This is a genomic window from Anoxybacillus flavithermus, from assembly GCF_002742685.1.
GTDB lineage: Bacteria > Bacillota > Bacilli > Bacillales > Anoxybacillaceae > Anoxybacillus > Anoxybacillus flavithermus_E.
Window position 1 is genome coordinate 1 of record NZ_PEDM01000017.1, and the last position, 44100, is coordinate 44100.

Below are 44100 nucleotides of genomic sequence, written 5' to 3' on the forward strand. Positions count from 1 at the left end.
GGTATGTCCTAGTCGTTGAACCTTCTCCAGAGTTTCCTCACAGGAGCTTGGCTGCTGATTGCCCATTGTAGCATCTTTCCTTTTTTCACGCCGTCACGCCTGCCGTTTCCAGCTTCGTTGTGGCAAGGAAAGCTTTAGGGCTTCCCAGCAATTCACCCAGTCATCCTCTTAGCCGTTTCCAGCTAAGACGCCCTTCCAATCAAATTACCGAAGTAGTTGCAATACGCCTTGTGGCATTTGATTGGATTGAGCCAACATTGCTTGTGCTGCTTGAGAAAGAATGTTGTTTTTCGTAAACTCCATCATTTCTTTCGCCATCGTGCGAACATTTGCTTTCGCAAATGACTAGACTATCTCTTCACCCGCTAGCTTTTCGCTAGGTAGGGGCCGGGCACTTCGAATGATGTAGGACGATGGAGCATCCTACTCACCCTACGGACTTCATCACCATAGCTCTCGCCTTAGGCGGTATGTCCTAGTCGTTGAACCTTCTCCAGAGTTTCCTCACAGGAGCTTGGCTGCTCGGTTGCCCAATCCTTTGACTTTTTAAGCCATCACGCTTGCCGTTTCCAGCTTCGTTGTGGCGCCAAAGGCTCTCAGGGGTTTCCAGCAATTCACCCGGTGATACTCCCAACCGTTTCCAGTTAGGACGACTGTGCTTGTCACCGCTTATGCGGCTAAAGCATAATCTACGTCACGAATACGAGATTCTGCAGCTGTTAAGTTTTCTGCAGCTGTGCCTAAGTTATTGATTGTGTGTTCTAGGCGGTTTTGGTAAGAACCTAGCTGAGCGCGTTCATCTGAAACTTGTTTAATAGCATTATCAAGCACATCAAGGGCTGCGTTTGCATTCGCTTTTGTATCAATGCTTGTAGCGCTCACTTTTGTAGCACCGCCAAGCGCTGTTGCGCGCATGTCAGAGATTGATATGTTCATTTTTTGACCGCTGTTAGCACCAATTTGCAAATCAATTGACCCAGTTGAAGTTACATCAAAAGTATTATTTGCGCTAATATTAGTGATGCTACTGTTAATTTCTACACTGATACCTAATGAGCCAAAGTTAATTTCTTTTGTGTCAAATCCCGTAGGTGCCCCACCGTAGTTAATTGTTTCGGATTTTCCTGCTCCGTTGTTTACAGTGATCGTGCCTGCTGTTGTATCAACAGTAATACTATAACCATTCAACACTTCTGCCCCGTTTGATTTAATGTTGACGATACCATTTCCTGTTGTCAAGTTACTACCGACGTTAGCGATGCTTGAGCTTAACGATCCATTGAGCAATTTCTGCGTGTTAAATTCCGTTGTGTTACCAATTCGAGTAATTTCAGTAGATAATTGTTGATATTCTTTGTTTAACGCAGCTCGATCATCGTCTGTGTTTGTATCGTTTTGGGCTTGAACTGTAAGCTCACGCATACGCTGTAGAATAGCATGAACTTCGTTTAATCCACCTTCAGCAGTTTGAATTAACGAGATGCCATCTTGCGCGTTGCGAGAAGCTTGCTCTAATCCACGAATTTGTCCGCGCATTTTTTCTGAAATCGCAAGACCTGCTGCGTCATCACCTGCACGGTTAATACGAAGACCAGAAGAAAGTTTTTCCATATTTTTCGCGGCATTTGAGTTGCCAATTGTCAATTGACGATACGTATTTAACGCTGCAATGTTGTGGTTAATTCTCATTGTTTCTTCCTCCTTGAATTTGTTTTCCCCACGTCCGTGTGGTTTTTGGTTGGCAAGATGGAAGTCGGCCGCCCTTCTTTCTTGCTCTCGTGTTTATTATCGGCTTGTTTTTTCAAAGTTTAATAGGTTGCGAAAAAAATTTTATACTTTAATGTCAAGAAATTGTGAAAACGGCGATGGTTGTTGAATTTCTTTGACGATGCGTGCTGGATCGTCTTTATGTTTGTTAACAATTTCGTTTAATGCTTGTTCGGCGATCGCTTTATTGTCTTGAACGATGCGTGCGATGACGCCAGGGATTTGAACACCGCCGATGCTAACGCTCATTGTTTTTTCCCTCCTTTCTTTAATTGATCAGATAACTGTTGAAGCGAAGTCATAGAGGCGAGTGATGCGGCATTGTTTTCTTGTTGGATGGCGAGATATATTTCTTTTCGATGCACATCGATATGTTTCGGTGCGCGAATACCGAGCTTCACTTGATCGCCGTCGATGGCGAGAACGACGACTTCGATGTCATCGCCAATTTGAATCGCTTCTTTTAATTTGCGCGTTAACACCAACATGTCCTCGCCTCCTTATTTCGCCTCAACCGTTTCTGGAAACAAGCGATGTTTCGTTTTATACGGTGTATTTGTTAAAATGACTTGCTTGCCGATTCGTTCGTGAACGTTAATGACGACAGGCGCTTGTAAGTTCGCTGTCGTATTTGTAAACGGTTCTGCGACCGTCAAAATGACGTATAGCGCCACATCGTTTTCTTTTTTTATTTTCAATTGATCGCACGTTGCATCGTCTAGCTCGATTTCGTATGTTGGGAAATACGAAAATGGCTCAATCATGACAAACGCTACGTATTTATTTTGCACTGATTGTAAAATCGTAAATGGCGAATCGTGAATCGGCAACAATGCAAATTGTTTTTCATGTTCAAAGCCCGGTAGCCCGCTTTCAAACGAGACGATTGCCATGTCGGAAAGTTGAACCGTTCCATGATATTTCGTTTCAATGTTCATGTTCATCCCTCATTTATACGGTCACGTCAATGCGCAAGTTGTTGTGACGCGCTAAGTCAATATGCACAACGTTTTGTTTATAATCGATTTGTACAGGGCGCGGTTCGATATGAATGCGAGCACTAAACGTTTGCCAATTCATCTCGATGCGCCCTTGTTCAAAACCGATTTTTACGCTAAATGGGCGTGGAATAAGCCCAACGTTATAGTCAAAAGGTGGACGCTCGCTGTTTGCTTGCGCTTGCATCGCAAGCACATCACCACCTTGTTCGATACGCATGAGTTCATCGCCTTGTATCGCTGTCGTTTCTAAATACGATAGCCAGCTCGCATACCCTTCTTGCGCCGCTTCCTCAATGCGGCGAAAAATATGTTTTAAATCGACATCCGCACGAGCCTCTGTTTGATCGATGGTGAGGCGCGGCGGAGTTGTTTTCATCTCAAGCTGCGGTTTCGGTTGTTCAATCGACAGCTCGGCATGCTGTTGGCGCATATGCATATATCCGTGCTCAACCGTAATGGATAATTGCGGAAACGTCGCTTGCATCGTCAGTTGTGGGATTTTCATTTCAACTCATCCCCTTAACGTAAAAAATCAACGAGCGTCGGTTGAATGATGCGGGCCCCGACAGAGAGTGCTGCACGATGCACACTTTCTTGCGACTTTAATTCTGTAATAATTTTTTCAATGTCCGCATCTTCGTTATCAGAAATCATTCGTTTGGCGATCAGTTGTTGTTCCGATAAACGCTGTTCCACGAGCTCTAAACGATTGACGCGCGCACCAAGCTCTGCACGCTCTGCGAGTACATCGTTTATATGTGTGTCTAATTGGGAAAGCAAGTTGTCTAAATTGCTCATTGGATTAGTTAGTTCGTTTTGAATTTGCTGTAACGTATCGAACAATCCTTGGTTAAATACATTGTTAGGCGTGACGTTAATTTTTAGTTTAACTCCTTTTGCTACTTCGACCGTAAAATCATCGTTGTTGTTAGTAACGGTTGGTGGGGCACCGTCTGCCACAGGCGCTTGTTCAATTTTTGTGCCGTTAAAAATATATTTACCTGCTACTTTCGTGTTAGCGACTTGTACTAAGTCTTTTTTCAGCTGTTCAATTTCGCGGGCGATCGCTTGGCGGTCTTCTTGACCGAGCGTGCCGTTTTTCGCTTGTACGACAAGCTCACGAGCACGTTGCAATACGTTTGTCGTATGATTAAGCGCCGATTCCGAATTTTCCATCCACGTATACGCTTCGGAAAGGTTGCGTTGAAACTGCTCGATTTCCGTTAAACTTGTACGATAATGCATCCCTTTCATTGCGACGACTGGATCTTCAGACGGACGGTGAATTTTTTTTCCTGTTGCTAGTTGTTGTTGATACGTACCGAGTTTATCGTAGCTTTTACTCACGTTGCGAAGCGTATTGTTCGCAAGCATCATTTGTGTGACGCGCATTTACCGTTCACCTACCTTCCGACGATGCCCATATTATTAATAATTTTATCCAACATTTGATCGATCATTGTAATCATGCGCGCCGAAGCGTTATATGCATGTTGAAATTTCATCATGTTCATCATTTCTTCATCGAGCGATACGGAACTGACCGCCATACGCCGCTCGTCAACCGATTGACGAAGCACTTCGCTATTTTCCGATAACCGTTTCGCTTCTTGGGCGTTCACCGCCATTTGTCCAATTAAACTTTCATAAAAGTTTTGAATCGTTGTTGTGTTTCCTGCGATATTCATCGTTCCATTTTTTACTTCGGCTAACGCTTGCGCATTGCTTCCGTCACCGATTTGGCCTGTTCCTGACGCGGCAATATTGTCAAGCGAATCTTTAATGATTTGTGCAACATCAAATGTTCCCGCAGGATCATTAAGATCGTAAGTGAAAAATGATTTCCCATCCTTTGTATTGTTTTTTATCTCCGTTACACTCCATCCATTTGAATGAACGGTATTAAACTCATCTGCAAACGCCTTTGCCATAGCATTTAAACCACTTAGCATATCAGGATATAATCCCTTCGTCGTTGTGCCTCCATCTTCGCTATACCCATACGAATAAAGAAGAGCGCCTATTTTTCCATTTTCCTTCAAACGTTCAAATGTTGAAAACGTTGTATTACCGAGCGAGAAGCCAACAATTGGTCCTGTTTTTGTGATATTGTCTTGATAGCTCAGTTGAAGCTCATTTACTTGTCCTAATCGTCCATCAACAAGCGTGCCAATCACGGTGCTTCCTGTTCGATCCACTAATTCTACCGTAAAGCGTCCTTCGGCAATTTTTAACGCGCTACCGCCACTTGGCACAGGTGTGACTTTCACATTTACATATTGCGACAGTTCATCTAACAGCCGATTTCGTTCATCATATAAATCGTTTGGTAAATACCCGTGCACTTCGACTTCGCTAATTTGTTTGTTTATATCGTTGAGCTGACGGGCTAATGAGTTAACAGCTTTAACCGTTACATCAAGTTCATTTTTTATATCGTCACGAATCGATTTTAGTGAACTTGATAAATAATGAAACGTCTCTGCGACCGCCATGCCGCGCTGACGAACGACGGAACGTGCGCCAGAGTTTGAAGGGTTTACCGCTAAATCTTGAAGCGATTGCCAGAAACGATCAAGCGTTTTTGCCAGCCCTTCATCTGATGGTTCGTTCATAATTTCTTCCATTTTATACAATGCTTCTGCGCGCGTATTCCAATAGCCGTATTTCATATTTTCGCCGCGATATTGGACGTCTAAAAACTCTTCGCGCATCCGTTGCACTGTGCCGCCTTCTACACCCGTTCCCATTTGCCCTGGTATAACGGGACGGTTTTTCGAAGCAAACGGATATGGCGGCGTTTGTTCAAAGTTTACCCGTTGGCGCGAGTAACCCGGTGTGTTGGCGTTTGCGATATTATGCCCCGTAACGTATAGCGCTTGTTGTTGGGCAGTCATCCCGCGCCGTACCGTTTCTAAACCATGAAATGTTGAAAGCACAAAAAAACCTCCTTACGTTTTTGCTTCAAACGACGACCGTGGCGGCAAATCATCCGCTCTCTTCGGATCATACGTCACATCTTGTTCGTTCGGTATCATCAAATCTAATGTAAAATGAATAAATTGGAGCGATTGTTGCAATAGTTGCATATTCAGTTCGTTTTGCTCTTTTAATCGTGTGACGGTGACGCTTAACTCGTCTGCTAGATGAAGAAGTGTCGCTCGCTCGTTTTCTTCCACCTGTTCAGCATATCGGCTCACCGTTCGTTCTTCTTCAGGTAGATGTGAAAGAAAGCCCATTCGTTCGCTTTCTAGCTGCCGAATGGCCATCACATATTTTTGTTCTTTCGTCATCATTTGTTGTAACGTATGAATGTCGCCTTTTTTAATTGCTTCTGTTTTTTGTTCTGCTAGCTGCAATAAACCACGATGAAACGAAAGCAATTTTTGCATCACATCAATCATGTTTGCTCGCTCCATTATCGTTTATAATAACGCAATACGCTTTCTGCAATCGCTCGTGCGTCAATCGCATACGTACCTGCTTCAACTTCTGATTTTAACCGCTCCACTTTTTCTAACCGTTCCGAAGAAAATTTCGCTGCTTCTTGCAGTTCTTTCGCCGCGCTTGAAATTTCAACTTGATCCATCTTTTTTGTCGCTTTTGTCTGTTTTTCGACACGTGACGTCCGTTCATATGGGTTAACGTTCATCTGTTGAATACGATGAATTTTCATATTTCCACCTCACTTTTTCGCGCCTTGTTTTCTTATATTTATTATCGACAAAAAGAAAAAAATGTTTAGTCATCTTTGCGTCGCTCAGTAAAATACGTCGTCTGGCGTTTCGCTTGTTTTTGTCGCTCTTCCTCTTGTTGAATTTTCGTCATCTCTTTTTGAATGCCACCAATACATTTAGCACATAAACGTCCCTCGCGAATCGTTGCCCCACACTTTTCACACGGATAACCGAGGTTTGGAAAATGAACGAGCTGCAACCGTCCTTTTTTAATCCATTTAATAATTAATGCTTCTTCTACCCCAGTCGCATCAACAACTTGAGACATCGTTGCTGTGCGATTCTCCCGTTTCCGAATAAATGCATACACTTTTTCAAACAATTTTTCTTCCTCTTTATAACATGCGTCACATACGTCGCGAAATTGCGTCCGCACAAACAAACTTCCGCATTTTGGGCAGTTATCAAGCATTCCCTCATCCCCCTCACGTATATATGTTAATAATCAATCCTTGAATTTCACCGACAAGCCCAAGCAGATCAAGCCCCTTCTTCTCTTTTTCTAATACGGCGTTTGTCAGTTCAACGAGCTTTTGATCGACTTCTTTCACAAGCTTATAAATTTTCGTCCGCCCCCCGCGGCTAAACCCGCGCTGTTCTTCAAGCTGCAAACTATTTTTTACCGCATCGTCTAAAAATTGTTTCACAAGCTTCTTATATTTTTTTAAATCTTCCACCGTTTGCGAATCAGCTAACTTTTTTCCTTGCGCTTCAATTTCTTGCGCCATCGTTTGAAAACGTTCGAACAACACGTCGCTTTTTTTCTTATGCATCACTTCGGTAAACGACACCGATTCCATCGGCGCATCGTCTTTTTTCTCGACGCGATTTAACGACGCCCGCGACACTTTATGCACTTCCATCATCGTTCACACCTTTTTCTTTTTATTATGCCACACGTACAAAAAAAGGGCGAGGTCGCTTTGACCTACCCTTTTATTCATTAGCTTTTTAACAATTGCAAAATTCCTTGCGGCAACTGGTTCGATTGCGCCAGCATCGCCTGTGCCGCTTGGTTTAAAATGTTATTTTTCGTAAAGTTCGTCATCTCCATCGCCATATCTGTATCGCGAATGCGTGACTCCGCAGACGTTAAATTTTCATGCGCTGTTTTTAAGTTGTTGATTGTGTGCTCGAGACGGTTTTGGTAAGCGCCGAGCTTGCCGCGTTCTTCGGATACTCTGCGGATAGCTTCGTCAATAGCTACAATCGCAGATTGAGCTGATGCATGATCGGTTACTGTTACTGAATCAATTCCTAATCCTGTCGTGGTCATGTCGCTTATGCTTAATCCAACCACTTGACCTTCATTTGCACCAATTTGGAAGTTGCTTTCTGTTCCAGTAATTTCAACATCACCATTTAAACTATTCAGCGTATAAGCGCCATTTGTAGTAACCGTAATCAATGAAACTCCTGTGTATTTGCTGTTCGTGCTATCCCAGCCTTTAAAGGTAATGGAACCTGCACCGTCCACAGCCAAATCGGTCGCTTTTCCGATTACTGTACTGCTACTATCTCTTAACTCATAAACGTTATCTGTACCATTCCAAGTGATTGTATAAGTACCTGCTTTCAAACCACCGCCAGTTGTGATATTAGCCACCCCTGTTACCGATAAAGCAGTCGTTTTCGATGAATCTTGATCCACTTTTGTTCCAAAAGTTCCATCAAGCAATGCCGTTTTGTTAAAATCGGTTGATGTCGCTACACGTGTAATTTCTGTTTTCAACTGTTGAATTTCTTGGTCTAATGCTGCGCGATCTTCAGCTGTATTTGTATCGTTAGATGCTTGCACCGCTAGCTCGCGCATCCGCTGAAGCATGCTATGAACAGAGCTTAGCGCCCCCTCCGCTGTTTGAATTAACGAAATAGCATCTAACGCGTTGCGTTCTGCGACTTCTAATCCGCGAATTTGCGAGCGCATTTTTTCGGAAATGGCTAACCCTGCTGCATCGTCTGCTGCGCGGTTAATGCGTAAACCAGAGGAAAGTTTTTCTAAGTTTTTCGCTGTATTCGATTGGTTGACCGCTAAGTTACGATAAGCGTTTAAGGCTTGAATGTTATGGTTAATTCTCATTTTTGCCTCTCCTTTACTCTGTCATAATAAATTGTTCATATGTCGCTGCTTTTTTTGCCGCAACGTTTGTTGTCGGTTGTTTTTTTAGTGCCTCGTTCCATGCTGTCGCAATGTCTTTGGCGATCGTTAACACTTCTTGCATCATTGTTACGTCTTTTTTCATATTGGCATCGATGAGACGCTCGGCCATATAGTTGTATAACGCATCTAATTGATGAGCGATAATGCCTGCGTCATAATTTAACCCAACACCTAGTCGTTGTAAAATATCGTTTGCTTTTTGCAATCGTTTATTGGCGTGAATGTAGTCGCCTTTTTTTGTGCTTGCGATCGCTTCTTCTACACTTTCAATTAACCCTTCATAAAGTAGCGCTGTTAATTGTTGCGGCGTTTTTTTATACACCGCTTCTTCTGTTAAAAATTCCACGCGCTCACTCTCCTTTTATCGTTCACCTACTTTATTTATCGTCACGATTTTTCAATGTTTAATAGTTTCGTTCCATTTTTTCAATTAAAATTAAAATTTCTGCAATAACGGCATACAATTGCGGTGGAATCGTATCACCAAGGTCAAGATCAAGCAAATGTTGGACGAGCGCAGCATCTTGTTCAATCGGTATTCCGTTTTGTTTAGCAAGTTCAATAATCTTTTCTGCCACATAGCCGCGCCCGTGGGCGACGACGGTCGGCGCTTTATCTCCTTGTTCATAGCGAATGACTGCCGCCGACGGGCCGTTTATTTCTCGCTTTCGCTTTTGGTTAAAGTACATCATATCGTGAAATCATATCCTTTCTCCGTCCATGTTGCCCGTTTCGGCTCGTTCATTTTTTCTTCTTTTTTCTCAAACGTCGTAAATTGTACGTGACCGACGCGGTAGCCGATGTCTTCCAACCTTTTTGTCGCCGTTTCGATGAGCGGACGCATGCGCTCCGCAAAATCTTCGCGGTCGTTGCGAAACGTCACCGAAATCGTTCGTTCATTGGCACTTAACAACACACCGACATCGCCAAGCTTTTTCGTTTCGAGTAAAAAGTATAAACTGCAGTTTTCCCAGTCAACTCGTTTTCCGTCGTTTCGCGCATTGACATATACTTTCACATCTTTTACTTCCTTTTGTAGCAACAACGGGATCGTAAAAAAGAGCGTTTGCATCGCACTTCCTTGATCGTTTTTATTGAGCAGCTGTTGCCCGGTCATATTCGCCAACGCTTGTTCCGTTTGTTTCGCCACTTCTCCACCTGTCTGCGCCAATTTCATGAGAAGGCCTTTCATCGTCTCTTCCGATTGTTTGCTTTCACTGTTAAACACGAGTGCATTCGCCATATCGGTTTCATGCATCAAGCCGAGGCGGTGAATCGTTTGCAGCATATGGCGCGCGGACGGCTCAGGCTGAACGATTTCGTTCCATTGCGTCAGCAGTGCTTGTTCTGGTGTTTGTTGTTTCAGCGACTGCGCTTGAACAAAATGTTTTACTTTCACATCTGACGGTTTAAATTGCATTTGTTCGAGCGTACTTTTTACTTGCTTCACGATTTTTTGTGCTTCTGCCATTTGTCCTTTATCTAGCAGCTTTTTCGCCTCCGCCAATTGTGAACTGGCTTGCAGCAATTTTTTCTCCATCGTCATATCCGCAAACAACATCGCATCGCTTTTTAAAATTGTTTGGTCAAGCTGTTTAATCGTCGTTTCTAGCAATTGCTTTGCTTGCGGTCGCGCCGCTTGCTTGTATTGAGTAATGAGATGATCGATTGCATCTAGATTGCGCATCATATCACGCTTCGTTTGTTGGAACTGTTTCGTCGCTTCTGCCATCCGTTTCGTGACGGTTTGCACGATAATATCTTTTGATTGCAAGCCGAGCGCAGCTAACGATTCGTACGCCGCATCAGCAAGTGAGGAAGCATCATTTGTCGGCAACGTCGTTTCCATTCGTTGAAGCGCTTCGACGACCGTTTGTCTTGCGGCCATTTCTCTCCCGTTTTCTGCAAGCTCATCAGCACGAGCAAACGCTTCATGAAGTGACGGTTCCATATGTTGAGCGAGTTGCGCACGCGCCATTTGCAAAGCTTCTTTGACATTTGGCTCTTTTTGTATCATTTTTATTGCTTGAGTGATCATCGCGCGAACGTCGTTTGTTGCACGTTGTTCATTTTGTATTGTCGCAATCGCCGTTAAAAGCTGTTCGCGTTGTTTGTCGAGCATTTGTGTAACTTGCTGAAGCGTTTGTACCATATTTGCTTGCTTCGAAAGTGTCGCATCACCTTGAAGCTCACGAACCGCTTCTGTCAGCGTCATCGTTTGTTGTTCAAGGTGATCGGCAATCATATTTGCACGATTGATATATTCAGGCGCAAGCTGTTGTTCGATGGTACGTAACGTTTGTACGAGCTTTTGCTGTGCCTCTGCACCATGACCAACCGCTTCAAATAATTTTGCTTGATTTAATGCACGCACCACTTTCTCTGCTTGCTCTGCTGGTAATGTCAGAGCCACCTCTCTCACTTGCGGCTCTACCGCTTTCACATTTGGGGCGTTTTCGACTTGTTTCCGCACCTCTGCCACTTGTTTTAGCTGTGCTTCTTTTGTTTCTACCTTTGTCACTGGAGTATTCGTTCGTACCGCTTCTTTCGCTGTCCGCACCACTTCCGCTGTCGCTTCTTCCTCTACCGTACGCAACGCTTGAATCAACTGTTGACGAGCTTCCATGCTGCGTCCCATTGCCTCTTGCTGTTTCGACTGCTCAAGTGCACGAATTACTTTCTCTGCTTCGTTCGCTCGTAATGTACGAGCGACTTCCCTCACTTGTGGCTCTACTGCTTTCACCATCGGAGCGTTTTCTACTTGTTTTCGTACCTCTGCCACTTGTTTCAGCTGGGCTTCTTGCACGTCCACTTTCGTCGCTGGAGTATTTGCTCGTACAGCTTCTTTCGCTGTTCGTACGACGTCCGCAACCACATCTTCTTCCATCCCACGTAGTGCCTGCATGAGCTGTTGACGAGCTTCCATGCTGCGTCCCATTGCCTCTTGCTGTTTCGACTGCTCAAGTGCACGAATTACTTTTTCTCCCTGTTCCGTTGGTAATGTACGAGCCACTTCTCTCACTTGTGGCTCCACTGCTTTCACATTCGATGCACTTTCCGCTTGTTTCCACACTTCAGTAACTTGCTTTAATTGGGATTCTTTTGCTTCCAACGCCGTGGTTGGCGCATTCGCTCGGACCACTTCTTTTGCTGTCCGCACCACGTCCGCAACCGCTTCTTCCTCCACCGTACGTAATGCCTGCACCAACTGTTGACGGGCTTCCACGCTGCGTCCCATTGTCTCTTGCTGTTTCGACTGCTCAAGTGCACGAATCACTTTTTCTGCTTCGTTCGCTCGTAATGTACGAGCGACTTCCCTCACTTGTGACTCTACTGCTTTCACCATCGGAGCGTTTTCTGCTTGCTTTCGTACCTCTGCCACTTGTTTCAGCCGGGCTTCTTGCACGTCCACTTTCGTCACTGGAGTATTTGCTCGTACCACTTCTTTCGCTGTGCGCACCACGTCCGCAACCACCTCTTCTTCCACCCCACGTAGTGCCTGCATGAGCTGTTGACGAGCTTCCACACTTCGCCCAACCGTCTCCAGCTGTTTCGCCTGTTCAAGCGCACGAACTACTTTCTCTGCTTCGTTCGCTCGTAATGTACGAGCGACTTCCCTCACTTGTGGCTCTACTGCTTTCACAGTCGGCGCGCTTTCCGCTTGCTTACGTACCTCGACCACTTGTTTTAGTTTGGCTTCTTGGAGTTCTACTTTCGCTATTGGCGCGTTCGTACGCAACGTTTCTTTCATTTCTGCCTCTGTTTTTTGTCCTATCGCACGCAACGCTTGAATAAGATCGTTTTTTGCTTTTTCTCCTAATTGTTGTACACGTTCAATCGCTTCATACAATTCATTCGCTTCATACAATTCATTCGCTTCCATGCGCGGCAACACCGTTTCTTTCAACTGACGAACAGCGTCTTCTATATTGCGAGCAGTGCGCACGATGCGTTTCGCTTCATCGACGACTTGCTTTTGTACAGGTGAGGACGGTTGTACCGGAACGTCTTCCTTCTTCTCTACAGAAACAAACGCTTCAAGCAATCGTTGTTTGGCACTAAGTGGTTGGCCTGAGCGATACAACTGTTCTGCCTCTTGCAACGCTGGACCGAGCGTTTGACGAACGACGTCGCTTCCTTTTGCTACAGCGATCGCTTTGGCAACAATCGGCTCGCGTTCAATTTGTTGACGCATGATTTGCAACTGTTTTTCTTGCGTCGTCGCCCGTTCTGTTTGTACGTCATTCGTTTTCTTTTCGTTCACTTCTGCCATAGCGACCGCTTGCATAATGCGGCTGCGGGCAAACGATTCATGACCTCTCTCTTTCAGTACAGCCGCTTCACGAACAGCTTTCGCGATCTCCTCATGCCCGTTTTCTTCGGCAAACTGTTTCGTCCATTCAATGACGCGGTCTATATTTTTTTCTTGTTGTAGCTGTGTACGTAATTGACTAACCGTTTGCGACGATTGTTTTGCGATTGGAGTAAATGAAAAATGTGCGTCAATGGCGCGCACGATATCATGTAACGACTCGCTGAACGGCTTGCCGTGGAGCGCTTCATGAACCGTTTGTAACTGCTTCAATGTCATATCAAGCTTTTTACTTGCGGCAATTTGAATCGTTTCTAATTTTTGTTCAACCGTTCCTTTTCCTTCTGCTAAAAATGTACGCAATGCCTCTACCGTTTCGCGAGTGAACGGCAGTTGCTTTTGAGCGATGATCGTTGCCGCTTGGCGAAGTTCAGGCGTTTCAAACGTTTCAAGTGATGATGGGGAAGTAGGTGTCACAACCTTTCCTTCGACCACATCTCCATTGCCACCTGTCACTTGCACTTTCACTCTTCCAGAAGGCGGCACGTCTCCTTCAAAACGAAACCGAATGTCAACCCCTCGCAATTGCACGATTGCTTCTTTTTCACTTACTTGCTCTTTCACGACCGCTTCATACACATCTCCGGCTTTTAACGTCACAGTCGTTGACGATGAGGATGCCGAGCGATAATGTCCGTATCCGCGAATTTCCATAACGACCCATCTCCGTTCTCCGATTTTCCTACCCTTTATATCGACCAGTAGGACGCCGTTTTCAATGGGAGTTTGTTCCCAACTATGAACGGACGAGCGTAAAAGAAGAAATGTCACGTGCCCCTGCATCATACAGAAGTTTTGCCGCTTCGTGCACCGTTGCGCCTGTCGTGTAAATATCATCCACAATCACAATGCGCTTTTCTGCCACATTTTCCCCGGTGATACAAAACTTCCGTCCAGTGAAACGTTCACGTCTCGTTTTTTTCGATTGTTTTTCATCATCGATACGTCGCAAAGCAAAAATCATCGGCAATGGCAAAAGGGAAGCGATCGCCTCCGCTTGATTAAATCCGCGTTCAGCTAGTCGAGAAGGGCTAAGAGGAATGGGCACGAGGCATACATCGGAAGAAAAATGTTTAGAAAAAACGGTGCGAACATCGTGACGAAACGCTTCAATAAGTGCATAATCGCCGCGAAATTTAAAACGATTCATCACTTCTTTCATCCAATCATTGTACATATACACCGAGACATTTTGTTTCAAAACACTTTTTCGTTTTTCCCACGCGATGCAATCTTCACATACTGCCTGATCAATTAAACGGCTACATCGCTCACAACGATTCCCTTCCAAACGAATAAAACGAGCGCGGCAACGCGGGCAACAAACATCCGCTTGGCGAAGCGTCAAAAGCATCGCAAACGACATCGTCGGCATCCATTCATCATGACAAATCAAACATTTCATTCGTCAATCAACCCTCGCTTCCGTGCTTCATCGTTCATGCTTACAATATGGCGCTTTGCTTTAAGCATTGCTTTCGTTTTTCCAAAATGAAAAAAGCGAATGTCACCTGTCGGATATTGCGCACTTCGCCCGACTCGTCCAGCGATTTGCACGAGCGCACTTTCTGTAAAAATCGGCTGTTCTGCACCGAACACAGCGACATCAATGTTTGGCACAGTCACCCCGCGCTCTAAAATCGTCGTTGTCACGAGAATAGAAATTTGTCCGCGCCGAAAAGCGAGCACTTTTTCTTTTCGTTTCGGGTCTTCGGCATGTACCCCCTCAATGTGCGGATGGAATTGTTGTAAGTACGGAACGACTTGTTGTAAAAAATCGATGTAAGGAACGAAGAAAAAAGCTTGTTTGTTTCTTTCGAGATGTTCATTTACCCATTGAACGACACATGAAGGTAATCGGTTGTGACGCCACTTTTTTTTCCAGTTGCCGCACCATTCAAATGTCGGAACGGGAAGCGGACGGCGATGATACCGAGCAGGAATCGTCACCGCTTTTCGCTTTCCTCTTTTTACTTCACTTTGCCATTGTTCGTTAGGTGTTGCGGTTAAATAAATGAGTGAAGACGTCGGTTTTCGGGCACGTTCTACCGCATAGGAAAGCATCGGATCGACGCTATACGGAAATGCATCGACTTCATCAACAATCATGACATCAAAAGCACGGTAATACCGAAGCAATTGATGCGTCGTTGACACCGTCAATGAAGCAAGCTTGCCACGGTCTTGGCTACCGCCATATAACGCCGCCATATCGACCGATGGAAATACACTCGCCAAGCGCGGAGCTAGCTCTAATACGACATCTGTGCGCGGAGCGGCAATGCAAACACGCTTTCCTTGTGATAGCGCCATATTAATTCCCGCAAATAACACTTCCGTTTTTCCTGCACCGCATACGGCCCAAACGAGCAAGGAGTCGTTTCGATCAATCGCATGACACACTTCGTCGGAAGCAAGTTGTTGAGCTGGGGATAGTTTACCGCTCCATTTTAGCGGTGAAGAAAAAGAGGTGGAGGGAACAGGACCAGTCCATATGACGAGCGGATTGCATTCGCTACATCGTCCCATCATGATACATTTTCGGCAATACGTACATATACGTCCACAACGAGCACAAGGAAAAGAGGCAAAAAGTTGTTGATCTTCGTTGTCACATCGCACACAACGATACCCTTTCTTCGTTTTCACGATGCTTTCTACAACTTGAACATACTTCTCATCATAAGGAAAAGAAAGTTCAGATTTTAGCAGCTGTTTGCCTGCCATATACAAACAAATCACCTCACTAAAAAAGAAGTGGACAAGTCGCCCACTTCTTCTATTCGCGCTAATTAAAAAAATTCCTGTTTATTTGGTTCATCACCACAACATGTACTTGACAAGAGAGGGATTTTCTTGAGTCGCCGTGCACGAAAAACCTTATTTGCTTATTTTTCCTTATAAGTATAGAAAGGGCGTGTTCTGAAATAATCAAGTACAACTTTCGGTGAAGACCCGTTTATTTTTTATACCAACCGAATCCCATTGCTCCTTCACCTAAATGTGTGCCGATGACAGGTCCGAAATAGCTTAAGAAAAATTCCACATGTGGATATTGTTGCGCAAGCTTTTCTTTCCATGCGCGCGCTTCTTCTTCACGATTCGCATGAATGATGACCGCACGCATCGGAACGCCGAGCATCGCATCTTCCGCAAATAGCTCTTCTATTCGGCTTAACGCTTTTTTACGTGTACGAATTTTTTCAAATGGAACGATCACTTTATCAACAAAATGTAAAATCGGTTTCACTTGCAAAAGGCTGCCGATAAACGCCTGTGCCCCACTTAATCGACCGCCGCGCTGCAAATGTGATAAATCATCAACCATAAAATAAGCGCGCACCGACTGTTTCATTTCATCTAACCGCGCAATAATCGCCTCTGGATGCACACCTGCTTGCGCCATTTCTGCCGCTTCCATCGCATAAAATCCTTGCATCATGCAGCTAATTTCCGAATCGTATGCGTACACTTGAATCCCTTCAACCATTTGTCCGGCGGAAACGGCCCCTTGATACGTGCCACTAATACCGCTTGATAAATGAATTGAAATAACCGCATCGTATTGTTTTTTGAGCTGCTCAAACGTTTCAACAAATAGACCAATCGGCGGCTGTGATGTTGTCGGCAGTTGTTCGTTCGTTTTTACTTTGTCAAAAAAATCTTCTGCGCTTATATCGATTTCTTCTCGATACGTCTCGGTTCCAAAGACAACACTTAAAGGAATGATATGTATATTCAACTGTTCGCGAATGTGCTTTGGGATATATGCAGTACTATCTGTTAAAATCGCCGTTTTCATCGCTATTACCTTCCTTGTCCAAAATTTTTCCTATCTGCATTGTACTACAATACAACTATCGTTTGCATTGAAAAAGGTTGTCGAATCCACTCGACAACCTTATTTCACTTCGACCCAACCGTTTTTAATGGCAACGACTACGGCTTGTGTGCGATCGTTAACATTTAATTTTTGCAAAATATTGCTTACATGGTTTTTCACCGTTTTTTCGCTAATAAATAGCGCATCGGCAATGCCTTTATTGCTTTTTCCATCCGCCAACAACTGCAACACTTCGCATTCGCGGCGCGTCAATAAATGGTACGGTCGGCGTACATCTTGTTTTTGCTTCTCTTGTCCCATCGATTCCCCTGCAACGAGGCGACGATATTCTTTCACAAGATTATGCGTCACTTTCGGGTGTAAATACGACCCGCCTTCTGCCACAACACGAACGGCTTCAATTAAAGCGTCTGCATCCATCTCTTTTAATAAATACCCCATTGCTCCCGTTTGCAAAGCGTGCATGACGTAGCTTTCGTCATCATGAATCGACAAAATGATAACCTTTGTATCTGGATATGCTTCAATAAGCTGGCGCGTCGCTTCCACACCGTTGACGTGCGGCATGTTAATATCCATAATGACAACATGAGGTTTATATTGTTCTACAAGCGCTAGCGCTTCGTCACCGTCGCTTCCTTCTGCAACAACTTCAAAATCTTGTTCAAAATCTAAAATACGTTTAATTCCTTCTCGAAATAGTTTATGGTCATCAATTAAAACGATGCGCGTCTTCATTGTTGCTCCCCTTTCTCTTCTGTGTAATGGAGTGGAATGTGCATAGTGACGATCGTTCCGCGTCCAAGTTGTGAATAAAGATGTAGCTTTCCTTCTAACCATTCAATACGCTCACGCATACCTATTAACCCAAATGCTTTATCTTTTTTCTCATTCGGATTAAACCCTTTGCCATCATCTTTCACGACGATCAGCAAACTATCCTTTTTTAGCTCCATTTTCACTTGAATCTCCTTCGCCTCTGCATGCTTTAATGCGTTTTGCACCGCTTCTTGCACGAGACGAAAAATAGCGACTTCAAAACGATCGGACAAGCGACGCACCTCTCCTATGTATGTAAATGTAATCGTTTTTTTATGATATTCTTCGATCGTTTGTAAATATTTTTTTAACGTCGGAATTAATCCAAGATCATCAAGCGCCATTGGCCGCAAATCGTAAATGATCCGACGCACTTCATACAACGCAGAGCGAACCATCTTTTTTAAATCGCGCATTTCACGAATCGCCTCTTCCGCTCCACGTTCGCGGTAAATGCGTTCAATTAAATCAGAACGCATAATGACGTTCGCAAGCATTTGTGCTGGACCATCGTGAATTTCTCGCGACAGGCGCTTCCGTTCTTCTTCTTGCGCCTCAATAATACGAAGTCCAAATTCTTGTTTTTCATTGGCACCAGTAATAAATTCGCTCAACTCACGAAAATCCCCATTCAAATAATTTAGCACAACGGTCACTTGACTGATTAAATGGTCTGCCCGTTCAATCGTTTCTTTGACAGAAGCAAGCCGTCTTTCTAACTCATCGCGGCGTTGACGTAACTGTTTTTCTTTTTCTTGCGCCATGGCTAGTTCCATTTGTAGCGAATGCGCTTTCTCGTACGCTTGTCGAATTTCCGCTTCGGTATAACGCGAGAAGTTTTTACTGACGTCTGACAGCCGTTGTCGTGCTAACTTTGTTTTCATTTCTAAGTCGTCTGTTTGAGCAATGACACGTTGTACTTCTTCTTTCGTTCGCCGCAGCTCTTCAAGCAACCGCTCATGTTCTTTGCGCGATTGTTCACTAATATGAAAAATTTCCGCTTTACTTTGATCGACCGTTTCAATCATTTTTTTTACAATTCGATCGAGCTCTTTTGCATTTATTTTTTTATTGGACATATGCACCACCTGAAGAAAAAATGACCAAAAGTCAATACAGATGACTTTTCTGACTTTTATTCGAGTATCATTCTTACTTTGAACATTTGACATATCATTTTATAATTTTTATTATAGCATGTTTCGGCTATTTCCATCAGCATTTTTCGACAAAATGCGCACAACATTCCAAGAAGCACGAGAGGTGATTACGCTTTGTTAGAGGCATACTATACAGTAAAAGGATATGGAGAAACAGAAATCGTCATTGAAAAATCGCGCTTCATTTGTTACGTCGAACGCGCGACAACTGAAGAAGAAGCGATTCGCTTTATCCAACAAATAAAGAAAAAACATTGGGATGCGACGCATAACTGCTCCGCTTATATAATTGGGGAACACGACCATATTCAAAAAGCAAACGATGACGGGGAACCAAGCGGCACCGCAGGCGTTCCGATGCTTGAAGTGTTAAAAAAGAAAAAACTAAAAGACACTGTTGTTGTCGTCACACGATATTTCGGCGGCATTAAACTCGGCGCCGGCGGTCTTGTGCGCGCTTACGGCAAAGCTGTTACTGAAGGACTAAAAGCAGCGGGCATTGTCGAACGGAAACTCATGCGCATCATGCATACAACAATTGACTACACGTGGCTCGGGAAAGTCGAAAACGAACTGCGCGCCTCAATCTATTCCATTAAAGACATTCATTATGCAGAACACGTCACGATTGACACATACGTCGAAGAAAAACAAAAAGACAATTTCCGCGCATGGATGACCGAACTAACGAACGGCAAAAGCACAATCATCGAAGGCGAGCACGTATATGTGGAGTTTGACGTCGCACAGTAAAAAATTTTCGTTTACGACTTCATAAAAATTTTGTAAAATGATGATTGTTTACATGTCGATATTTGTTGAACTTTTGAAAAAGGGGAACGACGATGGAAAATAGACGAGCATATATGAAAAAAAAGAAGAAAAAAAGAAAAATATGGAGATTTATTATACTCCCACTGCTTCTTCTTATCGTTGGAGGCGGGGCATACGCGACGTTTCTTTTCAATAAGGCACAATCTGTTATCCAGCAATCGTTTGAGCAAATTGATGGACGCGAAAAATCAGAAAAACGAATAAAAGAAGTCGATCCAAATTCAGATAACATTTCTGTTTTATTTATCGGCGTAGACGACAGCAATATTCGGCAAAAGAGGGGAATGGGGGCGGTACGTTCCGATGCGCTTGTCCTTGCGACATTTAACGTGAAAGATAAAACGGTAAAATTGCTTAGCATCCCACGTGACTCTTACGTATACATTCCAATTGAGAAAAAATACGATAAAATTACACACGCCCATGCATACGGCGGGGTAAAAGCAACGGTCGAAACGGTTGAGGAATTGCTCGATATTCCAGTCGATTATTACGTCAAAATGAATTTTGAAGCGTTTGTTGATGTTGTTGACGAACTCGGTGGCATTGAGTTTGATGTCCCTTATGAACTTCGCGAAATGGATTCACATGATCGGAAAAACGCGATTCATTTAAAACCAGGCTTACAAACATTAAATGGCGAAGAAGCGCTGGCGCTTGCAAGAACTCGGAAATATGATAACGACATTGAGCGCGGCAAACGTCAACAAGAACTCATGAAAGCAATCTTTAAAAAAGCAATGAGTGTCCAGTCACTAACGAAATTTGACGATATCATGGAAGCTGTCGGTAAAAATATGACAACAAACTTAACGTTTGAAGAAATGAAAGGCTTTTTTGCTTATGCAACAAAAGGAGCAGGAGCAAACATTGAAACGCTTCATCTGAAAGGAGAAGACGCACGTATTAGTGGCGTATATTATTACCGATTAGATGAAGCAACCGTAGATGAAATTAAACAAACGTTAAAAACACATCTCGATGTATCGTCGTATCAAGCAAGAACAGAACAATTCGCGCAAGAAAAATAAGAGGGTGTCCAGCGAGACACCCTCTTATTTTTTATGAAATTTTTCTCATACCCCGAACCATTTTTAGTAATGGACGATAGTCTTTTCCGACAAGCCCGATTTTTTCAACAATAAGCTCAACAACAAGTAAAACGAACGCAATAACGAGCAATGCCCCAAACATTGTTGCTTTCGATAACACAACAGCCGCAAGACCAAACATCGCTGCCATGGCGTAAATAATTAACACTGTTTGACGGTGGCTATAGCCAAGACGCAATAGGCAGTGATGTAAATGTGATTTATCTGGCGCTGATAACGGTTGCTTATTAACGATGCGTCTGACGATCGCAAATAGCGTATCGGAAATAGGTACCCCTAAAATGAAAATCGGGATGATTAACGAAAACACCGTAACGTTTTTAAAACCAAGAAGCGATAGCACCGAAATCATATAGCCTAAAAATAATGCCCCTGTATCGCCCATAAAAATTTTTGCTGGATGGAAATTATATAAAAGAAAACCGAGCGTACTTCCAAGCAATAATAAGCTCATCGCAAAAACGAACACATACGTATTTCCCATGGTCGCCGCCATTCCAGCAATTGTAACAAGCGCAATCGACGATACGCCAGCAGCTAAACCGTCTAAACCGTCAATTAAGTTAATCGCATTTGTAATTCCAATAATCCAAAGCATCGTAATCGGAATGCTTAATAACCCAAATTCCAAATGACCACCAAATGGCAAGTTGATGAAATCAATACGAATGCCACCATATACGACAACAATCGCGGCAATGATTTGACCGAGCAACTTCCACTTTGGCGGCAGCTCATATATATCATCAAGCACGCCCGTTAGTACGATGATCGTTGCACCAATAACAATCGCTGTTGCGTACGGGCTAGCTGGTTTCAACACAAAATAACCGACGATAAAACTAATGAAAATGGCTAATCCGCCTAAACGCGGCATAATTTTTTGATGCACTTTCCGCTGATTTGGCTTGTCCGTTGCACCAATTCGAAACGCCAACCATTTAACAGCAGGCGTAATGAGCACAGCCAAAACAAAACAAAGAAATAAGGTGAAATAAATCATAAAAAACCTCCCTACTCGTTAGCATTCCCGATTTTTCAATCCATTATCGTTCAAAAAGTAACACTTTCTACCATCTTTTCTCACAAACCTATCAGACATTATACCATAAATTTTAAAATCGACAAATGGAAAATAGAAAACTAGAATTTTGTTACATTTTCGTCCTTTTTGTTGAAATCATTTGTTATAATAATGTGAGATAGATAGAGTTAAGGGAGGAGAAGACTGGTGAAAAAAAGAACGATTGTCGTGATGTTGCTTGCAGCGATGTTAACCGTATCGACATCGAAAGCATTGGCAAATAGCGAGCCTGTTTTAGCAAGCGTAGAATGGGTACTAGCGAAACTAAATCCGCTAAATGAGCGCGTCACGAAACTTGAACAACGTGTTCAACAGCTTGAACAAGAAGTCGAGAAATTGAAACAACAAATAGAGGCGGCGAAATAATGATGAAAAGCATTCGATGGGTGTTAGTTACTTTCATCTTAATTCTTTTTCTACCAACATCGGTTGATGCTGTATCGTATCCGACGCCTGTAAAAGTAAAACTATTGCCAACAGCAACGTTTCTTGCAACAGCGAATGGAAACTATCAGCTTATTGATTTAAAAACGAAACAAGCCATCCCATTTACAAATCCGATTGCCTTTTCGCAAACGAATGGGGCGGTTGTCGCCACGATTAATGGCGTTTCTTACACATCGACAAGCGGTTTTTTATTAGATGAAGTGACAAGAAACGATCAACATGACGTCACAATCGGCAGCATTCAACAAGCAAACGGCACATCAGCACCTGTAGCATATCGCGGCTCTTTTGAAATTACTCCGGGGGCGACCGCACCGAACTTATTTAATACATTAGATATGGAAGATTACTTAAAAGGCGTTGTCCCTGGAGAAATGCCATCATCTTGGCATAAAGAAGCGTTAAAAGCACAAGCGGTTGCAGCACGCAGCTACGCATACGCTCAACTGAAAAAGTCATCGTTTTTACAAATGACCGTTGCTAGCCAAGTATACGGTGGCAAATCAAAAGAACAAGCCACATCCACAGCAGCAGTCAATGAAACAGCAGGAATATATGCGACGTATCAAAATGAGCCCATTCCTGCATACTTTCACTCAAGTTCTGGCGGGAATACAGAAAATAGCGAAAATGTGTGGAGTAGCACCGTTCCGTACATTCGCTCGGTGTCCGATCCGTACGATCGCCATGCGAGCAATCCGCACTACGGATGGGATACAAAAGTAGGAGTCAATACAGTATCATCAAAATTTAAACTAACAAACGAACAAGTCGTATCGCTTCGTGTGACGCAAAAAACAAATGCAGGAAGCGTACAACAAATGGAAGCAATCGTGTATAACCCAACAACAGGACAAAAACGAGTTGTACAAGCTCGCCCTTCTTTCGTCTCATCTGCTGATGCGTTTCGTTCATTTTTTGGCGTTTCATTAAAAAGTATTGCCTTTGATGTGAAAGGAAATACCAATGTAAAAATAAAACTTGCGGACGGTTCAGAACAAACGGTTGACCATATTGCTGGCTATGCGCTTCAAACGAATAGCGGACAAACGATCATTTCAAACGGAAATACTTCGATTCGTACGGAAAATGGAACGATGTACTATCCAACTGCCCCAACTGAATTTATATTCACAGGCAATGGCTGGGGGCATCGCCTCGGCATGAGTCAATGGGGCGCACGCTCTATGGCAGAAAAAGGATTTACGTACGATCAAATTTTAAAGTACTATTATAAAGGCATTGAAGTGAAAAAAATCAAATAGGCTGTGCCTGTGCACAGCCTATTTGATTTGTAACGCACGATGCATAAACGTCGCAAAATGAGCGCGGGTCGTCGGTTGTTCTGGATAAAAATAACCGCTATCCCCTTCTGCAATACCGTGTTGGGAGATGATGCGAATTTCTAACGCTCCTTCTGTTCCACTCGCTACATCTTTATATCCTGCATATGGTGCTGACGTTGCCTGCAGGCGAAAAGCGCGTTGAATAATCATCGCCATATGTTTTCGCTTCATTGATTCTCGAGGGGCGAAGCGATTGTTCGGATACCCTCCGACAAAGCCCGCCTCATATGCTGTCATAATTTCACGCGCAAACGGATGGGAGTTGGGAACATCCGCAAAAATCGATGGCTTATTCGATAGCGGCAATTGAAACGCCCTTACAAGCATCGCTGCTGCTTGCGCGCGCGTAATCGCTTGGTTTGGAGCAAATAAACCGTTGCCAACGCCACCGACAATGTTTTCACGATATAAACGGGTGACTGGCACATACGCCCAATGACCGATCGGAACATCTTTAAACGCTTGCGGCGATTCCGCAGCTGTTTTCATTTTTGCTAGCTGTTGTTCGAGCTGCTTCATTTTTTCGTCGATTTGACTTAAACGGCGATCCGTATCTGTTAACTGTTGTTCCGTCCATGGTGCTGTCGCTATCTCTTGTTCTTCGCTTGCCCCCGCATGTTCCTGTTCGCATGCTGCTAGTAAAAGCGCGCTAACAGAAACAACGAAGAGAATCCACCTTCTCACCACGCCACCCCCTCTATTGCGCTGTATAGTATTTTACAATACCTTGATAAATCGCTTCTGCATATATATTTTGATACTCTGACGATGTCAACTTGGCACGATCTTCGGCGTTAGAAATAAATCCAAGTTCAACGAGTACACTCGTGACGCTATTGTTGCGCAACACATACAGCCCGCTATTTTTTACGCCACGATCGACCATATTCGCCATGCGGACAATCTCCTCTTGAATGTATTGCGCTAATTTTTTGCTTTCTTCAGCATTCGGATTCGTTGATGAATCGTAATACACTTCTGCTCCTTTCGCACTTGTGTTCGTCGCTGAATTTGTGTGAATGCTGACAAACATTTCGGCATAGTTATTTTTTGCAATATCGACACGATCTTGCAGCGTTGGGTACACATCAGTCTCCCGCGTCATAATAACCGTTGCACCTGCTTTTTCAAGTTTATCTTTTAACAATTTGGCTACTTCAAGCACAATCGTTTTTTCATTTGCTCCCCCGCTTATCGCACCGGGATCTTTCCCGCCATGCCCGGCATCGACGACAATAATGCGCCCTTTCACAGGTGAGCCTGCGATATTTCGCAATTTTAAATATGTTTTATGCACGTAAGCAAACTGACCATTATAAGCAATTTTTGCCCAATATCCGCTTATATCGTACACATCCACAACTTGTCCTTTTTGCAATGTTCCAACAAGCGTTCCTGTCGTTGACGGCGTTTGTCGAACATTTAGCGTAGAAATCGTCACCGTTCCTTGAATATTTGTTTTTCCTTGTTCGATTAAGTCCGGCAACGGCAAACGGAACTGATCGTTAATCGTCCGAGCTAACAACGTCGCAAATTCAGCACGAGAGATGGCGTCTTTCGGGAAAAATTGTCCGTCCCGTCCGTTCGCTATACCGTGATAATATAGGCGATTAATGTGCGCAAGCGCCCAATGTCCCACTGTGTCTTTAAATACCGCCGCGGCCTCAACCGCAGCACCTTTGCTTGGAAGAGAAAAAGCGTTCACAAGAACGATGCTCATTTCGGCGCGGGAAAGACTGTCATTTGGACGAAAATTCGTCGTACCGTCTCCCCCCATAACGCCAAGCTGTACCGCACGCGCAATCCAGCCACGCGCCCAATGATTTGCTGGAATATCTTGAAATGGCAACGTTCCCTCGTTCCACTCTGTTTGCCCAAGAGCGCTAATGATCATTTTTGCCGCTTCTGCCCGCGTCACCGATTGCGCTGGGCGGAACTCTGATGTTTGTCCAATTTGATAACCGTTAATAATTTGCGCATTTGCTAAAAAATCAATTTCATTTTTTGCCCAATGATTGTCCCCGACATCAACAAATCGTCCTTCTTGCTTTGATTCTGTGTTTGCCCAACTATGCAAGGGAACAGAAAAAAAAGCAAGAAAAACGATCAACAAACAATATACGCCACGTTTCCCCAGCATGTTCTTCTCCCTTTCGACATTTTTCTACCATTAAGCATAACAAACAATCCTAACCTTTTCCATACCCGACAACGCATATTTTTCTTTTCGGCACATCTCTATCTTTTTCGACAAAAAACGACACTAAACGACAAATTTATACAACAAAGTTATTATTTTTGTAGTGATTTTTTTTATAAAAAGGCTATACTTACTTATGCGATAAGGTTTTGGTTGCTAAGTCAGCCTCCCCGCCCTCTGGAAATGGCGGGGCTTTTTTTATGCTCATTTTGTCGGATTTTGTCGAATAAATGTCGACGTACGTACAAGCATGGCGCACATTTGCGCTCTCGTCACAGGTTCATTCGGATGAAAATATGGGGTTTTTGCCACGATCCCTCGTTCCGCTAGCAACTGCACCGCTTTCCACATATGTTGTTGTGTTATATCTTGAAATGGGTAAACAGAACGAATCGGCTCGTTCTCTAGTTGAAGCGCACGCACGAGGAGTAAAGCAAACTGTCCACGCGTCAGTTGCTCATGTAAAAATGCTCGTTCCCCATTCCCTTTCACAATTCCTTTTTCCGCAGCTGTTGCAATAATAAGCGCATCAGTTGATGTAAGTGGCACATCGGCAAATGGAGATTGCAAGATGGACGGTACCTCCCATCGGAATAAACGAGAAAGCATGACGATACTTTGTCGGCGTGTGACACGATCATTTGGACGAAACAATCCGCTTGGAAGTCCGCGTATGACCTGTAGTTGCTGTGCTTGCATGATCGCATCATATGCCCAATACGTTTTTTTTACATCAGAAAACGTTGCCGTTCGAATAGGAACGGAACGGACGTCATAGGCGACTACTCGTTTTTGATCGTCGGTAATGACAACCGCCACATCTCCTTGTTGTTTAGCTAAATCAAACAAACGAAACGGCATCATTTCTTTAGCTACGTTAAACGAATGAACGAGCTTTCCGTTCACAAAAAGATGACCTTGTTTCCCGACAAAGCGAGAAGACAAACCTAAAATATACGTGCGATTTTTTTCAATGGGCTGTCCCGGCTGTAAATTTAGCCAGTCGATGCCTAGTGGAGTCGATAAAGCGATGGCTTGTTGCCACTGTATCATTCCATATCCGGTATATATATCATATCCGCGCCAATACACGTCTTTTGCTGTTTTCCATAAACGTTTCCGAAGTTGAATCGCATCTTCTTCAGGATACATCGCCTGCAACGTCGCAAGTAATGCCGAAACGTGCGGCGCTGCCATCGATGTTCCTCGCATCGTACGATAGCCAGATAAATATGTGCTAATTAAAAAATCTCCTGGGGCACTCACTTCCACATCCCAACCGTAATTTGAAATAGAAAGAGGATTTTGTTTTCGATCAATGGCCGCTACCGTAATGACCCCAGGATAACTCGCAGGATAAATGTTTGTCGTCAGCATATGACTATTGCCAGCCGCCGCCACAACATGCACACCACGTTTTACAGCTTCTTCGATGATCGATTTTAACACTTCTGTTTCTCCTTGACCGGCTAAACTTAAATTAATAATGGAAGCGCTGTGCTCAAGCGCGTATTTGACCCCTTTGGCAATTTCAAAGTCACCGCCGACTCCGTAACGGTCTAACACTTTAATTGGTAAAATATCGATTGGCGCGTCCCCAATCAGTCCTGCTATTCCTTTTCCGTTATTGACGCTAGCAGCTAAAATCCCCGTCACATGCGTCCCATGTCCAAATGTATCATCGGCATATCGCTTGTTTTCTGCATAATCCACGCTGACACTATATAGCACATGATCGCTTAAATCTTCATGTGATGCGACGCCCGAATCGACGACCGCAATGAGAATATGATTAACCCCTTTCAATTCCATAATGCGCGGAGCTTTTGTCCAATTTGGTGCCGTAACATATAAATGAACCGTTGAGGAAGGACGAGAGAGAAGAACATCCAGACGAGCAAGTTCTCCTTCGTTCTCCCCTAACATCGCCCCTGTTTCATCTTTCACCTGTATACGCCACGGTCCTTCGATATGATCGACTGTGACAGAAAGGCGAGATAATGTTTCTTCTCCGAGCGCAATGACGATATGTTCCCCTTCAAACGATTCACCATCGTACACGTATTCTCGTCCATCAACAATCATCTGTTTACCGATCAGCCGATTCATAGATGTTAGCGAAGGCATGGACCAACGAATCATCGGCAAAGACCATTGCTCAGAAAACAACGGGTCATCAATCGCAGCTTGCTTCATATCGTTTTTCTCCATTTTTAAAACAAACGGCAAGCGAGAGATCTTTTCCCGTTCTTCTTCTGTTACCGCCACTTTCGCAAACGATCCGACCGTATCTACAACGTATGATTGGATATAAGAGAAATTTGACGGATGCCGCACTTGCACGATCCATTCCTCTTTTTCGTTCGCTTGGACGACGCAAGGAAATAAAAAGAAAACAACACATAGCCATAACCACCTGTTCACACTTGCCACCTCCTACGTACTTCCATTGTATCGCCTTCCCTTCGGCATGAATAGACAAAAATCGCAACTACATAAAATAGGCATTTAACTGAAAAATAATAGTTTTTTAATATTTTAATAAAAAATATTTGTAGAATTTTGTTATAATGTAGAAGATTCATAATGAAATAGAAGGAGGAAAAAAGATGTACAAAATGAAAAAATGGCTTGTGCTTGCTTGTATGTTTGCGGTTGCCTTCGTTCTCCAACCACAAGCATCTGAAGCAAGCGAACATGTAACACGCGGGGAGTTTATTCAACAACTGATTACGACGCTTGGAGTCGATGTCAAAAGTGAAGTAAAAGATCTTCCTTTTACAGACGTTGACCCACAACTTGCACCTTACGTCGAAGCAGCTATTCGTCTTGGCATCGCAAGCGGAAAGACGGAAACGACATTTGCGCCAAATGAAAAACTAACACGTGAACAAGCATATGTCTTTCTCATTCGCTCGTTACAACTTCGTCATCACTACGCAACGAACGTATTTAAATTGTACAAAGATGGAGAAGCGACAAAGCCTTGGGCAAAACAATCGCTCGCTGCAGCTCTTCATCTCGGGTTGCTCCAAGGATATAGCGATAAAACGATTCGACCACAACAATGGCTCACAGCTGAGCAAACAAAAACGATTTTAAAACGATACGAAACAAATATTGAAAAAATTACATTCATTCATACAAATGATACACATGGCCGCATTATTGCGAACGAAAAGAACGGGGAAATGGGCTTTGCAAAAATCGCAAAAATTGCTCAAGATGCGCGTCAAAAAAATAAACAAACGTTACTTGTCGATTTAGGCGATACGTTTCATGGGACTACATATGTTAATTTAAATAGCGGACAAGCTGTCGTTGATTTGATGAATGCGATGAAATACGATGCAATGGTTCCAGGCAACCACGATTTCAACTACGGTCAAAACCGTTTGCTTGAGCTAAAACAAGCGGTTCAATTCCCAGTCGTTAGCGGAAACATTTATAAAAACGGACAACCATTTTTACCTGCCTATACGATTAAACAAGTCGGCAATAAAAAAATTGCCCTTGTCGGTTTAACAGCGACAGATACAGCAGTAAAAACAAATCCTGCAGGCATTGTTGGCATTACATTCGCCGATGAAGAAGCGACGTTAAAACAACTCGTAAGTGAATTAAAAGGAAAAGTAGACCACATTGTCGTCTTATCACACTCTGGCTTACAAACAGACGAAAAACTGGCAAACAACGTATCGGGCGTCGATGTCATTCTCGGCGGTCATAGCCACGATACAATTGAAGCACCGAAAAAATTTAAATATGCATACGTTTCGCAAGCGTTTGAATACGGAAAAGCGCTCGGACAAACGAATTTATTATTCTACAAAGGCAAACTAATCGGCGTCAACGGCTTCTTATATCGCGATCATGCAACAAAACAAGAAGATGCAAACATTCGAGCGATCGTTGACACGTACAAATCAAATGTAGATGCTACGCTACAACAAGTGCTCGCAACCATTGACGTTAACTTAGACGGCGAACGCGCAAACGTACGGACGAAAGAAACAAACCTTGGCAACCTCATTGCTGATGCGATGCGCCAAGCGCTACAAACCGATGTTGCCCTAACAAATGGTGGTGGGATTCGCGCTTCCATTCCAAAAGGAGATGTCACACGCAATCACGTGCTAACAACATTACCTTTTGCCAATACACTTGTGAAAGTATCGATGAGTGGAGCAGATTTGAAAAAAGCGCTTGAACACGGCGTGCGGCTCTATCCTGAACAAAATGGAGGTTTCCCGCACGTTTCAGGTATTCGTTTCACATTTGATCCGACAAAACCAGCCGGATCGCGCATTACATCCGTTCAAATTAACGGACAACCGCTTGATGAAACGAAAACGTATACCGTTGCCACAAACGACTTTATCGCAAAAGGCGGCGACGGCTACGACATGTTCGCCGCAAGCAAACTCGAATTTGATAGCGGTGAATTGTTAAGCACCGTCGTCATGAACTATTTACAATCACAAAAACCGATTCCAACGGTAGAAGGGAGAATAACTGTCACGAATCAATAAAAGACGTCCACATGGGCGTCTTTTATTGCGTTAAATTCCAAAATACGTGACAAAAGGAAATGATATGGTATAATGTGTTGGGAAGGAGTGGTAGTTTTGTTTAAAAAAATTATTGGATATGCACTCATTGCACTCATGATCTTTTCATCTATCCCAACATCTACCGAGGCAACAAGTATTCGACCGATGCATATCCCCATCATCTCAAACGGAAAAGCGCTACAAACAGATGCATCGCCGATTATGGTGAACAATCGCATTCTCGTCCCATTTCGAGCGATCGCTCAAACGATGGGGGCAAATGTTTTTTGGAATGCAAACACAAAACAAGTAACGGTTCAAAAAAATAAAAAGGTTATTTTTCTTACAGTTCAATCATCGGCAGCGACAATCAATGATCAAACCGTTACACTTGACGCCCCACCAATCATTTACAAAGGGCGCACGTTTGTCCCTATTCGGTTTGTCGCTGAAGCGCTTGACGCCAACGTGCAATGGACTGGAAAAGAGGTGCGCATCTTTTGGTCAGTTCTCCAGACAAGTGCTGGGGCAGTGTACGTGAACCAAACGAAAGTTACAAACAACACCATGACGGATGGGGTATATACATATGTTCCGTTAAAAAAATTGTTAACAGCGATCGATGTAAATGTTGATTGGATTGAAACAGAGGAAACGATGCTCGTTCGCTTATCTCGCGGACAAATGACAATTACAGAAGGAAAAAAAGAATTAGTAGTTGATGATCATCAGATTGTCGCACCGCTTGCACCAATTCGACTAAACGATGAATGGTACGTATCTGCTTCATGGGTCATGACTGTTTTTGGCGCACAAATGACTCGAAACGGAAATAACGATTTATTTTTCTCGATTCCTCGAACGACGTTTCGCAGTCCGTTACTGCCAATCGCCGAAACTTCAATTGCTGTCCCACAGCACGTGACAACACCAAAAATGGCTGATGACCGTCGTCTATTAATAAGCGACAACCCAGAAGTGTTAACACCTGTTTCTGTGCCAAATCAGCAAGCGACGTTAGCACTTGATCACGTGCAAGGACAACAAGGAACGATGGACCATCGCGTATTTGGCTGGCACGTCAACAACTTAGGCACTCGCGCCACTGTCGCCATTATTGTTGACAATCGTTCTTCTAACGACATCATTGTCACGAATATAAAAGGAACATCCCGAACAAGTCCAAACAGTTGGGGACATTACGATGTCGGTTTACCACTGGCTGAAACGGTGCTACGACAAGCGCTCACAACCGCACCAACGGTGAAAGTGAAAGCAGGAACGAGCGCAGTCATTCAAGCGTTTGATGTGTCAAACAACCAACTGCTCGGATTTTTATATGACTTCACCATTCAGCAAGAAAACGGTACAGGAAACTATCGCATTCGCACAGTCGTCACAAGCTCGTCAGCGAATTTCTCAACGATTTCTCCTACGCTCGCACCACTTGATTCTTATGCGACTCATCCGCGCGGCGTGTGGAAAGGAACAACGTTAGAAGCCACGTTGCCGACATATACGATCGATAACGAACCAGTCGCCTACAGCATATCAAACGGAAAAACAGATCATCTTCTTTCCGTTGCCAATGCATTAAGCGACCCGACCGAAACGGTGCACAATCCCGGTCATTACGGCTTAACGTACCGTCTATCGCTTCCGATTCAAAATGAAACGGGGGAAATACAAACGGTTCGCCTCCGTTTTAGCGCCCGCGGCGGGTCATATTGTGGGGCTGTAAAAGTAAACGGTGTCGTCTATGTCATCCCGCCGCTTCGGCCATTTACACAATCTGCATCTGTCGACTATATCGTCTTTTCAAATCAAGACATGATCTCGCTTGAATTTATGCATGCAGGCGGAGCTGCACTGCCACTTGGGGTTGAAGTTTCGACGGTGAGAAAATAAAAGGATGTCCGCGATGGACATCCTTTTATTCGTTCAGCAATCGAAGCATTTCATACAACATTTTTGCTGCTTGTGCGCGCGTTGCCTTCCCTTTTGGCTCGAAAACCCGTTGACCATTCTGCATTTTCCCATCAATAATTTGTAGTTTCGCAGCCAACTGCACATCTTCACGGGCGTACGGCGCGATTGTGGAAGCATCCGTAAATGACACATTTCTTTCTTTTGCTCTTTCTAACACTTGTTCATTTTTGTATTGAATCGCACGTACAATCATCGTTGCCATTTGCTCACGCGTAATAGGAGCGTGTGGGTCAAAGCGTCCCCCATTTCCTTGAATAATGCCAGCTGCACTGGCTGCCTCAATTTCAGTAACAGCCCATCTCAACTTTTCGTTTACATCCGTAAATGTTCCTTTATATGTCGTCTTTGGCAAATGCAACGCCCTTGCCAATAATACAGCAAATTCCGCACGCGTTACATTTCCGTTCGGAACAAATTCATTTTCTTTCATTCCCTTAAGAACCATACGCGATGTTAATGATTCAATATACGTTTTCGCCCAATGCGTTTTCACATCAGCAAACGTTTTAAATTGCTCGATGACTGCATATGTGGAGAAATGAGATACGGAAGCAATCCATTCTTCTCCTTTCAATGTCCCACCAACATACTCCCACTGCTTTGTCTCTTCATTCCAATAATACGCTGCTGTATAGTCAACATTTTTTACTTGTTTACCAACATTCATGCGAATTTCAATTGGCTGCTGAAATAAACGATCATATTTTTTTCCATCTACTTGAATAGAGAAGTCGTATGCTCGGTACGCTTCGCTTTTTTGCACAGGAATAACTGTAACCGTTACACTTGAGCGGGCGTCAAACGACTGTAACGTAGCCGGTAAAATCGCTACTGTTGCACCACTTGTTTGAACAGCTAACGGTTTATTCGCTTTTACGATTTCACCGACTATTGCTGCAGAAACAATTGCTTGCTTCTCTACTTGAACCGTCACAGTTGACACCGATGACTGCAACTGCTGACGTACCGCCTCATCCACATTCTCTCCTTTTGATGGAGTGGGTTGAGGTGACGGTTTTGGCGTCGGTGTTGGCATTGGATTTGGGCTTGGTGACGGCGCCGGACTAGGCGTCGGTGTTGGGGCTGCGGAAACAGTAAAGCTTTTTTCGACTGTTTTTCCTAGAGCCTCCACTTTAACAATATAAGAACCGGTTTCAATGACACGAAATGTATGAGTGTATTGTCCATTATTATTTGAAAAAACACTTTCTTGTCTTAACGTTGTTCCGTTTTTCATCCATGTCACTTGCACACTTGTACTTAGCGCTTTTCCATCTTCTTTTACTATGCCTGAAACAGTAACTGTGTCTCCTTCCACATAAGAAGGAGCGTTTAATTGTGCAGTCAATTCAATTACTTTTTCTTTTTTTGGTTCTTCCACGACAAATGTTGTTGTCGCTTCTCCGCTACTTGCTTTTAAAGTGACGGTATATGTACCATACGCTGCATTATCTCTTAATGTAAAAAACGTCTGTACAGCACCATCAGTACTAATTTCACTATCATTCCACTGATATGTGTATTCAACCGATTGATTAGGACCTCGCACAGTTAATGTCGGCTTTGTCCCTCTTCCTTGTACATTTCCAAAGATATTCACCTTTTCTCCCCGCACATAAGAAGGTTTATCTGTTGATACAGTAACCCCGGCTGCCCATGCAGGAAAAGAAGAGAAGATCAGCAACAAACATAATAAAGTTGCTATTCCTTTTTTCATCTGTCATCCTCCCAAAGTATAGTATAGAAGAATGGCTTGCTGTCTATTTGACAGAAGCCATTCTTTATTCATTAAAATTCCCCTAGTTGTTGAAGTAAGCGATACAACATAACAGCTGATTCTGCACGCGTAGCATTCGCTTTTGGCTTAAATACTAGTTTACCATTAACAACCGTACCACGAATTAACTGCAATGAAGCAGCTAAGCGCACATGTTCGCGGGCATACGGCGCAATTTCTAATTCATCCGCAAACGTGATCGACTCATTGCCTTTTATATTTTCATTTTTGTACGCCAGAGCACGTACAAGCATCGTTGCCATTTGTTCACGAGTAATCGCAGCATCCGGTTTAAAGAGATCGTTACTTCCTTGAACGATTCCTGCGCGATATGCAGCTTCAATGTATGGTGCTGCCCAAGAAAGTGTTGCTGGCACATCTACAAATACACCGCTGTATGAAGAAACAGGTAACTTCAATGCTCGTGCAAGCAATACAGCAAATTGAGCCCGTGTAATCGATTCGTTCGGTGCAAACCGATCTTTTGTCATCCCTTGAATGATGGTACGTGATGCAAGTACTTCAATTTCTTCTTTCGCCCAAGCTAATCGGCTCGTTACATCGTTAAATGTTTTATTTTGTTCTACAACCACAAACGTGCCGAACGCATCGAGTGAAACGACAAATTGTTTTTTCGACTGACTATACACACCGCCAACGTATTCATAAGACTGACCATTGAAGCGATACACTGCTGCTTTGCGAGCATCTACAGGTGTAGAAGTCACGTGAAATGCAACGGTGACAGGCTTTTCACTTACTACATGTTGACCATCAACTGTTTTCGCAGACAATTCGTATACAGGGGCAAGCACTTTGCCTTCTGTCTCTTGTTTCATCTCTTTGACGTTCACAGATAGTTTGACGTCAGCTTTCGTAAATGATTTCAACACTTCTTTAGATAAAGCAATGTTGACCCCGTCCATCTCAACCGACATCGACTTTCCGTTAGCCAATAATGCCTCAGCTAACTGTTTTGGCAATTGTACGCTAAGCGTATGAACGTTTTGTTCGCCTTGTTTACGCTCAACCGCAATGTTTACTGTAGCGACGTTTTTCGCCATTTCTAACACACGCTCTGTAGATAATTCGACCGTCTTTTCACCATTTACAATCACTTCTTTGCCAACACCTGTTGACGGAGTTGGTGTTGGGTTTGTTGCTCCTCCCGAACCAGAACCTGATGATCCTCCTGGCGTTGGTGTTGAACTTGCTGGCTGTTGCTTTGTTGTAAAGGTGTACGTATAATTCGTCATTGCCTTGCCGGCGTAGTCTTTTACGTGCGAGTCTATGACTACTTCATATGTCGTACCATATTTGAACGATGTATTTGGCTTAAATGTGAACGATTGGACAAGTTTTTTCGTTTCATCTTCAATAAACCAACCACTTTCACCCTTACCATCTAGTAAACTATGATCTTTTTTACTTTCATCAGACTTATAGCCGTTAAACATGCGCTCATACGTGAACGTACCCGATACTTTCGTCTTTTGTCCGTTTTTCACTTCATACACACTTACACCTTGTTCGATCGACGATTTGTCCATTAATCGATCGAATGTAACTTGTATGTTTGCATTCGTATCTACGTTTTCCGCATTTGTTGCAGGCGTTGCTACTTCTACGCGCGGATTACTTTGACGGACAAGTGGCACATTCAATTGTGTTTCTGCTGGCGGAACGTCTACAATACGTGATATATATGTCTCATAACCTTCTTTTGAGAATACAACACGCCATTTGCCACTAATGACATCCCAACCGTATCGACCATTCTCATCTGTCACTTGCGGGTTGACTTGACCGTAAAATTCCGCATTCCATTTAACCCATTCATCGCCTTGTAGCTGTTGTACTTCCGCTGTTACACCTTCTAAACGGTTCTCCATGCTACCTTCAAACACATAACCTGATGGGTCAATAAGCACAATAATTTGCATCAGTGGAAGACGAATTTCTTGTCCTTTCGCTTTGAAAATGAGCTGTAACATTTGTTCACCGTACGAGCTCCAAGCGCCGAGTTTTGAACCGTCAAATGTGAATGTTTTTCCATCACTTTCTTTTTCCATTTTGTACTGCTCACCTAAAAACTCAATCCACGCCTCATCGACTTCGTCACTAAATACAATTTTCGTGTCGAGCGGTGTTTTCTCAACAACGGCAAATGAAGCCACACCGGTGTAAGGATTGAGCGATACAGTGCCATTCCATCCCGCAAATACTTCTGCCTTTTCCACTTTTGGAACAGATGCATCGTATTGAACAGTTGAGACGTCAGACATGTGCTGCTGTCCGTTCTCTTTTACAACAGCGTACAGCTGGAAGGACTCTTTTTCTTTTGTTACAGGTAACGTTACTGTCGCAAACCACCAACGACCTTCTACTTTTGTTTCTGTTAACTTTTTCCCATCTGCATATACTTCAACAACAGCATTCGGTTTTGCTTTTCCGTATACTTTTATTTGCTTCTCAGATGTTTGTGCTGGTGCTTGCATAGTGACGAACAATACGTTTGTCGTTGCTGATAATTCGTCTCCATTTCCAACCTTCGCAACAACACGTACAAAGTCATCCGCATTATCTTTCACTTTTACTTGGAAAGTAATAGATCCTGATTCACCAGCTTTTACTTTAGGAATAGTCACTTTCCCGTCCGTTAACGTCGCTTGCTGTCCGTTTACAACGAGTGAGTTGCTGACAAGCTCCACATGATTCGGCAAAGTAAGCGTGACAGGAACGTTCTCTTCATCTGCAGTACCGTTATTTCGATACGTTAACTTATAATCAATTGTTTTGCCTGGTACGATCGTGTCAGCAGACGCAACGAAGCGATTTCCTTCACCAACAAAGCTTCCTGTTCCTTTTGTAAATGTAAGCGTGACGGTTTGTGACTGTTGGACATCAACTTCTTGTTTAATCGTCTTTCCGTTATACCATGCTTCAAGTTTGTACGTACCTGGTTGTAAGCCGCGAACTTTAAAATAGCCATCTTTATCGGTACGCGCCCAACCCGCATATTGTCCATCTTTATCGTATACATATACGTACACATGTTTGAGTGGCTTACTTCCTTCATACACACGTCCATCAATGTACTTTGCTTTCTCTAACGTAATTGTACCAAGATCAAGCGTATCACCTTCACTTGCTCCAGCAACAGTCTCTCTCTTTTCGACATAATCGGTTGCTGAGACGACATATGTGATTTTTTCATTTGCACTGAGTCCTTTAATTGTAAATGTACCATCCTCTGCAAACGACACGTAACCATAACTGCTATCCGTATATGCATACATCCACACATTTGTCATTTTGTCGTAATCAGCAATTTTTCCTGTTACTGTAAGCGCTCTATCCAGCGTAATTGTCATATCATGCTGATCTTTTGTAATATCTACTTTTTGTTCTTTCGCAATATACCCAGGTACACTTGTATATAGTAAATAACCATCTGCAACAACGACATTTGGAATTGTTACACTTCCATCTTCGTTATATTCAACTGGGTATGTTGAATGGTAAAAACCAAGCTCGTAATTCGATGTGCGATATACGTCATATTGGTATAAATAAAAATATGCATTTGGTTCTGTAATGACATTTCCATGTTTATCTTTAAACGTTAGCTTGACATCAACGACTTCGATGTCTTTTTTGTTTAATGTGAATTCAATTGGGTCTTTTACATAATTGTGCTTTGGATCAATCGTAACTTTTGTTTTCAACGTTTCATATAAACCGTTTCCGTACACGATCAATTTGTACTCTCCAGCTGGTACACGTTTTAATGCACGATCATCCCAAGAAACGAACTGCCCTTTTTGATTAATATATCCACTAAACCATGCACGATCGTTGTACATCTCTACGTATAAACGGTCAGTTACTGCCTGCCCATTTTGATCAACAAAATGAATGCGCACTTCTTGTGGTAAATGAATGGTTACTTGCTCTTTTTGTCCGTACTGCAATTGAATCGTTGAAACAGCATAATTCCATTCTTTTCCTTCGTGAATATCGATACTGTAAAACCCTTCTGGCAACCCTTCGAGCTTAAACGTACCGTCGGACTGAATAGATGTTGTATATGCACCAATTTGTACTTTTCCTTTTGTTAGCAATTCGCCATTGGCACGTACTGTTCCTTCAACTGTTGCACCTACATACTTTCCAACTTTTTCTGTTAGTTCGTTCGTTTTTTGTCCTTTTCCATCTGTAATAAACGCCACAACTTTATCAACAAACTTCATGCCTTGTTCAATTGGGAACGCCCCAATGTATGCTTTACGCTCCGTATCGTACGTTAAATCAATTTCTTTTTGTTCCCCGTCATAATATATAACCGCTGTTGCTTTGTAACCTTCTTTATATGAGCCATATAATTCAATGTCGATGTTTGCATCTAATTTTAAGTAACCTTGTTCCGTATGAACTTTCAATGTCGTTGCTGCAAATTCTTCCGTTTTCCATTCAGCGACCGCTTCGCTACTATTCCCTATTTGGTCGACGGCAACAACTTTAAAACGATATGTCGTATTTGGCAACAGAGGTGAATAACGATACTGTTGACTATTCAAGCCAGACTGAAGTGTTTGCCACTCCCCACCATTCACTTGAAGCAAGACATTATAGTAAGCAACGTCTTTATCTTCATTCCAACTTACAACGAGTTCGTTATTTTCTTCTTTGATTGTCACTTCAGGCTTTGCTGGCGGTGTCGTATCGACTGTAATCGTTACAGGTTTAGATGATTGTTCACCATCTGACAGAACTAATGAATATGTTCCGTCCGCTAGTTCCAACTCAACCGAGAAACGTCCTGTAGCATCTGATTTTGTTTTTACAGATGTAATTACTTCTTCTCCTTGTTTTGCTTGTACCGTTAAATCGATATTCGCCTTTGCATATCCATGAATGTAAATTTTATTATTATCCCCACGAACAAACGAGCCATCTTGTGGCGAAACGATGACTGGTGCTGCATTTTCAGAAACAGTAAACGACGTATATGCTCTTTCACCTGTTCCTGTCACTAATTCAACTTGATATACACCCGTAACTGCTTGATTTAGTGTAAACGATGTGGTGATCGAACCATCTGTTTGAATATCTGCATCGTTCCATTGATACGTATATACAACGTCATTTGTTGGAGATGTGACTTTTAACGTCGGCTTCATCCCGTAACCAGCTTGACCTTTTTTACGTACGTAACCGTTCAACTTTACTTCACTATTTGGCGAGTAAATAGCTTGGTCTGTTTGAATATGAACTTCTTTTTCTGGAACAGGTTGTGTCGTTCCATCTGATACCGTAAACTGCTTTTTCCAGTATATATTTTCTCCATCTGGAAGTTGGAGATCGTAATATGCTACATATGTACCATTTGGTAAGTTAGGTACTCGGATATGGGCATAATCGACCACAACATACTTCTTCTCAAACTCGATTTCTTGCCATTGTTCATTGACAATACGAATCGATGGCTCAATATTCTTATACACGCCATTCGTTTTCTGTTGAATGCTTCTTAACTTAAAGTCACCTTGACGCATATCAGTTTTTAAGGAAATAGACGTACCGTTCGAACTATCTTTCCAGTAAGATACATCTGTACTTTCTAATACAGGTTGACCGGCAACCGATAACGTACGAGATGTTGTAAAATCAAGATCAATAGGTAACAGTTCATATACATATCCCTCATTATCAACTACATTAAAAACAGCATGCTTGTATTGATCAGATGTCACATACACATGAGAAATAGCTTCTCCATTCGAATCAACGTATACAGCACTAGATTGTTTTTCACGCATAAACACAAACGAATCTAATTTTTTATCACCCTCTATTTCAATCTCTGAAACGTTATGAAACGCATCCTCAAATGACAATACACGATGTTCTCCATTTACTTCGAATTGTTTGTAAACTACATAACCGTTATTCTCGTCATCAAATCCTCGATAACTCACAGTCATCTTTTGTGGGCGAACGAATACTTTTCTTTTAGCGTCATATGCATAAACTGCAAAATCACCATGCTTCGTCGATAAGTAATACTCCGCCGAAGCTTCTTTGGTAATTGGGGAGCCTTCCCCTGTCACTTGAATCGGCACGAGATCCGTAGGTAAAGACAATGTCTCACCATCAAGCAATGCTTTTAGTTGTTCGTATGTCAGTTTTCTTGTATCCGCATATACAGCATATTCATTTTGTTCATTTTTCATATCGATAGAGAAACTTAGTTCATACGTTAAATCTGGTTTTAGTTTGTCAACAGGAATAACTAAATTGGCTTGGTCACGCTCACCATCCAGCCATTCCCAAGAAGAATAATAAGTATCTCCTTCTTTATAACCGACTAACCAACCATCTGCTTTCCATACTGCTTTATATCCTTCGGGCAGTTCAATTTGAATCGTTTTCTTCTCCTCTTGCGCATATACCGCAATAGAAGGAGCAAAAGATGAAAAAATAAGCAACATGGCTAGTAGCGTATATAACGCTTTCCTCACTGCGTCATTCCTCCTCTTTTAGTAAGGAGGGGAAGCCCCCTCCTTTATTCTACTTGGAATCGAACTTGATCTTTGTTCGCTTCAGCGATTGCTTTTTGATCCCATCCTGACCAAACAAATGCTTCTACTGTATACGTGCCTTTCGCAAGAGATGCAAGTGGCAATTGCATACCAAGACCGTTTGTTCGCTGTGGATCAAGTTGATCGATCGTTAGGAAAGCACGTCCAACGACTCGGCGATTTGCATCAAGCACTTGTAAAATAACAAGCGGTTTGACTGGTGCAGATTCTAAGTTTTGAACACGTGCCATCACATAAGCAGAACCCGTTTGATTAAATAATGCTTGCTCCTCACCGTTTTCATTTAACACTTTTACCGCTTCAATTAGCGTTTCATAGTTGTATACAACGAATGTATTAACTTTCGAATCAACGAGCTTACCTTCTGCATCGTATGCCTCAAACGTCACAGTATATGTGCCGTTCATCGCATCTTGTGCCACTCGATAAGAGTAAAAGTACTGTTGCCCAACTCGTTCTGGAAGTTGTTGCTCCTCACCGATTGGATTTTTCACTTTTACTTTCCACGTCACTTCTTCGTTTGCATACGCGCTTAACCATGCTGGGCGGTTTGTGCTAACAAATTGGTTTGGTTGTACGTATGTGTCTGTAATCTCTATTTTTGGCGGATGTTCTCCTTCTGCTAGACGATAAATCGATACAACTTTTTGTGTCACATGGCCACCGAGATCTTTTAATGTAAGCACAAATGTGTTGAGCCCTTCCTCAAGCTGCAACTCTTGCGTATACGTATGTTCATAATCTTTCATAACAAACGGGCTTTCAAAATCTACCCCATAAGCAAAATCGTCGTCGACATAAAATTGCATATGGCGGTAATTATCTTTTAATTTCACTTGCAAGTTAAACTTGTCCACATCATGTGTGACATACTTCGGCACACGTTCTACAAATTCGATTTCCCCTGGAGTTGAGTCAACAAACACCGTACGGTTAATCGTAATCGATTGACCTTTTTCATCGGTTGCTGTTACTTGGATGTCTTTCACACCGTCACTTTCAAATGACACAACCGTAGAGAAATATTTGCCGATCATTTGGTCATTAATTACCGTCACTTTCTTTCCATTCACAGTCACTTCAACATTTGACACATCACTAATTGCACCAAAAACATGTACATCTCTTGAACCATACGCGCTAAGTGGTTTCGGCGAGAATAGTGAAATGATTGGCGCTTCTTCATCCGCTACGACCGTTGAAGCAAAATTGACGTTTCCAGCATAGTCAATCGCAGCTACCGTTACCTCCGCGTTTGTGTAAACTTGTGGAAGTTCTACACTCGTTTCCTCTTTTGATAACAATGTTTCGCCTGTAATCGATTCTCCGTTTACGAATACATCGTAACCAGCAATACCAGCACCATTTTCAATAGCTTCCCATGAAACCGTATTTGTTTCTTCATCATAGTTAACTGATAAAGTCGGTGCTACCGTATCAACGAGAACTGGAATTTTCTTCGACTGCCAACGTGCATTCGGATAGTCGATGACTGCTTTTAGTTCATACGCATATTCTCCATCTGGAACAAATCGGAATTTTGTTGTTCCATCCCATAGACGACCGTCCATGTAAGAGAATGGCGGCTCACTTCCGGCATCAAAGAAATTTTTCCGTACGTTGTTTTCAGATTTAATACGGCGAAGTTGTTTCCCATCTTTTAAAATGTTGTATTGCACTTCTTTTGCATTGCGTAAAAATGTTGGCAGTGGCTGAATTTGATCCATAAAGCCGTCGCCGTTTGGAGAAAATGCATACTTTCCTTCCTCATTCGGCATTAAAAACGATGTCGTTTCATCCATCATCGTTGACCAGCCGTAAAACGATGCTTCCCCAAGATCGGCAATACCATCAAAAATATTCGGTTCATCCCAATGGCCGTAAAAACCAACATATGGGATCGTTAAATCTGGTTTTGTTCCATTTTTCAATTGCACAAACCCTTCAACAAAAATATTTTCGTGAAGTTCTTCCTCCCCATTAGTTGTTGGGATTTTCGCGTTTGATAAATCAATTTTAATAGAAAACGTTTTGCTCCCATTTGCTGGAACTGTAATTTGATTAGACTCTGTTGAAATGACCGCTCCCTCTATATGACGTGCTGCTAAAGCGTTATGATTCCCTTCTACAAGATCGGTTAACGCATTCGCTTTCACGTCATATGTGACATCTTCGTTTGACATGTTATATGCCGTAAATGTCATTTTAATTGACTTCTCTGTAAAATCACCAAGTTCGACTTTCGCCTCACCAGTCGTTGTATTGACGACGTATACCGGCGTTGTAACCGCTGCATACGTTTGCATCATTCCAGCACCTTGGCGACGTGGCGAGAATGGATAACCTTCTTGATCCGTAATTACATTCGCTGTATTCATTAGTAAAATTTTTGCTAATTTTGCGCGCTCTTTCGTTCCCATATTCGGGAATTGTTCTTTTAAATGTTGCATAACAAGCGCTGCACCGCCTGCTACATGTGGCGCTGCCATCGATGTTCCGCTCATATATCCATATTTATTGTCTTGCAATGTCGAATAAATATTTCCACCTGGAGCAGAAATTTCTGGCTTCAACTGTAAACTTGGTGTCGTTCCCCATGACGTAAAGTCTGTCATTCGTCCCATTTCTGGATCTTCGGTTTGATCTTTGACTGCAAAGTTGACTTGAAGCGAACCACCAGCATCAGCAATCAGCTCCTCTAATGCTTGTCCATCTTCAGTTTGGATTTTCATAAATGGAATGAGATCCCATCCACCTTGATCTTTGTAAAAGTTCGGGTTTCCGTTATTGTAAACAATAATACCAATCGCTCCAGCTTCCTTAGCATTCATTGTTTTTTCATAAAATGAAATCTTCCCACGTTGAACAAGAACAACTTTTCCCTTTACATCTATGCCATCATAATCTTCAACAAAGCCATACGCACCACCAAGGGAAACTAACTCAACTGGATCATCGCCAAACGCTTCCACCCAGTTATCTGCTCCATAACCTACAAACCTATAACTTCCAACATTCACAAATGTTTCATATAAATATCTTTCATTCCCTGTTGCCGCAACTTGAAGGGCATTTGCTGCTAGACCTGGGGCTCCAACAGTCCCGATATCAGGATTCTCAGCGAGTGGATTGCCAAATCCGTAAGCGAAATGACCTGAGTTTCCTGCTGAGACGGATACGACGATTCCATTTTCCGTTGCGCGCGCAATCGCTTCACTCGCCATATCTTGTTCATTAGTAACTATTCACCCCAGTGCTAGTGTATAAAAAAGCCCAACACAAATAGGGCATC

33 protein-coding genes and 1 pseudogene are annotated in these 44100 nt (G+C 43.0%); 6 read left to right on the plus strand and 28 right to left on the minus strand.

What is annotated here, in order from left to right; translation table 11 throughout:
- Positions 1–204: 204 nt before the first annotated feature.
- The 21 genes and pseudogenes from CS060_RS08560 to CS060_RS08660 form a co-directional block, all read right to left on the minus strand.
- Positions 205–318 (minus strand): annotated as a pseudogene (locus CS060_RS08560) (flagellin); the annotation flags it as partial.
- A gap of 351 nt (positions 319–669) precedes the next feature.
- Entirely contained in the window at positions 670–1689 is a 1020-nt protein-coding gene (locus tag CS060_RS08565) for a flagellin N-terminal helical domain-containing protein (protein ID WP_035047211.1), read from the minus strand.
- A gap of 141 nt (positions 1690–1830) precedes the next feature.
- On the minus strand, positions 1831–2016 hold the full coding sequence (locus CS060_RS08570) for a hypothetical protein (protein WP_035047206.1): 186 nt from the start codon (positions 2014–2016) through the stop codon (positions 1831–1833).
- Positions 2013–2255, minus strand: a complete 243-nt coding sequence (csrA, locus tag CS060_RS08575; protein WP_035047201.1) for a carbon storage regulator CsrA — start codon at positions 2253–2255, stop codon at positions 2013–2015. The genes CS060_RS08570 and csrA overlap by 4 nt, the downstream gene beginning before the upstream one ends.
- A gap of 12 nt (positions 2256–2267) precedes the next feature.
- On the minus strand, positions 2268–2705 hold the full coding sequence (gene fliW, locus CS060_RS08580) for a flagellar assembly protein FliW (protein ID WP_035047198.1): 438 nt from the start codon (positions 2703–2705) through the stop codon (positions 2268–2270).
- A 13-nt stretch (positions 2706–2718) separates the two neighbouring features.
- On the minus strand, positions 2719–3273 hold the full coding sequence (locus tag CS060_RS08585; RefSeq protein ID WP_035047195.1) for a DUF6470 family protein: 555 nt from the start codon (positions 3271–3273) through the stop codon (positions 2719–2721).
- A 14-nt stretch (positions 3274–3287) separates the two neighbouring features.
- The gene (flgL, locus tag CS060_RS08590; protein WP_035047193.1) at positions 3288–4160 is read right to left on the minus strand and encodes a flagellar hook-associated protein FlgL; all 873 of its coding nucleotides are present in this window, start codon (positions 4158–4160) and stop codon (positions 3288–3290) included.
- An 11-nt stretch (positions 4161–4171) separates the two neighbouring features.
- Positions 4172–5707, minus strand: a complete 1536-nt coding sequence (gene flgK, locus CS060_RS08595) for a flagellar hook-associated protein FlgK (RefSeq protein ID WP_035047191.1) — start codon at positions 5705–5707, stop codon at positions 4172–4174.
- A 12-nt stretch (positions 5708–5719) separates the two neighbouring features.
- Positions 5720–6187, minus strand: a complete 468-nt coding sequence (locus CS060_RS08600) for a flagellar protein FlgN (RefSeq protein WP_255350568.1) — start codon at positions 6185–6187, stop codon at positions 5720–5722.
- Positions 6187–6444 (minus strand): flagellar biosynthesis anti-sigma factor FlgM, encoded by a 258-nt coding sequence (gene flgM, locus CS060_RS08605; RefSeq protein WP_035047189.1) that lies wholly within the window; start codon positions 6442–6444, stop codon positions 6187–6189. Before flgM ends, CS060_RS08600 begins: the two co-directional genes overlap by 1 nt.
- Before the next feature lie 65 nt (positions 6445–6509).
- Positions 6510–6917: a TIGR03826 family flagellar region protein gene (locus tag CS060_RS08610; RefSeq protein WP_035047186.1), complete on the minus strand. Its 408-nt coding sequence runs from the start codon at positions 6915–6917 to the stop codon at positions 6510–6512.
- Between the two features lie 13 nt (positions 6918–6930).
- Complete coding sequence (locus CS060_RS08615; RefSeq protein ID WP_035047245.1) at positions 6931–7368, minus strand: YaaR family protein; 438 nt, start codon at positions 7366–7368, stop codon at positions 6931–6933.
- 80 nt (positions 7369–7448) lie between these two features.
- On the minus strand, positions 7449–8585 hold the full coding sequence (locus tag CS060_RS08620; protein ID WP_035046434.1) for a flagellin N-terminal helical domain-containing protein: 1137 nt from the start codon (positions 8583–8585) through the stop codon (positions 7449–7451).
- Positions 8586–8598: 13 nt separating this feature from the next.
- Positions 8599–9012, minus strand: coding sequence for a flagellar export chaperone FliS (fliS, locus tag CS060_RS08625; protein WP_035046432.1), 414 nt, complete (start codon positions 9010–9012; stop codon positions 8599–8601).
- A 58-nt stretch (positions 9013–9070) separates the two neighbouring features.
- Positions 9071–9358: an EscU/YscU/HrcU family type III secretion system export apparatus switch protein gene (locus CS060_RS08630; protein WP_035046430.1), complete on the minus strand. Its 288-nt coding sequence runs from the start codon at positions 9356–9358 to the stop codon at positions 9071–9073.
- Positions 9355–13692 carry a hypothetical protein gene (locus tag CS060_RS08635; protein WP_035046428.1) on the minus strand — a complete coding sequence of 1446 codons (4338 nt, stop codon included), beginning with the start codon at positions 13690–13692 and terminating at the stop codon, positions 9355–9357. Before CS060_RS08635 ends, CS060_RS08630 begins: the two co-directional genes overlap by 4 nt.
- A gap of 82 nt (positions 13693–13774) precedes the next feature.
- Positions 13775–14443, minus strand: a complete 669-nt coding sequence (locus CS060_RS08640; RefSeq protein WP_035046426.1) for a ComF family protein — start codon at positions 14441–14443, stop codon at positions 13775–13777.
- The gene (locus CS060_RS08645; RefSeq protein WP_035046424.1) at positions 14440–15780 is read right to left on the minus strand and encodes an ATP-dependent helicase ComFA; all 1341 of its coding nucleotides are present in this window, start codon (positions 15778–15780) and stop codon (positions 14440–14442) included. Before CS060_RS08645 ends, CS060_RS08640 begins: the two co-directional genes overlap by 4 nt.
- Before the next feature lie 217 nt (positions 15781–15997).
- The gene (locus CS060_RS08650; protein ID WP_035046422.1) at positions 15998–16840 is read right to left on the minus strand and encodes a DegV family protein; all 843 of its coding nucleotides are present in this window, start codon (positions 16838–16840) and stop codon (positions 15998–16000) included.
- A 99-nt stretch (positions 16841–16939) separates the two neighbouring features.
- The gene (locus CS060_RS08655) at positions 16940–17620 is read right to left on the minus strand and encodes a response regulator (protein WP_035046420.1); all 681 of its coding nucleotides are present in this window, start codon (positions 17618–17620) and stop codon (positions 16940–16942) included.
- Entirely contained in the window at positions 17617–18780 is a 1164-nt protein-coding gene (locus tag CS060_RS08660; RefSeq protein WP_035046417.1) for a sensor histidine kinase, read from the minus strand. Before CS060_RS08660 ends, CS060_RS08655 begins: the two co-directional genes overlap by 4 nt.
- A gap of 195 nt (positions 18781–18975) precedes the next feature.
- Between CS060_RS08660 and CS060_RS08665 the strand changes: the two genes are divergently transcribed.
- Together CS060_RS08665 and CS060_RS08670 are read left to right on the plus strand one after the other, a co-directional pair.
- Positions 18976–19614 carry a YigZ family protein gene (locus tag CS060_RS08665; RefSeq protein WP_035046415.1) on the plus strand — a complete coding sequence of 213 codons (639 nt, stop codon included), beginning with the start codon at positions 18976–18978 and terminating at the stop codon, positions 19612–19614.
- Between the two features lie 92 nt (positions 19615–19706).
- On the plus strand, positions 19707–20726 hold the full coding sequence (locus tag CS060_RS08670; RefSeq protein WP_035046413.1) for an LCP family protein: 1020 nt from the start codon (positions 19707–19709) through the stop codon (positions 20724–20726).
- A gap of 31 nt (positions 20727–20757) precedes the next feature.
- Here the strand turns inward: CS060_RS08670 and CS060_RS08675 are convergent, their stop codons facing one another.
- Complete coding sequence (locus CS060_RS08675) at positions 20758–21810, minus strand: glycosyltransferase family 4 protein (protein ID WP_035046411.1); 1053 nt, start codon at positions 21808–21810, stop codon at positions 20758–20760.
- Positions 21811–22038: 228 nt separating this feature from the next.
- On the opposite strand from CS060_RS08675, the gene CS060_RS08680 reads away from it, so the two are divergent.
- Positions 22039–22257, plus strand: coding sequence for a hypothetical protein (locus CS060_RS08680; protein WP_035046409.1), 219 nt, complete (start codon positions 22039–22041; stop codon positions 22255–22257).
- Entirely contained in the window at positions 22257–23603 is a 1347-nt protein-coding gene (locus tag CS060_RS08685; RefSeq protein WP_035046407.1) for a SpoIID/LytB domain-containing protein, read from the plus strand. Before CS060_RS08680 ends, CS060_RS08685 begins: the two co-directional genes overlap by 1 nt.
- An 18-nt stretch (positions 23604–23621) precedes the next feature.
- Here the strand turns inward: CS060_RS08685 and CS060_RS08690 are convergent, their stop codons facing one another.
- From CS060_RS08690 to CS060_RS08700, 3 genes are all read right to left on the minus strand, one after another.
- Entirely contained in the window at positions 23622–24368 is a 747-nt protein-coding gene (locus CS060_RS08690; protein ID WP_231563507.1) for an S-layer homology domain-containing protein, read from the minus strand.
- Between the two features lie 13 nt (positions 24369–24381).
- Complete coding sequence (locus tag CS060_RS08695) at positions 24382–25824, minus strand: N-acetylmuramoyl-L-alanine amidase (protein WP_035046403.1); 1443 nt, start codon at positions 25822–25824, stop codon at positions 24382–24384.
- A gap of 264 nt (positions 25825–26088) precedes the next feature.
- Positions 26089–28308 (minus strand): S8 family peptidase, encoded by a 2220-nt coding sequence (locus CS060_RS08700; RefSeq protein WP_035046401.1) that lies wholly within the window; start codon positions 28306–28308, stop codon positions 26089–26091.
- 185 nt (positions 28309–28493) lie between these two features.
- Between CS060_RS08700 and CS060_RS08705 the strand changes: the two genes are divergently transcribed.
- Both CS060_RS08705 and CS060_RS08710 read left to right on the plus strand, forming a co-directional pair.
- Entirely contained in the window at positions 28494–30416 is a 1923-nt protein-coding gene (locus CS060_RS08705) for a 5'-nucleotidase C-terminal domain-containing protein (RefSeq protein WP_035046399.1), read from the plus strand.
- An 87-nt stretch (positions 30417–30503) separates the two neighbouring features.
- On the plus strand, positions 30504–32345 hold the full coding sequence (locus CS060_RS08710) for a stalk domain-containing protein (protein WP_231563506.1): 1842 nt from the start codon (positions 30504–30506) through the stop codon (positions 32343–32345).
- A 25-nt stretch (positions 32346–32370) separates the two neighbouring features.
- Here CS060_RS08710 and CS060_RS08715 read toward each other — a convergent pair whose 3' ends face one another.
- The 3 genes from CS060_RS08715 to CS060_RS08725 all read right to left on the minus strand — a co-directional run bounded on the left by CS060_RS08715 (position 32371) and on the right by CS060_RS08725 (position 44032).
- Positions 32371–34143, minus strand: a complete 1773-nt coding sequence (locus CS060_RS08715; RefSeq protein ID WP_035046395.1) for an S-layer homology domain-containing protein — start codon at positions 34141–34143, stop codon at positions 32371–32373.
- Positions 34144–34214: 71 nt separating this feature from the next.
- Positions 34215–40727, minus strand: coding sequence for a carboxypeptidase regulatory-like domain-containing protein (locus CS060_RS08720; protein WP_035046393.1), 6513 nt, complete (start codon positions 40725–40727; stop codon positions 34215–34217).
- A gap of 44 nt (positions 40728–40771) precedes the next feature.
- The gene (locus tag CS060_RS08725) at positions 40772–44032 is read right to left on the minus strand and encodes a S8 family serine peptidase (RefSeq protein WP_231563505.1); all 3261 of its coding nucleotides are present in this window, start codon (positions 44030–44032) and stop codon (positions 40772–40774) included.
- Positions 44033–44100: the final 68 nt, after the last annotated feature.

Excerpts from the sequence above, each read along its gene's own strand:
- CS060_RS08705 (WP_035046399.1), top strand. The coding sequence starts at position 28,494 with ATGTACAAAATGAAAAAATGGCTTGTGCTTGCTTGTATGTTTGCGGTT.
- CS060_RS08725 (WP_231563505.1), bottom strand. The coding sequence starts at position 44,032 with ATGGCGAGTGAAGCGATTGCGCGCGCAACGGAAAATGGAATCGTCGTA.
- CS060_RS08570 (WP_035047206.1), bottom strand. The coding sequence starts at position 2,016 with ATGAGCGTTAGCATCGGCGGTGTTCAAATCCCTGGCGTCATCGCACGC.
- CS060_RS08585 (WP_035047195.1), bottom strand. The coding sequence starts at position 3,273 with ATGAAAATCCCACAACTGACGATGCAAGCGACGTTTCCGCAATTATCC.
- CS060_RS08675 (WP_035046411.1), bottom strand. The coding sequence starts at position 21,810 with ATGATTTATTTCACCTTATTTCTTTGTTTTGTTTTGGCTGTGCTCATT.
- CS060_RS08640 (WP_035046426.1), bottom strand. The coding sequence starts at position 14,443 with ATGAAATGTTTGATTTGTCATGATGAATGGATGCCGACGATGTCGTTT.
- flgL (WP_035047193.1), bottom strand. The coding sequence starts at position 4,160 with ATGCGCGTCACACAAATGATGCTTGCGAACAATACGCTTCGCAACGTG.
- CS060_RS08635 (WP_035046428.1), bottom strand. The coding sequence starts at position 13,692 with ATGGAAATTCGCGGATACGGACATTATCGCTCGGCATCCTCATCGTCA.
- CS060_RS08610 (WP_035047186.1), bottom strand. The coding sequence starts at position 6,917 with ATGCTTGATAACTGCCCAAAATGCGGAAGTTTGTTTGTGCGGACGCAA.
- CS060_RS08660 (WP_035046417.1), bottom strand. The coding sequence starts at position 18,780 with ATGTCCAATAAAAAAATAAATGCAAAAGAGCTCGATCGAATTGTAAAA.
- CS060_RS08685 (WP_035046407.1), top strand. The coding sequence starts at position 22,257 with ATGATGAAAAGCATTCGATGGGTGTTAGTTACTTTCATCTTAATTCTT.
- CS060_RS08630 (WP_035046430.1), bottom strand. The coding sequence starts at position 9,358 with ATGATGTACTTTAACCAAAAGCGAAAGCGAGAAATAAACGGCCCGTCG.
- CS060_RS08565 (WP_035047211.1), bottom strand. The coding sequence starts at position 1,689 with ATGAGAATTAACCACAACATTGCAGCGTTAAATACGTATCGTCAATTG.
- CS060_RS08600 (WP_255350568.1), bottom strand. The coding sequence starts at position 6,187 with ATGGAGCGAGCAAACATGATTGATGTGATGCAAAAATTGCTTTCGTTT.
- fliW (WP_035047198.1), bottom strand. The coding sequence starts at position 2,705 with ATGAACATTGAAACGAAATATCATGGAACGGTTCAACTTTCCGACATG.
- CS060_RS08615 (WP_035047245.1), bottom strand. The coding sequence starts at position 7,368 with ATGGAAGTGCATAAAGTGTCGCGGGCGTCGTTAAATCGCGTCGAGAAA.
- CS060_RS08655 (WP_035046420.1), bottom strand. The coding sequence starts at position 17,620 with ATGAAGACGCGCATCGTTTTAATTGATGACCATAAACTATTTCGAGAA.
- CS060_RS08650 (WP_035046422.1), bottom strand. The coding sequence starts at position 16,840 with ATGAAAACGGCGATTTTAACAGATAGTACTGCATATATCCCAAAGCAC.
- CS060_RS08695 (WP_035046403.1), bottom strand. The coding sequence starts at position 25,824 with ATGCTGGGGAAACGTGGCGTATATTGTTTGTTGATCGTTTTTCTTGCT.
- CS060_RS08715 (WP_035046395.1), bottom strand. The coding sequence starts at position 34,143 with ATGAAAAAAGGAATAGCAACTTTATTATGTTTGTTGCTGATCTTCTCT.
- CS060_RS08620 (WP_035046434.1), bottom strand. The coding sequence starts at position 8,585 with ATGAGAATTAACCATAACATTCAAGCCTTAAACGCTTATCGTAACTTA.
- flgM (WP_035047189.1), bottom strand. The coding sequence starts at position 6,444 with ATGAAAATTCATCGTATTCAACAGATGAACGTTAACCCATATGAACGG.
- csrA (WP_035047201.1), bottom strand. The coding sequence starts at position 2,255 with ATGTTGGTGTTAACGCGCAAATTAAAAGAAGCGATTCAAATTGGCGAT.
- CS060_RS08670 (WP_035046413.1), top strand. The coding sequence starts at position 19,707 with ATGGAAAATAGACGAGCATATATGAAAAAAAAGAAGAAAAAAAGAAAA.